General features: G+C 68.8%; 45 protein-coding genes (1 of these 45 running past the window's edge). 16 read left to right on the forward strand and 29 right to left on the reverse strand.

Features of this window, described 5'->3' with window-relative positions; all coding sequences use genetic code 11:
- Positions 1-634, forward strand: partial view of a succinylglutamate desuccinylase/aspartoacylase family protein gene (locus ACFOGJ_RS23095; RefSeq protein ID WP_379905050.1) — the 3' portion only. 458 nt of this gene lie to the left of the window's left edge; the window shows 634 of its 1,092 coding nt (coding positions 459-1,092); its start codon lies beyond the left edge, outside the window; its stop codon occupies positions 632-634.
- A 24-nt stretch (positions 635-658) separates the two neighbouring features.
- Positions 659-1,090 (forward strand): NUDIX domain-containing protein, encoded by a 432-nt coding sequence (locus ACFOGJ_RS23100; RefSeq protein ID WP_379905052.1) that lies wholly within the window; start codon positions 659-661, stop codon positions 1,088-1,090.
- Here the strand turns inward: ACFOGJ_RS23100 and ACFOGJ_RS23105 are convergent.
- The 5 genes from ACFOGJ_RS23105 to ACFOGJ_RS23125 all read right to left on the reverse strand — a co-directional run bounded on the left by ACFOGJ_RS23105 (position 1,044) and on the right by ACFOGJ_RS23125 (position 5,571).
- Positions 1,044-1,952, reverse strand: coding sequence for a LysR family transcriptional regulator (locus ACFOGJ_RS23105; RefSeq protein ID WP_379905054.1), 909 nt, complete (start codon positions 1,950-1,952; stop codon positions 1,044-1,046). The genes ACFOGJ_RS23100 and ACFOGJ_RS23105 overlap by 47 nt on opposite strands.
- Before the next feature lie 98 nt (positions 1,953-2,050).
- The gene (locus ACFOGJ_RS23110; RefSeq protein ID WP_379905056.1) at positions 2,051-2,962 is read right to left on the reverse strand and encodes a LysR family transcriptional regulator; all 912 of its coding nucleotides are present in this window, start codon (positions 2,960-2,962) and stop codon (positions 2,051-2,053) included.
- A gap of 9 nt (positions 2,963-2,971) precedes the next feature.
- Positions 2,972-4,318 carry a protoglobin domain-containing protein gene (locus tag ACFOGJ_RS23115; RefSeq protein ID WP_379905058.1) on the reverse strand — a complete coding sequence of 449 codons (1,347 nt, stop codon included), beginning with the start codon at positions 4,316-4,318 and terminating at the stop codon, positions 2,972-2,974.
- A 405-nt stretch (positions 4,319-4,723) separates the two neighbouring features.
- Positions 4,724-4,969: a DUF1150 family protein gene (locus ACFOGJ_RS23120; RefSeq protein WP_379905060.1), complete on the reverse strand. Its 246-nt coding sequence runs from the start codon at positions 4,967-4,969 to the stop codon at positions 4,724-4,726.
- A gap of 134 nt (positions 4,970-5,103) precedes the next feature.
- Entirely contained in the window at positions 5,104-5,571 is a 468-nt protein-coding gene (locus ACFOGJ_RS23125; protein WP_379905062.1) for an Hsp20 family protein, read from the reverse strand.
- Between the two features lie 246 nt (positions 5,572-5,817).
- Between ACFOGJ_RS23125 and ACFOGJ_RS23130 the strand changes: the two genes are divergently transcribed.
- Positions 5,818-7,353, forward strand: coding sequence for a 3-hydroxyacyl-CoA dehydrogenase (locus ACFOGJ_RS23130; protein ID WP_379905064.1), 1,536 nt, complete (start codon positions 5,818-5,820; stop codon positions 7,351-7,353).
- 14 nt (positions 7,354-7,367) lie between these two features.
- Here the strand turns inward: ACFOGJ_RS23130 and ACFOGJ_RS23135 are convergent, their stop codons facing one another.
- From ACFOGJ_RS23135 to ACFOGJ_RS23155, 5 genes are all read right to left on the reverse strand, one after another.
- Entirely contained in the window at positions 7,368-7,757 is a 390-nt protein-coding gene (locus ACFOGJ_RS23135; protein ID WP_379905066.1) for a hypothetical protein, read from the reverse strand.
- Positions 7,758-7,775: 18 nt separating this feature from the next.
- Positions 7,776-9,143 carry a metallophosphoesterase gene (locus ACFOGJ_RS23140; RefSeq protein WP_379905068.1) on the reverse strand — a complete coding sequence of 456 codons (1,368 nt, stop codon included), beginning with the start codon at positions 9,141-9,143 and terminating at the stop codon, positions 7,776-7,778.
- Positions 9,144-9,254: 111 nt separating this feature from the next.
- On the reverse strand, positions 9,255-10,718 hold the full coding sequence (locus tag ACFOGJ_RS23145; protein ID WP_379905070.1) for a sensor histidine kinase: 1,464 nt from the start codon (positions 10,716-10,718) through the stop codon (positions 9,255-9,257).
- A gap of 431 nt (positions 10,719-11,149) precedes the next feature.
- Positions 11,150-12,289 (reverse strand): CaiB/BaiF CoA transferase family protein, encoded by a 1,140-nt coding sequence (locus ACFOGJ_RS23150; RefSeq protein WP_379905072.1) that lies wholly within the window; start codon positions 12,287-12,289, stop codon positions 11,150-11,152.
- A gap of 44 nt (positions 12,290-12,333) precedes the next feature.
- The gene (locus ACFOGJ_RS23155) at positions 12,334-13,068 is read right to left on the reverse strand and encodes a dienelactone hydrolase family protein (RefSeq protein WP_379905073.1); all 735 of its coding nucleotides are present in this window, start codon (positions 13,066-13,068) and stop codon (positions 12,334-12,336) included.
- A gap of 199 nt (positions 13,069-13,267) precedes the next feature.
- Between ACFOGJ_RS23155 and ACFOGJ_RS23160 the strand changes: the two genes are divergently transcribed.
- Positions 13,268-13,681 (forward strand): SRPBCC family protein, encoded by a 414-nt coding sequence (locus tag ACFOGJ_RS23160; protein WP_379905076.1) that lies wholly within the window; start codon positions 13,268-13,270, stop codon positions 13,679-13,681.
- A 36-nt stretch (positions 13,682-13,717) separates the two neighbouring features.
- On the opposite strand, the gene ACFOGJ_RS23165 is transcribed toward ACFOGJ_RS23160, so the two are convergent.
- The 7 genes from ACFOGJ_RS23165 to ACFOGJ_RS23195 form a co-directional block, all read right to left on the reverse strand.
- Positions 13,718-13,921: a PLDc N-terminal domain-containing protein gene (locus ACFOGJ_RS23165; protein ID WP_379905079.1), complete on the reverse strand. Its 204-nt coding sequence runs from the start codon at positions 13,919-13,921 to the stop codon at positions 13,718-13,720.
- A 15-nt stretch (positions 13,922-13,936) separates the two neighbouring features.
- Positions 13,937-14,104, reverse strand: coding sequence for a PLDc N-terminal domain-containing protein (locus tag ACFOGJ_RS23170; protein WP_379905082.1), 168 nt, complete (start codon positions 14,102-14,104; stop codon positions 13,937-13,939).
- A 96-nt stretch (positions 14,105-14,200) separates the two neighbouring features.
- Complete coding sequence (locus ACFOGJ_RS23175; protein ID WP_379905084.1) at positions 14,201-17,347, reverse strand: ABC transporter substrate-binding protein; 3,147 nt, start codon at positions 17,345-17,347, stop codon at positions 14,201-14,203.
- A 26-nt stretch (positions 17,348-17,373) separates the two neighbouring features.
- Positions 17,374-27,129, reverse strand: coding sequence for a LamG-like jellyroll fold domain-containing protein (locus ACFOGJ_RS23180; protein WP_379905086.1), 9,756 nt, complete (start codon positions 27,127-27,129; stop codon positions 17,374-17,376).
- 167 nt (positions 27,130-27,296) lie between these two features.
- Positions 27,297-28,622: an HlyD family type I secretion periplasmic adaptor subunit gene (locus ACFOGJ_RS23185; RefSeq protein WP_379905089.1), complete on the reverse strand. Its 1,326-nt coding sequence runs from the start codon at positions 28,620-28,622 to the stop codon at positions 27,297-27,299.
- Positions 28,619-30,313: a peptidase domain-containing ABC transporter gene (locus tag ACFOGJ_RS23190; protein ID WP_379905091.1), complete on the reverse strand. Its 1,695-nt coding sequence runs from the start codon at positions 30,311-30,313 to the stop codon at positions 28,619-28,621. The genes ACFOGJ_RS23185 and ACFOGJ_RS23190 overlap by 4 nt, the downstream gene beginning before the upstream one ends.
- 42 nt (positions 30,314-30,355) lie before the next feature.
- Positions 30,356-31,063, reverse strand: coding sequence for a hypothetical protein (locus ACFOGJ_RS23195; protein WP_379905093.1), 708 nt, complete (start codon positions 31,061-31,063; stop codon positions 30,356-30,358).
- A gap of 170 nt (positions 31,064-31,233) precedes the next feature.
- Between ACFOGJ_RS23195 and ACFOGJ_RS23200 the strand changes: the two genes are divergently transcribed.
- Positions 31,234-32,232, forward strand: coding sequence for a hypothetical protein (locus ACFOGJ_RS23200; RefSeq protein WP_379905095.1), 999 nt, complete (start codon positions 31,234-31,236; stop codon positions 32,230-32,232).
- Between the two features lie 13 nt (positions 32,233-32,245).
- On the opposite strand, the gene ACFOGJ_RS23205 is transcribed toward ACFOGJ_RS23200, so the two are convergent.
- On the reverse strand, positions 32,246-33,877 hold the full coding sequence (locus ACFOGJ_RS23205; RefSeq protein WP_379905097.1) for a TolC family protein: 1,632 nt from the start codon (positions 33,875-33,877) through the stop codon (positions 32,246-32,248).
- A gap of 222 nt (positions 33,878-34,099) precedes the next feature.
- Here ACFOGJ_RS23205 and ACFOGJ_RS23210 point away from each other — a divergent pair, with 222 nt between their 5' ends.
- From ACFOGJ_RS23210 to ACFOGJ_RS23225, 4 genes are all read left to right on the forward strand, one after another.
- Positions 34,100-34,435, forward strand: coding sequence for an ArsR/SmtB family transcription factor (locus ACFOGJ_RS23210; protein WP_379905099.1), 336 nt, complete (start codon positions 34,100-34,102; stop codon positions 34,433-34,435).
- 5 nt (positions 34,436-34,440) lie between these two features.
- Positions 34,441-35,079 carry a rhodanese-like domain-containing protein gene (locus ACFOGJ_RS23215; RefSeq protein ID WP_379905101.1) on the forward strand — a complete coding sequence of 213 codons (639 nt, stop codon included), beginning with the start codon at positions 34,441-34,443 and terminating at the stop codon, positions 35,077-35,079.
- The gene (locus tag ACFOGJ_RS23220; protein ID WP_379905103.1) at positions 35,076-35,966 is read left to right on the forward strand and encodes an MBL fold metallo-hydrolase; all 891 of its coding nucleotides are present in this window, start codon (positions 35,076-35,078) and stop codon (positions 35,964-35,966) included. The genes ACFOGJ_RS23215 and ACFOGJ_RS23220 overlap by 4 nt, the downstream gene beginning before the upstream one ends.
- Before the next feature lie 88 nt (positions 35,967-36,054).
- Positions 36,055-37,905: a SulP family inorganic anion transporter gene (locus tag ACFOGJ_RS23225; protein WP_379905105.1), complete on the forward strand. Its 1,851-nt coding sequence runs from the start codon at positions 36,055-36,057 to the stop codon at positions 37,903-37,905.
- A 42-nt stretch (positions 37,906-37,947) separates the two neighbouring features.
- On the opposite strand, the gene ACFOGJ_RS23230 is transcribed toward ACFOGJ_RS23225, so the two are convergent.
- The 7 genes from ACFOGJ_RS23230 to ACFOGJ_RS23260 form a co-directional block, all read right to left on the reverse strand.
- Complete coding sequence (locus ACFOGJ_RS23230; RefSeq protein WP_379905107.1) at positions 37,948-38,544, reverse strand: GDSL-type esterase/lipase family protein; 597 nt, start codon at positions 38,542-38,544, stop codon at positions 37,948-37,950.
- Positions 38,545-38,717: 173 nt separating this feature from the next.
- Positions 38,718-40,019: a methyl-accepting chemotaxis protein gene (locus ACFOGJ_RS23235; RefSeq protein WP_379905109.1), complete on the reverse strand. Its 1,302-nt coding sequence runs from the start codon at positions 40,017-40,019 to the stop codon at positions 38,718-38,720.
- Positions 39,994-40,518, reverse strand: coding sequence for a PAS domain-containing protein (locus ACFOGJ_RS23240; RefSeq protein ID WP_379905111.1), 525 nt, complete (start codon positions 40,516-40,518; stop codon positions 39,994-39,996). Before ACFOGJ_RS23240 ends, ACFOGJ_RS23235 begins: the two co-directional genes overlap by 26 nt.
- A gap of 133 nt (positions 40,519-40,651) precedes the next feature.
- The gene (locus ACFOGJ_RS23245) at positions 40,652-41,425 is read right to left on the reverse strand and encodes an IclR family transcriptional regulator (protein ID WP_379905113.1); all 774 of its coding nucleotides are present in this window, start codon (positions 41,423-41,425) and stop codon (positions 40,652-40,654) included.
- A 13-nt stretch (positions 41,426-41,438) separates the two neighbouring features.
- On the reverse strand, positions 41,439-42,761 hold the full coding sequence (locus ACFOGJ_RS23250) for a TRAP transporter large permease (protein ID WP_379905115.1): 1,323 nt from the start codon (positions 42,759-42,761) through the stop codon (positions 41,439-41,441).
- Positions 42,762-42,795: 34 nt separating this feature from the next.
- Positions 42,796-43,332 (reverse strand): TRAP transporter small permease, encoded by a 537-nt coding sequence (locus ACFOGJ_RS23255; protein WP_379905117.1) that lies wholly within the window; start codon positions 43,330-43,332, stop codon positions 42,796-42,798.
- 251 nt (positions 43,333-43,583) lie between these two features.
- Positions 43,584-44,702: a TRAP transporter substrate-binding protein gene (locus ACFOGJ_RS23260; RefSeq protein ID WP_379905119.1), complete on the reverse strand. Its 1,119-nt coding sequence runs from the start codon at positions 44,700-44,702 to the stop codon at positions 43,584-43,586.
- Positions 44,703-44,879: 177 nt separating this feature from the next.
- On the opposite strand from ACFOGJ_RS23260, the gene ACFOGJ_RS23265 reads away from it, so the two are divergent.
- Both ACFOGJ_RS23265 and ACFOGJ_RS23270 read left to right on the forward strand, forming a co-directional pair.
- A complete protein-coding gene (locus ACFOGJ_RS23265; RefSeq protein ID WP_379905121.1) occupies positions 44,880-46,637 on the forward strand; it encodes a thiamine pyrophosphate-requiring protein in 1,758 nt (585 codons plus the stop codon).
- Between the two features lie 122 nt (positions 46,638-46,759).
- Positions 46,760-47,017, forward strand: a complete 258-nt coding sequence (locus tag ACFOGJ_RS23270; RefSeq protein ID WP_379905123.1) for a hypothetical protein — start codon at positions 46,760-46,762, stop codon at positions 47,015-47,017.
- A gap of 42 nt (positions 47,018-47,059) precedes the next feature.
- Here ACFOGJ_RS23270 and ACFOGJ_RS23275 read toward each other — a convergent pair whose 3' ends face one another.
- Together ACFOGJ_RS23275 and ACFOGJ_RS23280 are read right to left on the reverse strand one after the other, a co-directional pair.
- Positions 47,060-48,154 (reverse strand): PAS domain-containing protein, encoded by a 1,095-nt coding sequence (locus ACFOGJ_RS23275; RefSeq protein WP_379905125.1) that lies wholly within the window; start codon positions 48,152-48,154, stop codon positions 47,060-47,062.
- A gap of 112 nt (positions 48,155-48,266) precedes the next feature.
- Positions 48,267-48,995 carry a Crp/Fnr family transcriptional regulator gene (locus ACFOGJ_RS23280; RefSeq protein WP_379905127.1) on the reverse strand — a complete coding sequence of 243 codons (729 nt, stop codon included), beginning with the start codon at positions 48,993-48,995 and terminating at the stop codon, positions 48,267-48,269.
- A gap of 515 nt (positions 48,996-49,510) precedes the next feature.
- On the opposite strand from ACFOGJ_RS23280, the gene ACFOGJ_RS23285 reads away from it, so the two are divergent.
- The 5 genes from ACFOGJ_RS23285 (at position 49,511) to ACFOGJ_RS23305 (ending at position 53,649) form a co-directional block, all read left to right on the forward strand.
- A complete protein-coding gene (locus tag ACFOGJ_RS23285; RefSeq protein WP_379905129.1) occupies positions 49,511-50,116 on the forward strand; it encodes a transposase in 606 nt (201 codons plus the stop codon).
- 168 nt (positions 50,117-50,284) lie between these two features.
- Positions 50,285-50,824: a hypothetical protein gene (locus ACFOGJ_RS23290; protein WP_379905131.1), complete on the forward strand. Its 540-nt coding sequence runs from the start codon at positions 50,285-50,287 to the stop codon at positions 50,822-50,824.
- Positions 50,824-52,332: a sensor histidine kinase gene (locus ACFOGJ_RS23295; protein WP_379905133.1), complete on the forward strand. Its 1,509-nt coding sequence runs from the start codon at positions 50,824-50,826 to the stop codon at positions 52,330-52,332. Before ACFOGJ_RS23290 ends, ACFOGJ_RS23295 begins: the two co-directional genes overlap by 1 nt.
- Complete coding sequence (locus ACFOGJ_RS23300; RefSeq protein ID WP_379905135.1) at positions 52,325-52,933, forward strand: hypothetical protein; 609 nt, start codon at positions 52,325-52,327, stop codon at positions 52,931-52,933. The genes ACFOGJ_RS23295 and ACFOGJ_RS23300 overlap by 8 nt, the downstream gene beginning before the upstream one ends.
- Positions 52,934-53,346: 413 nt before the next feature.
- Positions 53,347-53,649 (forward strand): hypothetical protein, encoded by a 303-nt coding sequence (locus ACFOGJ_RS23305; RefSeq protein WP_379905137.1) that lies wholly within the window; start codon positions 53,347-53,349, stop codon positions 53,647-53,649.
- A gap of 401 nt (positions 53,650-54,050) precedes the next feature.
- Here the strand turns inward: ACFOGJ_RS23305 and ACFOGJ_RS23310 are convergent, their stop codons facing one another.
- Positions 54,051-54,584, reverse strand: coding sequence for a PAS domain-containing protein (locus ACFOGJ_RS23310; protein ID WP_379905139.1), 534 nt, complete (start codon positions 54,582-54,584; stop codon positions 54,051-54,053).
- A 92-nt stretch (positions 54,585-54,676) separates the two neighbouring features.
- Positions 54,677-56,701 (reverse strand): HAMP domain-containing methyl-accepting chemotaxis protein, encoded by a 2,025-nt coding sequence (locus ACFOGJ_RS23315; RefSeq protein ID WP_379905141.1) that lies wholly within the window; start codon positions 56,699-56,701, stop codon positions 54,677-54,679.
- Positions 56,702-57,403 lie beyond the last annotated feature (702 nt).

The raw sequence follows: 57,403 nt of genomic DNA on the forward strand, positions 1-57,403 counted from the left end.
CGACCTGCATACCGGCGGCAACCATCGCACCAACCTGCCGCATGTCCGGGTCAGCCTGCAGGACCGTGAGGCGGAGCGGCTGGCGCGCGCCTTCGGCGCCTCCGTGATCGTGAACGCCAATCTGCGCGACGGCTCGCTGCGCCAGCACGCCCTGGAGAAGGGCCTGACCATGCTGCTCTACGAGGCGGGGGAGGCGCTGCGCTTCGACGAGCGCGCGATCGCCACCGGCCTGCGCGGCATCGTCAACGTGATGGTGGCGCTGGAGATGCTGACCGACGGCCATGCCGCGCGCCGCCGCGCGCCGCCGGCACCGGACGTCGCGCTGGCTTCGCAATGGATCCGCGCACCCCAGTCCGGCCTGATGCGGACCGAGATCGACCTGGGCCAGCGGGTCGCCCAGGGCGAGGTGCTGGCCCATCTGGCCGATGTGGCCGGTGAGAACGACCGGCCCGTCATGGCGCCGGTCGACGGCATCGTGATCGGCCGCTGCAACCTGCCCGCCGTGCATGAGGGCGACGCGCTGTTCCACATCGCCAGCTTCGCGGAGGAACTGCCACGCCCGCCCGGGCCGGAGGCGGCCTCCCATATCGAGGGGCTGCAGAGCGGCGACTATCCGGGCCAGCCCGGCCGCTGACCGGCGTCGGGCTGCGCTATCGCGATGCCGGGGATCGGACGGCACGGTGTACTGGCGGTGGTCTGGCGCCACGGGCGGGTCCTGCTGGTCAGGCGGGCGCGCCGGCCGCAGGCCGGCCTCTGGGGCTTCCCCGGCGGGCACCGGCTGCCGGAAGAGTCCGATCGGGACGCCGCCCTGCGCGAACTGGCCGAGGAGACCGGCCTGGCAGCGGCGGTGCTGCCCGGTCCGCCGCTGGCCGCGGTCCGTTTCCGCGACCAGGCGACCGGTCGCCACTACATCCTTCGGCCGGTCCGCCTGGTCGCAGCATCCTTGGCGGCAAGGGCGGCCTCGGATGCGGCCGCCATCGGCTGGTTCCGCCCGGATGCCCTGCCCCGCCGGCTCTGCCCGGACGTGCGGCGGGTCGTACGCCTTACCGCGCCGGATCGGCCGCCGCCCGTCCGGCGGATCCCGCGCTGACCCGCGCCACAGGCGCGGCATGCAGGGTTGCGGCAAGGAAGCGGGCCAGTTCCAGGCCGGCCCTGGTCCGCGCGGAGGGGGCCCGGAACAGGCGGATCTCGAAGTCCGGCAGGGCCGGCAGGTCTGCGCCCGTCGGCAGGATCGCCAGGTCGCCGGGCACCGTGAAATCCTTGAACACCGACAGGCACCAGCCCTCCCGCACGGCGGCATGCACCGCGCCGGCGGACAGGCTGACGACGCCGATGCGCCAGCGGCGACCGGCGCGGTCCAGGGCACGGGTCGCCCATTTCCGGAACAGGCAGCCCTGCGGGTAGAGCGCCAGGGGCAGGACCTCCCGCGTGCCGGGATCGAAACCCGGCGCGGCGGCCCAGACGCTGCGGCCGCGGTACAGCAGTTCGCCGCCTTCCGCGCCGGCAGGCAGCATCGCAACGACAAGGTCGTATCGCACGCCGAGATCGTCGACCATGTCCGCCGTCAGGCCGGTATGCAGTTCCACCTGCACGGCCGGATGGTCGGCCAGGAAGCGACCCAGCAGCGGCGCCAGCGGACCGGCGGCATAGTCCTCCATGATCGCCAGCCGGACCTGGCCGGCGATCCGCTCGCTGCGGATCGCCTCGAGCGCGGCATCGTTGATGGCCAGCATCTCCCGTGCCGCGGCAACCAGCCCTTCCCCGGCGGCGGTCAGCTGCAGGGGACGCATCGTCCGGTCGAACAGGGTCGCGCCGACCAGTTCCTCCAGCCGCTTGATCTGCATGCTCAGCGCGGACTGGGTCCGGCTCAGCCGCCGCGCCGCCCGGTTGAAGCTGCCGGCATCGACGATGGCGATGAAGGCGCGCAAGAGGCTGGTGTCGATGTCCCGCATGGCGTGATTCAATATCCCTGAAGAAACAGGGCAACTGTATCAACTGCGGTGAAGACGGTCGAAAGGCACCGGGGGGTGCCCGCCCGCCGTGTCGCCGGTCAGTCGCCGGCCAGGACCGGTTCCGCCCCGCCCTTGAAGCGCTTGACCAGTTCGTCGACGAAGACCCGGACCTTGGCGGACAGGTGCCGGTTGTGCGGATAGACGGCATTGATCGCCAGCGGCGGCCGCTCATAGTCGGTCAGCACCGGCTGCAGCCGGCGATCGGCCAGTTCGGCCCCCGCCAGGAAGACCGGCAGCTGGGCAATGCCCAGGCCGCGCAGCGCGGCCATCTTCAGGGCGTCGCCATTGTTGACGCGGAGGTTGCCCCGGGGCAGCACGGCGATGTCGCGGCCGTTGTCGCGGAACTGCCAGTTGTCGTGCCGGCCTTCGCGGGCATAGATCAGGCAGTTGTGCTGTGCCAGGTCCGCCGGGCTCTGCGGCGTGCCGGCGCGCGCGAAATAGGCCGGGCTGGCACAGAGGACCAGCCGGGTATCGGCGATCCGGCGCCCGATCAGGTTGGAGTCCGGCAGGTCGCCGATCCGGATCGCCAGGTCGAAGCCTTCGTCAAGAAGGCTGACGAAGCGGTCCGTCATGGTGACGTCGAGCTCAAGCTCCGGATAGGCGGTGGCAATGTCGCAGAGCACCTGGGACAGGTGCAGCAGGCCGAAGGAGAACGGCGTCGTGACCCGCAGCCGACCGCCGGGCCGCGTCTGCAGCTCGGTCGCCTGTGCCTCGGCTTCCGTCACGTCCTCCAGGATCCGGCGGGAGCGCTCCAGGAAGCCCTGGCCGACCTCGGTGATGCTGGACCGGCGGGTGGTCCGGTTCAGCAGCCGGACCCCGAGATTCTCCTCCAGCCAGGCGACCTGCTTGCTGACGGCGGATTTCGGCACGCCCATGGCCTGGGCCGCCGCCGTAAAGGACCCCGTCTCGCAGACCTTCACGAAGGCCCGCATCGCACTCAGTTTGTCCATAATGACGGATCAGGCGGCACGAATGCCGGATAGGAAGGTCTCGACGCTCTCCCGCAGGCGCTGCGACTGTCCCGACAGGTCACCGACCGCCAACACGATCTGCTCCGCCGCGTCGCCGGTCTCCCGTGCGGCATGGCTGACGCCGCCGATGTTCTGGGTGACCTCCCGCGTGCCGCTCGCCGCCTCGGCAACGTTGCGGGCGATTTCCTGGGTGGCAGCCTCCTGCTCCTCGATGGCGGCGGCGATCGCCGAGGTGGTCTGGCTCATCTCGCGGATCTGGCCGACGATCTCCTCGATCGCCAGGACCGCGGCCTTGGTCTCCGACTGGACGTCGCCGACCTGCCGGGTGATGTCGTCGGTGGCCTTCGCGGTCTGGGTGGCCAGCGACTTCACCTCCTGCGCGACGACCGCGAAGCCCTTGCCCGCATCACCGGCGCGTGCCGCCTCGATGGTTGCGTTCAGCGCCAGCAGGTTGGTCTGGCCAGCGATCTCGCGGATCAGCTCCACGACACGGCCGATCTGGTCCGCCGCTGCCGCCAGGCTGCCGATCTGGGTGTTGGCGCGTTCGGCCGTCTCGTCGGCGCGGCTGGCGAGGGCCGCATTGGCCTGCACCCGGCCGGCGATCTCCCGTCCCGCGGCGGTCAGTTCCTCCGACGCGGCGGCCACCGTCTCGACATTGGTCGTCGCCTCTTCCGCCGCGGCCGCCACGCCCTGCGCACGTTCATTGGTGTTCTGCGCGATGCCGCGCATGCGCTCCGCATTCTCTCCCAGGATGCCGGTCGCGCCGTCCACCCCGGCCACGATGCTGCCGATCCCGGAAGTGAAGCTGTCGGCAAGCCGGTCCAGCGTTTCGCGCTTCTCCGCCTTGCCGGCCTCGAGATAGGTGCTGATGGCGAGGTCCATGTCCAGCAGTGCGGCGCGGACCAGCGCCCCCTGGACGGCCTGCAGCCTGGCGCGGTCGCCGGCGCTCATCTTCGGCAGGGCCGACCGTGCCACGATATCCAGCAGGCCGGCCAGCAGATGGGCATAGCCGCCAACATACCAGCGCGGCTCCAGCCCGATCCTGTTGTGCACATTGCCGATACGGTCGACCGCCGCCGCATAGCTGTCGCTGAAGCGGGCGTTGGCGATCTCCTTCCAGTGCCGGGCCTGTGCAGTGCGGGCGCGCTCCAGCCCGGTATCGCCGCCGAACAGCGCCGTCAGGTCCGGCCACCTTGCCACCTGTTCGTAGAAGGTGCCGAGAACGGCAGGAAGACCCTTTTCGATCGCCTGGGCATGGCTGGAGAGCGCCTTCCGCTCCGGCTCCCCCAGTCCGATGAAACGCAGGCGTTCGGAAAGGTCGGTCGTACCGGCCATGGTGCTTGCCCCCGAATGAAATCGAATACAAGGGCATGGCCTGGCTCACTGCAGCGCCAATTACCCCATACGGAAGCAAGACTGGCCTCAATTCATGGAAATATCGTTAATGAACGCTTGTTAACCCTGGATGCACGCATGCCGAGAAAGTGCGCCAGGCGCCGTCCGAATTTGAGCCCCGGCCATCCGGACCGGGGCTGCGAACGTTTGCAGGATTGCAGAATCTCCCAGGCAATCCGGGCGGAGCGGAAGGCCGAACCGCGCAGATGCCAAGCGACACGGCCGGGCGCGGGCCTCAACATCGACGCCCGGGCAGGTCGCCCGGGCAGGCTGCGCCCGCCGCGACATGACAGGTCGCAGCGGGCGCCACAATTGCCGATTGTCGGAAAGACCCGACCGGCACGGTCAGTGTACGTAGACCGGCGCCAGATCGTGCTGTCGCGCGGCTGCGAATGCCTGGTCGGCGCTCTCCGCCAAGCCGACATGCTGGCCGTTCGCGGCGAAGATGCCGAAGGCCGGCCCGGCCTGGGTCTCGACCGGGCGGACATAGGCCAGGTCGGGCGCACCGAGCATGGCGAAAGCTTCCGGCGAGAACTGCGACTGCTGCTGCGGCGCTGCGCCGCCGGCATTACCGTGATTGTTCTGGTCCATGACGACCTCCTCTACCTCGGCTCCCGGGTCATCCGGCGGCGCATCGCGGTCCGGTCGGATCCACCCGCCCCGGCCTTGCATGCCAACCCTCCGAAGTGAAAAACCCCCGGGTCCTTACGCGTTCCAAAACTGTCCTATTCCCTGGCCCCGACCGGAACGGAGCCGGTGCCGTCGCCGCCCTTCCTGTCGCGGGTGCGGATCGCGATTCGCTTGACCTGCTGGGCCGGTTCCGGCCGCTGCAGATCGATGTTCAAGAGCCCGTTGTGCAGATCGGCGGCCACCACCTCGATCCCCTCGGCCAGCACGAAGCTGCGCTGGAACTGGCGCGCGGCGATGCCGCGATGCAGGAAAAGCCTGGGGCTCTCCTCGTCGTCGGACTGCCGGCCGCGGATCACCAGCTGGTTGTCCTCCAGGGTGATCGCCAGATCGGCCTCCGAGAAGCCCGCCACCGCAAGAGTGATCCGCAGGGCGTTGTCGCCGCGCTGCTCGATATTGTATGGCGGATAGCCGTCGCTGGAGGTCTTGGCCGCGCGATCGAGAACGCGCTCGATCTGCTCGAAGCCCAGAAGCAGCGGGCTGTTGAATACCGACATGCGGGACATGGTCATCTCCTCCAACAGAAGCGAGTGACGTGGATCGACCCGGCCCCGCACGGGAAGCCTGACGGCCTTCCCGCGGAACCTGCAACCGTCGGCCCAACCGGCGCCGACATGCCAGAGATGTAGGGATGGCAGGCTGCCATTCAAGATCCGCGCCGGCCAGCGCCGGCGCCCGATGCGGCCCAGCGCCGCGCAACCAGACAAGGGCGGAGGGACTGAGGAATGACGGGGTCGAAGGGAGGGGCGCAGATGCGGGATTATGAATCCGGATCGGTGACGGTCGGGGTGGTCGGTGTCGGCGCCATGGGGCGGGGAATCGCGCAGGTCTCCGCCACCGGCGGCATGCAGGTGCGGCTGTTCGACCAGATGGACGGCGCCGCAGAGAAGGGTCGCGCCCTGATCGTGCAGCAGCTGGACCGCCTGGTGGAGAAGGGCCGCATGACCGCCGAGGACGCCGCCGCGGCGGGGGGGCGGCTGCAGGTGGTCGCCTCCCTGGCCGAGATGGCCGATGCCGACCTCGTCGTGGAGGCGGTGATCGAGGATCTGGCGGTGAAGCGCCGGGTCTTCGCCGAACTGGAGAAGGCGGTGCGCCCCGACGCGCTGCTGGCGAGCAACACCTCCTCGATCCGCATCGCCACGATCGCCGCCGACTGCGCCCGCAAGGACCGGGTGGCAGGGCTGCACTTCTTCAACCCCGTGCCGCTGATGAAGCTGGTGGAGGTGATCGCCGCGCCCGACACCAGCGCAGAGGCGCTGCAGGCTTTGTCGGTGCTGGGCAAGCGCATGGGCCGGGTGCCGGTCGTGGTGCAGGACGGCCCCGGCTTCCTGGTCAATCTGGGCGGCCGCGCCTTCACCACCGAGGCGCTGCGCCTGGCCAGCGAAGGCGTGGCCGATCCCGCAGACATCGACACCGTCATGCGCAGCGCCTGCGGCTTCCGCATGGGGCCGTTCGAGCTGATGGACCTGACCGGGATCGACGTGAACTATCCGGTCAGCCAGATCATCTATGGCGGCTTCTACCATGACCGGCGGCTGGCGACCTCGCCGCTGCACCAGGCGATGATGGAAGCCGGGCGTCTGGGCCGGAAGACCGGCCAGGGCTTCTACGACTATGGCGGCGAGGCGCCGGTGCCGGCCATGCGGACGGGCCGCTGCATGGCGCCCGACATGTCGGCCGCCCCGGCCCCCCGCATCGCCCTGGCGGAGCCGGATCGCACCCTGGGCGAACTGCTGGTGGCCGCCGGCGCGGAAGTTGCAGCCGACGACGGGCAGATGCCGATCGCGGCCGCCCCGTTCGGCGAGGACTGCACCGCAATGGCCGCCCGCCTCGGCCTGGACCATCGGCGCCTGGTCGCGATCGACCTGACCGGCGCCGGTCGCGGCTGCCTGACCGTGATGCAGGCCCCGGGCGGCGATATCGCCTGCCGCGACGCGCTGGTCGCGCGGCTGCGCGGGCATGCGGAGCATGTGGTCGCGATCAACGACAGTCCCGGCTTCATCGCCCAGCGGATCCTGCTGATGATCGCCAATCTGGGATGCGAGATGGCGCAGCTCGGGATCGCCACGCCGGAGGATATCGACCGCGCCATGACCCTGGGCCTGAACTACCCGCAGGGCCCGCTGCAGATCGCCGACGCGATCGGCGGCCGCCGCGCGCTGGACGGACTTGCGGTGATCCAGGCGATCACCGGCGACGACCGCTACCGGCCGAGCCTCTGGCTGCGGCGGCGGGGACTACTCGACCTGCCGATGGCGACCCCCGATTCCGGCCCGGCGGCCGGCTGAGGGCGCCGCCGATCCTAGCGGCGACCGGCGGGCGGGCGGCGCAGCGCCTGCCCGCCGCCCTCGATCTCGGCGGAAACCGTGATCCGTTCGCGTTCGGCGCGGCGCGGCGGGCGCCCACCGACATCGCCGGGCGGCGCCGCCGGCGGCCGCGCCGCTTCCGTCCGTGTCCCCCGGAAGCCGGGCGGCGGTGCCTCCTGGGCATCGAACCGGCCGGTGCGGACGCGCACCTCCTCGACATAGACCTTGGGACTGCCGCCCCCGGTGCGGGCCTCCGGCGCGTAGGGTTCCGGCGGCACGCCGCGCCCGGCCGGTGACGCAGAATCGGCGCGGCTTCCCGGAGCGGCGCGCTCGCCCGCCCGGCCGCCTTTGCGACCCAGCACCTCAAGCAGGCGCGGTATCCGCATCCGATCCTCCCGTGCCGCCTATTGCAGCGGAGCGCAGCGAGCGTCGAATGGCACCACCGCGCAGCGTGCGAAGGCGGTGCCATCGCTGCCGCTGAGGGTCAGCTGCCAATCCGCGCCTACAGGTTCCAGCAGCCCGAAGCCGAAGCGGTCCATGGTGATGAAATTTCGTGCCGCCATCCCCCAGGCATCGAAATCCGCCGGCAGGCTTGCCGCTGCACCGCGGGCCAGCATCGTGCCGCCATTCCCCAGGATCAGCTGGTTCGGCCGTCTGGCGATGGTGGCGGCACCCGCCGCCGCGTCCGCCTTCCTGGTTTCGAAACTGAGCGCCTGGAACAGGTGGAAATGGCCGGACAGGATGCCGGTGACCTCCGGCGCCAGCGGGACCGCCGCTTCGGCCGCCTGCAGGACCGCGTTGTAGCCGTCGGCATGGGGATGCGGCCCCTTTGCGCCCTTGATGCGGCCGATCGACCAGAACGGCTTGTGGCTGAGCAGCCAGGTCGGCCGCCCCTCCGCGGCATCCGCATCTGCCGTCGCCAGGCCATTCACCGCATGCAGCAGCGCCTGGTAGTGCGTCACCTGATGCGGCTTCGCCTCGCGGTCGTCGGCATGGGTGCTGTCCAGCACGACCAGGCGCCGCGTTCCGATATCGATCGCGTAGGGGGCTTCGTAGTCACGGCATTCCGGCGTCCAGTCGCGCTCCGCCAGGAACCGGTACCAGCCGCGCCAGGCGCGCCCGCAGGTTTCATGATTGCCGCGCAGCAGCAGCAATGGCGCGGTGGCCAGCATCGGCCCGGCGGGCGCGAAGTAGTCCGCCTGCCAGGTCCCCCAGTTGTAGCCCCATTCGCTGCCGGCACAGCCGCGATCGCCCTCCGGACAGGGGGATTCGCGGTAAAGGTAGTCGCCCACATGCACGATCAGGTCGGGTCGCGCGGCCGCCACGGCCGCCGCCATCGCGGGAAACGGCCAGGCCGCCGGATCGTCGCAGGCCTGCGCGCGACCGCCCTTGATGCGACAGCCGGTATCGCCGATCACGGCGATCCGCTGCGGCGCGGCCTTGGATGTCGGCAGCTCCAGGCTGCCGACCCGCAGCGCGGACGCCCCGGCCGGCAGGTCTGCCTGGCAGCTGGTCACGGCAAAGCCGTTGGCGCGGTCTGCCGGCGCACGGACGCGCATCGGCACCGCCCGCCCGTCGGCGATCAGGTCGGGACAGGCCGTGCCTGCCGGCACCAGGGCCCGGGCCTGCCCGATGCCCGGCGGTACCATCTGCACCCAGGCATAGAGCGGCTCGGTCGCGGCCTGCAGCGGGGCAGGCCCGCCCTGCGGCAGGCCCGATATGGCTAAGGCGGCGATCGCCGCGGCGCCCAGCACATGTCGCAATGAAACCATCGCCCCCTCCCGGATGCCGGCCGGCCGGACCCGCCGACCGGCCCTGCTTATCGCGGCGGGGACGCGGGTGGCAAGACGGTTCGCGTGGGCTGCCGGGTCCGCGACGGGCGGCTATTCGGCGGCAACACCCTGCATCATCGACAGCCCGGGCGGCCGCTCCCGCCCCACCCGGTCCGCCGGGATCAGCAGGGTCACGGTCGTACCGCTGCCGGCTACGCTTTCCAGGCGGACGCTGCCGCCATGGGCCATCATGATGCTGCGGACGATGGTCAGGCCCAGCCCCATGCCCGGCGCGCCGGTCCCGGCCGGCTGCTGGCCGCGCTGGAAGGGCTGAAAAACGCGTTCGAAATCGGCCTCCGGGATGCCACGCCCCCGGTCGCTCACCGCGATGCTCAGATCGCCGGCGGCGAGGCCGGCCTCGATGCGAATCTCGGCCTGGCCTTCGGAATAGCGGATCGCATTGGTCACCAGGTTGATCAGGACCTGGCGCAGCCGCCGGCGGTCGGCACGCAGGATCAGCGCGACGACCCGGGTCTCGATCCGCGGCGGCAGGTAGCGGCCGGCGCAGTTGGCCCGCACAATGCGCAGGGTCTCCGCCAGGAAGCTGCGCAGCTCGATCTCCTCATCCTGCAGCGAGATCTGCCCCTGCACGACCAGCTGCGCATCCGTGACATCGTCGAGCAGGCCCCGCAGATGGGCGGTGGAGGCGACGATGTCCTGCGCGTATTCCAGGTACTTCTCGTTGCCGACCGGGCCGTAGGGCTGTCGTTCGATCAGTTCCGCGAAGCCGCTGATCGCATTGAGCGGCGTCCGGATCTCGTGCGAGACGGTGGCCAGGAAGACGCTCTTCGCCGCGCTCTCGTGCTGGGCCAGCTCCAGGGACTGACGGGCCATGCGGGCGAGCCGCCGGTTACGCCGGATCTCGTCGCCCAGCGACAGGATGAAGACCAGGCCCAGCACCAGCATCACCGCCAGGTAAAGCTCGATCCGCTCGGACTGCGCCTGCAGATCCGCCCGCATCGCCTTGGGCTCGCGGTGCAGCAAGTCCTGCGCGTAGCGCCCGACCGCGTCCTCCTCGGCGGCGAGCAGCGCGCGCGCCTCCTCGATGGCGGCCGGTTCGCCGCGCCCGATCGCCGGCAGAAGATGCTCCAGCCGGTCCAGCGACCGCCGCAACGCGGCCTGCACCTCAAGGGTCTCCGGCATCGCCGCGAGCGGGGCGACCTCCGGCCCGCTGGTCAGCAGGTCGATCCGGCTCCAAAGCAGGTCCGCCTGGATCGCCACTGCCGCCGCAGGATCCGTGCCCGTGCCAGACCCCGGGACTGCTGTCCCGCCGGCACCCGGCTGTGCCAGGGCCAGGACGCGCTGCAGCTTGTGGAACTGGATTGCGAGCTGGTGGACCACCCAGGCCTCGGTCGTTGCGGCATGGCCGAAGCTCTGCTGCTGCCGGTCTAGGTCGCGCGATGACAGTATGAACAGGGCCAGGAAGAGAAGGCTGCCGGCCCCCGCCAGCAGCAGGGAGCCGAGACGCAGGGTCCGCCCGAGGAACGCGTCGCGCCTGACGGCCGGCCCGTTCATCCGCGCCGCTCCGTGCCTGCGGCACTGGCAAGGACTGCCGGCCGGTCGCGGTTCACCCCGGCGGGCAGGCCACGCCGCTGCACTGCCGCCACGACCGGCAGTGCCAGGTCAGCTTCGCTCCCACGGCGTGGTGAGGCTCCCAGCACGTTTTCCGCTTTGTTCTTTGTGGTTGTTGTTGCCGCGCGGCATTGGACAACCGCGCGGGACGCAGCCCGTTTTCACAATCTTTATACGGGATTCCAGGCGGAAAAGCGAGGCCGCGCGCCGGATGCGAGGCAGCCGCCGGTGCGCGGATGCCCTTGCACGGGGCCTTCCGCAATGGGGGGTGGCCTCACCCGGCTGGGGCCCCTGGGACGCCGCCAGCGTCCCAGGGGGGCTAGAGAGATGGGGGGGGTGAAAAGGGGTAAAGGGAAGTGGGACCGGCCGCAGCCTCAGCCCAGCACCCCGGCATTGCGCATCGCGGCGACCTGGTCGTCGGCGAAGCCCCAGTCCTTCAGTGTGGCATCGGCGCCTTCTCCCGGTTTCGGGGCGCGATGGCGGATGCCGCCCGGCGTCCGGGAGAAGCGCGGCGCAGGCCCGGGCTGGGTGATCCCGTCCACTTCCACGAAGGTGCCGCGGGCCTTCATGTGGCCATGCTCCGGCGCCTCCTCCATGCTGAGGACGGGTGCGAAACAGATATCGGACCCCTCCATGATGGCGCACCATTCGTCGCGGGTCTTTTCCTTGAAGGCGGCCGCGAAGTGCTTGCGCAGCGCCGGCCACTGCTCCATGTCGAACTGCGCCGGCAGGTTGGCATCGCCCAGGCCGAGCTTCTCGATCAGTTCCGCGTAGAACTTCTTCTCAATCGACCCGATGGAGATGAACTTGCCGTCCTTCGTCTCATAGACGTCGTACCAGGGCGCGCCGCCGTCCAGGATGTTCACGCCGCGCTCGTCGGCCCAACGCCCGGCCGCCTTCAGGCCGTAGATCGGCGTCATCAGGCTGGCCGCGCCGTCGACCATCGCCGCGTCGACGACCTGGCCCTTGCCGGAGGCACGCGCCTCGATCAGGGCGGCGCAGACGCCGAATGCCAGATAGAGGGCGCCACCGCCGAAATCGCCGACCAGGTTCAGCGGCGGGTAGGGACGGTCCTTGGGCCCGACGGCATGCAGCGCGCCGGTCAGCGAGATATAGTTGATGTCATGGCCGGCGGCATGGGCCATCGGCCCCTCCTGTCCCCAGCCCGTCATCCGGCCGAAGACCAGCTTCGGATTGCGCTCCAGGCAGATCTCCGGGCCCAGGCCCAGCCGCTCCATCACGCCGGGGCGGAAGCCCTCGATCACCGCGTCTGCCTTCGCGATCAGCTGCAGCGCCGTCTCGATCGCCTCGGGCTTCTTCAGGTCCAGCGCCACCGAGCGGCGGCCACGCCCCAGCACGTCGAAGCGCGGATCGACCGGCACGCCCAGATCCGCCGCCGCCGTGCGGTCGATGCGCAGGACGTCCGCGCCCTGGTCCGCCAGCAACATGCCGCAGAACGGCCCGGGGCCGATCCCGGCGAATTCGACAACCTTGACACCCGACAAGGGTCCCATCTCACTTCCTCCCGAGAATCTGATCGATAAGCCGATCCGTTGTATCAGCGCTTGAGCTTGCGTTCGAACAGGGCGAACGCCTTCGTCCAGGCCCGCTCCGCCGCGTCGTGCCGGTAGACCTCGCGTTCGTAGAACGAGAACCCGTGGTCGGTATCGGGAAAGGTCTCGATCTCGAAGGTCGCGCCGGCCTCCTCCAGCGCCTTGCGGAGGGTCGGTTCGACATTGTCCGGCACGTGGCGGTCGCGCTCGGCGAAGGCGAAATACCCCTCGCCGCGCATCCGCCCGGCCAGCAGGTGCGGCGAATCTTCCTCAGCCGTGACGATACCGACGCCGTACATCGACACCCCGGCCACGATCTCCTCCGGAAAGGTCCCCAGCGCGGTCATCACGGTCTTGCCCGTCATGCAGAAGCCGATGCAGCCCCGGGCGCCGGCGGCGGCATGGGGATGGCGGTCCAGCCAGTTCAGCACCGCCCTGGTATCCTCCATGGACAGGGCGTTGGTGAAGCCCTCCATGGCCGCGAAGATCACCTTGTACTGCGCCTCCGACCGGGGCGGCGGCGCGAACCGCAGGGTGCCGACCCGGTAGTAGAGGTCCGGCAGCACCACCAGATAGCCGTGGCTGGCGATCCGCCGCGCCATGTCGCGCAGTTCCTCGCGGATGCCGGGCGCGTCCATGTAGAAGATGATCGCCGGATGTCTGCCGTCGCCGTCGGGTCGGGCAACGAACGCCGGCAGCGGCCGGTGGCCGGTGAGAATCTCGACTTCGCCCTCGATCATGCCGGGCATCCTCCCCCATTGATGTTCTTCGGCCGGCCCCCTCCTGCCGGCAGCACCCAGAGTAAGGATGTCGCCACGGCAGACAAGCGGCCACCGGCGCTCGGCAGCCTCCGACAGGGGCGTCCGGCGCCCCCGGGACGACAGGTCGCCGCAGGCGATGCCATACTCCCGCACGCATGCAGCCGCAGGAGGAATGGAGATGGCCGAAATCGTCGTCAGGCGCCGGGTGGAGCGGAGCGCCGATGCGCTGTGGAAGCTGCTCGGCGACTTTTCCTGCCTCGACAGGATCGCGCCGCCGGTCGCGGCATGCGCCTGCGAGGCGAACGAAGCCGGCGCCCTTCGCACACTGACCCTGCGCGACGGCGGCAAGATCGTGGAACGCCTAGACCTGCAGGACGACGCCGCGCGACGGCAGCGCTATTCGATGCTCGAAGGCCCGCTGCCGCTGCAGAACTATGTCGGCGAGCTTCAGGTGACGCCGGACGGCGAGGCCGCCTGCACCGTCGCCTGGACGGCCAGCTATGCCCCCGATGCCGGCGCCGAGGCCGAGCTGGAGCAGATCATCCGCGCCCTGTTCGAGGGCACGATCGACAACGCCGTCCGGCAGGCTTAGCCCCCGGGCGGCGATCTGCCGACCGGGGGACACCGTTCAGACCCGCTGCATGTCAGGTGGCCTGGTCGGCCCCAGCAGCAGCCAGAGGATGAAGCCCAGCAGCGGGAAGATCAGGATCAGCAGGATCCAGAGCACCTTCCAGATGGTCGCCGCCTCGCTCTGCACGATGCGCACGCAGGCATAGACGTCGAGGGCGAGCAGGATCAGGCCGAACAGGCCCAATCCGGTGGTATCAAGCATCGACAGGTCTCCGTCTCACTTCGGTCCGGCAATAAGCCAGACGATGAAGCCCAGCACGGGGAAGATGATGATGCCCAGGATCCACAGCACCTTTGCCAGGGTCGAGGCACCGCTCTGCACCACGCGGACGATGGCATAGATGTCGGCAATGAGAACCAGAATGCCAATGAGGGCTTCGAACATTTCCCGCAGCTCCTGTCGTTTCGGATGTCCAGCAGGGAACGCGCCGGCACCGCTTCGGTTCCCGTCCGACGCGGTCCGGGCGAGGTCGGCGGCCTGTTATTCCGCGGGATAGGCCTGCATGCCACCCGGCCGGCCAGGCAACTCGCCAGAGGGCAACTCGGCAGAGGGCGGCTTGCCCGGCGGCAGCCTTCCCGGCGGCGGATTGTCGGCGCCGGGATGCTCCGGAAACGCCATCTCGATGCCCTGCTCATGCAGGCTGCGCCAGATCTCCTGGTGCACACTGTGCCGGATGAAGTGGTAGTCGGTCTTCGCCAGCTCCATCCACCATGTCACCCGGAAACGGTGGAAGGCGCCGAACTCCAGGACCTTGACCCCGTCGTTGTGGACCATGAAGCGGTCGACATCGTCCTGCTGCCCGGTGGCGGCGAGCGCCTCGCGGATGCGTGCCTCGGCGGCGCGGATCGCCTCGAACGCCTGCACCGGATCGTAGCTCGCGGGCACGAAGACCTCGCGCTCGTCCCGGGTGGCGCCGGAAGCGGACAGGTTGATGATTTCCCCCTCCGACATCTTGCCGTTGGGCACGCTGAGCTGGACACCGTCCAGGCCGCAGACCCGGGTCGTCCGCCAGGTGATGTCGGTGACGATGCCGGTGAAATCCTCCACCTGCACCATGTCGCCGACCTTGAAGGGCCGCTCGATGTTCAGGACGATGCCGGAGAAGACATTGGCGATGTTCGCCTGCACCGCCAGGCCGATCACCAGGGTCAGCAGGCCGGAGGTCGCCAGCAGGCTGGTCAGCTGCTGGTCGAAGACGAAGCCGACGATGCCGAAGATTGCGAACAGGTAGATGCAGGCCGCCGCGAACAGGCGGACGACGTTGGGGATCTTTCGCTGCGAGCGGATCTCCAGCGGCACCCAGATGAAGCGCTCCATCGCGCTGGCCGCCAGCCGCGCAGGGACCAGCCACCACAGCGACAGGTAGACCATCAGCAGGATGTCGATCTCCGCCGCGCTCCAGTTGTTGTAGGCATGCTCCAGCGCCAGGGAGCCGACCGAGAACAGCAGCAGCGGCCAGGCGACGATGCGGATGCACAGGGTCTGCACCCGCCAGAACTGGCCGCGGTCGCGACGGTCCATGGCGGCGGCGAAGACCGAGGCGACGAAGCTGAAGATGGCGATGTAGAAGAGCCAGTTCTTCGGCACCAGGGCGCCGACCTCGATCTCGTCGGGCACCAGGATCGCGCCGAAGTCGATGCGGGTGAATTCCGGCTCCGGCTTGCCATAGCCGACATAGGAGGGGTCGCCCTCGCTGGAGACGTCGGCCAGTTCCTGGCTGATCCAGGCCCGGTCCGGGCGCCACTGCGCCAGCGGCGCGAAGACCCGCCGGCCGACCAGGCCCTCCAGCAGGCCGTCGGCGGATCCCGACGGATCCAGCGCCTGCGCGAGCGCGGCAAAGCCGGTGAGGTTCAGGCTGTCGCCGGTCTGCGTGTCCGCCGAACTGTCGCGCTGCAGCACCTCCAGCAGGGTGGAGGAGCCCGCCAGCCCCATCCCCAGCACGTCTGAGACGTACATCAGGTTGTTCTGGCTGAGCAGGCGGTGGTGGAAGGCAAGCCCGATGACCACGGAACCGTAGGGCCGGGAGACGTCGGAGAAGTTCGTCTTGAAGCTGCCCTTCACCCGGTAGGCGGCATAGCGGATGTCGCCGTCGAGCGACTCGCGGATCGGTTCCTCCAGCGCAACCGGCTCCACGGCGTTGATGAAGACCAGGTCCTGCGGCGCGAAATCGCCGCGGTAGCGGAACCAGATGATGAACTCCAGCTCCGCCAGGCCGGTATCCAGGTCCATCTGGCTGACGTTCAGCAGCTGGATGCCGGTATAGACGACGTTGGTCTTGTACATGAACCGGTCGTTCACGTAGAGGACCTTGCCCTCCTTCAGCAGGTCCAGATAGCCGGTGACGCCCTGCTCCAGGATCGGCTGCAGCTGGGTCATCGCCGAGATCAGGCTGATGCCGTTGTAGAGCCCCACCTGAACCGGCGTGGTGTTCTGCCCCGCATCGCCGAAATAGCGGTTGCCGCCGACGCTCTTCACCCCGTCCTCGGGCCGGGTCAGGCCGCCGAGGGCGCGCATCAGGGCCGACCGCGCCGCTGCGCCGTCGGCCTCCGAGGTCAGACCGCCGCGCGCGATCTGGCGCCGCAGCATCGCGGCCACCAGATTGAAATCGTCGAAGGTGAAGGCCGACAGCCAGTCCGGCGAATAGTCATGCGCCTCGATGAAGTCGGTCTGGAAGGCCTGCGCGACCTCGGTCGCCGTGTCGAACAGCAGCGGCGTCGCCGCCAGCACGCCGTCCGTCACCCCGGGCGCCTGGTCGACCTTGGGCATCGACAGGGCGACCGCGCGGGCAAAGGCGGTGGTGGCCATGTCGGCGAGGCCGACGACCGGGTTGCGCACGCCGGAACGGCGCAGGGCGACAAGCAGGGTCGCCGTGTCGTCGGGATCGCCCTGGACGAAGACATGGCCCAGGATCTTCTTTTCCTGGATCTCGGCAGCGATCGCCAGCGCCCGGTCGGTCAGGATCGGGTCCGACGGCGCATAGGACCACATGTTCAGCACCCTTGTGCCGAAGCGCTGGTAGGTCTTGTCGAAGGTCTGCGCCAGGTCGCGCCCTTCGGCGCTGTCGGCATGGATGATGGAGGCGGTCTTCTCCCCCACCACGTTGCGGACATAGTTCGCCATGAAGCGCGTCTGCGCCGTCTTGTCGAAGACGGTCGCGAAGACATTGTCCAGCTCCGCCGCCAGGCCCGCCGGGGCGGAGGCAGGCAGGATCATCGGCAGGCCGGCGGCGGCATAGACGGGTGCTGCCGCGGCGGAGGCCTGCGGCGCCCAATGGCCGATCACCGCGACGATGCTGTCGTCGGCGACGATCTCTTCCGCCCGTTGCCGCGCCAGGTCCGGGTCGTTGCGATCGTCGAACGCGGCCAGGGCAATGCCGCGGCCGGCCACGCCTTCGGCGCGGTTGAGCTGCCGCACGGCCAGGCTGGCGCCGCGGCGCATCGCCAGGCCGGTCTCCGCCGCCGGCCCGGACATCGGACCGACGACCGCGATGCGGTAGGGATTGTCCTGGTCCGCCTCCAGCACCGTGAAGCGGACCGCCAGCGACAACAGGGTGCCCACCAGGACGATCACGCCCAGGATCACCAGGAACATGTCCCGCTTGGTCAGCGGGCCGTCCCCGAAGAGCATCTGCCGCAGGCGCCGGACCATCCCGCTCAGGCCACCGTGAAGGTGACGTCGTGGTAGCTGACGGTGCTGCCGTCGTCGATCGCGACCTGGAAGCTGTCGTCGCTGCCGCCGCCGTCATGGTCGTAGATATATTCGTTCCCGGACATCGTCAGGGTCCCGTGTTCCGGCGCATCGGCGAGATGATAGCTCAAACCCGCCGACACCGCCGAGCCCTGCCCGTCGGCACCGAGCAGCAGGCCCTTGTAGACGGCATTGTTGGCGATCTGCACCGACTTCATGTCGGCGGCCGCGGCGCCGTTCTGCAGGCTGCCGTTATGGCCGTTGCCGCTGCCGTCCACCACCTGTCCGCCGGACACGGTGTCGCCGTCGAACTGCAGCACCAGGTTGGCGGTCGTCTGGTCGACCTTGCGGGTCATGCCATTCTGGATCTCCGCCTCGCTCAGCGCCCTGTCCCAGACCCGGATCTCGCTCATCTGGCCGTCGAAATAGCGGCTGCCGCTCGTCGTGTCGCGGCCAATGAGCAGCGCGGTGTCCGTGACGGCTCCCAACTGCCGCGCTCCGCTCGCCACCTCGCTGCCGTCCTTGTACAGGCGCGCAGTCGTGCCGTCATAGGCGAAGGCCACGTGGGTCCATTCGTCGGCCACAATCGTGCCTGCCCCGGTCTCCAGCAGGGGATCCACATTGCCGTTGTAGAATCCCAGGATGCCGTCGCGGACGTAGAGGCGGTAGTTGGTGTCCGTACCGCTGGAATGGTCGGACTTCTCGAACAGGTTGTATTCGCGACTCATGTCATCCAGGCGGATCCAGGCCTCCAGGGTGATCGGGTCGGTGGCGCCGAAATCCAGGTCGGCATGATCCGCGACCGAGATATGGTCGTCGCTGCCGTCGAAGCCGATGGCATGCATCGCCGCCAGGGTCGGGGCCGTGTTGGTGCCGTCGACGGTCACGTTGACGGTATGGGACAGGTTGGCCGCGCCGTCGGAGATCGTCACGACGAAGCTGTCGTTGCTGCCATCGCCGTTATGGTCGTAGGTGAAGCGGTTGCCGTTCAGGGTGACGCTGCCATGTTCCGGCGCCTGGGCGATACTGTAGGTCAGGCCGTAGGTCAGGGGGTCGATATCGGCATCGCCGCCCAGCAGCAGCCCATAGTGGATGCCGTCGTTTGTCACCGTCACGCCGGCTGTGGAGAGCCGCACCGCGCCGTTCGTCAGGGTGGCGTCCTGGGCGGTGCCGGCATCGTCGCCGACCGTCGCGCCGGATCCGGCGAAGTCCAGATCCAGGACCAGGTCCGCGGCATCGCTCGCGGTGTCCTGGGTCATCAGCTTCTGCACTTCGGTCAGGCTCAGCGCCTTGCTCCAGATCCGGGTTTCCGCGACCTGGCCGTCATAGTAGCGGCCGTCCTGCGCACGGCCGATATAGAGCTCGTGGCTGCTGAGGTCGGCATTCGCCCAGCCGCCGGTGGCCGCCTGGGCACCGTTGATGAAAATGGTGGCCGTGCCGGCGCCGTCATAGCTGGCGACGACATGGTGCCAGCGCCCCGCTGTCACCGTCTGGGTGTCGGCATAGAGGTCGGCCGTGCCGCCGGACGAGTTCCGATTGAACAGCCGGATGCCGCCGTCATCGAGCTCCAGCCGGAAACTGGTGTCGTTGATGCCGCCGCCCCAGCGCTTGTCCATCAGGACGGTGGTGCCGGCGACGTCGTCCGGGTTGATCCACATCTCCAGCGCGAAGGCGTCGCTGCCGGTGAAGTCGAGATCGTCATGGTCGGCGACCACCAGATGATCATCGCTGCCGTCCAGGTTCGCGACCTGGTTCTCCGACAGGGTCGGCGTTGCATTCGTCGTGTTGACCGCGAAGGTCTTCAGGCTGCGGCTGCTGCCGTCAGAAACCCAGATCGAGAAGCTGTCGTCCTGGCCGTCGCCGACATGGTCGTAGGTGAAGCGGTTGCCGTCCAGGGTCAGGCTGCCATGGACGGGCTTGCCCGCGATCTCGTAGCTCAGCGCCGTACTACGCACCGCGCTGTCGCCATCGTCCGCCAGCAGCAGGCCGCGATAGACGGCGTCGTTCTGCACGTCGACCGACAGCAGGCTGGACCGGGTCGGGCCGTTCACCAGGGTGCCGTTCTGGGCGGACTGGCCGGCATCGTCGATGACGGTGGTGGTGCTGCCTTCGAAGCCGAAGCGGGTGCCCAGGGGACGGTCGGTATCGGCGGCGGCACGGGTCATGCCGGCCTGGATCTCCGCCTGGCTGAGCGCCTCGGTCCAGTAGCGGAACTCCGCCATCTGCCCGTCATAGTGCCGGCCGGTGCCGGAACTGTCGCGGCCGATCAGCACCTCGCCGCCGGTTGTCGCGCCATAGTCCCAGCCCGCATGGCTGCCGACCCCGGCGCCGTTCAGGTAGAAATTCACATTGCCGGAGCCGTCGCGGGTCACGGCGACATGCTGCCATTCGCCCGCGGCGACCGTGCTGCTGGTCTGGTCGATATTGCTGCCGCTGCTGCCGCTGGAATGCAGGCGCAGGACGCCGCTGGCCAGCAGTTCTAGCCGGTAGTTGCTGGTGTCCGTCGACAGGTCCACCGGCTTGTCGAACAGGGTCATGTGCGTGCCGATGGCGTCGGTCTTGATCCAAGCCTCCAGGGTGAAGGCGTCGGAGCCGGTCCGGTCCCAGCCGCTGGAATCGGGAACGGAGACATAATCGTCGGTACCGTCGAAGACCAGCGCGTTCAACTGGTCGAAGCGCGGTGCGCGCGCCGAATTGTCGACCGTGACATTGACCACCTGGCTGAGGGTCAGGGAGCCGTCGGAGATCGCCACCGTGAAGCTGTCGCTGGCCGTGTTCGAACCGTCATGGACATAAAGATAGCGGTTGCCGTCGAAGGTCACGGTGCCGTTCGACGGGCCGGAGGAGAGGCTGTAGTTCAGCTGCCCGGCCAGCGGCGTGGTCTCCGCGTCGTTCGCCAGCAGCAGCCCGCCATGGCTGCCGTCGCGCAGCACCGATATCGTCGTGGCCGACAGCCTTTGCGCCCCGCTGATGGTGCCGTTCTGCGCGGCTCCGGCATCGTCGGTCAGGGTCGTGCCGGAACCGCCGAGGTCGAGGTCCAGCACCAGCCCGTTCAGGTCGGTTGTGGCCTCCTGGGTCATCAGGTTCTGGATCTCGGCCTCGCTGACCTGCCGGTTCCAGACCCGGACATCGCCGATCTCGCCACCGAAGAAGCGGCCGTCGAAGGCCTTGCCGAGCCAGAGTTCGCCGCTGCCGGCAATCCGTGGCGTCCAGCTGCCCGAGGCGATCTCCGTGCCGCCCAGAAAGAGGCGGCCGGTGCCGGATCCGTCGTAGGTGAAGGCCAGATGGTTCCAGATGCCGGAGACGATGCCCGCATCGGCGGCATTCAGTTCGCTGGTCGTCGTGCCGTCGCCGCTCCAGATCCGAACGGTGCCCTGGTCGAGTTCCAGCCGGAAGTCGCTCGCATTGATCGAGGTGGAGGCGGACTTGTCGAGCAGCGCCATGTTGGCGGCAATATCGTCGGGCTTCACCCAGAGGTCGAGAGAGAAGGCTTCCGCCGCCGCGAAGGAGAGGTCGGCGTGATGGCCGACGGCAACGAAGTCGTCATTGCCGTCGAAGCGCAGGCTGTTGCTCTCCGCCAGCACCGGCGGGTCGTTGTCGACCAGGGTGACGGTGATCGTGCGCCGGGTCAGCGCGGTGCCGTCGCTGACATAGATGTCGAAACTGTCGTTCTGGCCGTCGCCGGCATGGTCGTAGGTGAACTTGTTGCCGCTGAGGGTCAGTGTGCCGTGGGTCGGCCGCGATGCGATCGAGTAGGTCAGGCCCTGGCTGATTCCATTGGCGTCGGCATCGTCGCCCAGCACGATGCCCTGATAGATTTCGTCATTGGCGATCTGCAGGGCGGTCAGGTCGACCCGGGTCGCACCGTTCTTCAGGGTGCCGTTCTGGGCGACGCTTCCGCCCTGGTCCACGACCGAGGTGCCGCTGCCGTCGAGATTGTAGTGCGCCCAGAGCCGGCTGATGCTCTCGCCGGTCTTGCGCGACATGGCGTCCTGGATCTCCGACTGGGTCAGTACCCGTTCCCAGAGCTGGATCTGCGCCATCTCGCCGTCGAGATGGCGGCCGGCGCCGTCGCGGCCGACATAGAACGGCCCGGAACCCTCGGTATCGAACCGCCAGTTGGAATCGGTGCCGACCAGCCGGCCATCAATGTACATCCGCATGGTGCCGTTGTCGGTGCCGGCAACCGCTACATGGTACCATGTGCCGGCCTGCATCGCCGGCCCGCCGCTCTGGTTGAACTGTCCGTTCTCCCCGTTCCACAGCCGCAGCTGGCCGTTAACCACCTCCAGGCGCCAGTTCGTCGAATTGCTGTTTGCGCTGTGCGGCTTGTCGAAGACCGGCACATGCGACACGTCGTCGAGCTTGATCCATGCCGAGGCCGTCAGATCCACCATGCCGGCGCCACGCTCGAATACGCCATGGTCAGCGAACTGGATATGGTCGTTCACCCCGTCGAAGCGGATCGCGTTCAGCGAAGGGGTGGTGGGTGCCCGATTGCCCGTATCGACGGAGACGTTGACCGTCTGCACGACGCTGGCGGTGCCGTCGGAGATGGTGACCTGGAAGCTGTCGGCGCCGTTGTTCGAACCGTCATGGGCATAGGTGTAGGTATTGCCGGACAGGGACACGGAGCCGCGCGACGGCCCCGACGACACCGAATAGGTCAGGGACGCCGCGGTCGGGTCCAGGTCGATGTCGCTGGACAGCAGCATGCCGCGATAGGCCTCGCCGCGGGAAATGCCGAAGCTGTGCAGCGCATCCCATGCAGGGCCGTTCTCCAGGGTGCCGTTCTGCGCCGCGCCTGCCGCGTCGGTCAGGGTCGTACCGCTGCCGGAGAAGTCGTAGTCGGCGACCAGGCCGGTATGGTCGCGGGCGGTGTCCTGGCGCATCAGGGTCTGCAGTTCGGACTGCGACACCGCGCGGTTCCAGATCCGAAGGTCCGCCATCTCGCCGTCGAAATAGCTGCCGTTGAGGGTGCGGCCGATGCTCAGGTCGCCGTCCACCTCGCCGCCGGGCGACCAGGCCGTGCTGCCGACCGCGGTCCCGTCGCTGTAGAGGGTGAGGTTGGTGCCGTCATAGACCATGGCGACATGCGCCCAGGTGCCGGCCGCCACGCTGGCCGCTCCGGCCTGGAAATCGCCGCTGGGGGTCGAGTAGGCGCCCAGCTTCCCGTTCTCGACATAAAAATGATAGCCGGTTGTGCTGCCGTTGGCGGCGGGCTTGTCGATAATCGCCTGCCGCCCGGCCAGGGCATCGAGGCGGATCCAGGCCTCGATCGAGAAGGCTTCGCCGGCCGCGAAGTCAAGATCGTCATGATCGGCGACCACGACCCCATCGTTCACCCCGTCGAAGCGCAGGGCGCTGCCCTGCGGCGCGGCCGGCGCATCGTTGCTGCCGCTCACGGTCACCGTCAGGGTGCCGCTGCCCGCGGACCCGCTGTCGTCGGTGAAGCCGTAGCTGATGACCACTTGTTCGGTCGTGCCGGCGGCCAGCCGGTCGAAATCGTCGCCCAGGGTGAAGCGCAGCTTGTTGTCGACGATGGCGACACTGCCCTGCCCCGCGGCCACCGAGGCGGAGGTCAGGGTGAAGGTCGCCGGCCCGTCATCGCCGTCGACATCGGTATCATTGGCCAGCACATCGACCGTCAGCGATGCCGCATCCTCGCCCGCGGCGGCGCTGTTGGCCACGCCGACCGGTGCGTCGTTCGCCCCCGTCACGGTCAGGGTCGCGGTGCCGATCGCGGTCGCACCGCTGTCATCGGCCATGACGTAGCTGACTGTCACCGTGGCGGTGTCGCCTGCATCCAGCGACTGATAGCTGCTGCCCGGGTCGTAGCGCAGTTCGCCGTTCACCACCGACACGGAGCCGGTACCGGAACTGACGCTGGCCGACTGCAGAACGAAGTTGGTCGCATTGTCGTCGCCGTCGACGTCGGTGTCGTTGGCCAGCACGTCCAGGGTCAGGGTGCCATCCTCGGACAGGCTGCCGGTATCGGCCACCGCGACGGGGGCGTCGTTGACGCCGCGGATCGTCAGGGTGGCGACCGCCTCCGACTCCAGCCCCTCATCGTCGGCCATGGTGTAGGCGACCGTCACCGTGGCGCTGTCGCCCTCGTCCAGGTCCTGATAGGCGGTGCCGGGATCGTAGGACAACTTGCCGTTGGCGATGCCGGAACTGCCCAAGCCGTCGGTCTGGGCGACCGAGACCAGGGTGAAGTTGCCCGTATGGTCGCTGCCGTCGACATCGGTGTCGTTGGCCAGCAGGTCCAGGGTGAGGGTTTCGTCTTCGCTGATCGTCGCGGTGTCGTCGACCGCGACGGGCGCATCGTTGCGGCCCTCCAGCAGGATGGTCAGCGTGGCAGCGGCAGTGGCGCCGGTGCTGTCCGCCACCACGTAGTTGATCGCCACCTCTGCGGTATCGTCGGAGTCCAGCATCTGGTAGCTGGATGCCGGGGTGAAGTACAGCAGGCCGCCGCCATGGGTCAGGGTGCCGGCGCCGCTGGCGAAACCGTAGGAGACGAGGCTCAGCCCGGCGGCGCCGTCCTCGGCATCGCCATCGTTCGCCGTCACGCCGAAGATCTTCGTCTCGTCCTCATGCGCCCGGGTATAGTCCGCGGTCGCGAAGGGCAGGTCGTTGCTGCCGGTCACGGTGACGGCAAGCTCGGACCTTGACTGCAGGCCGCCGGCATCCGTCGCCGTATAGGAGATCGTCACGACCTCGCTCTCGCCGGCGGCCAGATGGTCGAAGTCGCTGCCCGGGTCGAAGCGGATCGCATTGCCGACGATGGCGACCGTGCCCCGGGTGCCCGCACCGCCGCCGGAGCCGCCGCCGACGATGGCCGCGTCGGTCAGGCTCAGGCTGTCGCCGGTATCGGGGTCGCTGTCGTTGGCCAGGACAGCGTAGGTGAGGACCCCGTTCTCGTCGGTCGAGGCGGCGTCCGCCCCGGCGGTCGGCGCATCGTTGACCCCGGTGATCGTCAGGGTGACGGCGCCGCTGCCGGTGGCGCCGGCACGATCGCTGACCGTGTAGGTCAGGGTGACGGTCTGGCTGGTGCCGCTGGCCAGGTTGCGGAAATCGCTGCCGGCATCGAAAAGGATCCGTCCGTCCTCGATCCGCGCCGTGCCGCGTGCCGGGCTGGAGAGCGCGGTGAGGCTCAGGCTGTCGCCGGCATCGGGGTCGGCATCGTTGGCCAGGACGTCGATGCTGCGGCTGCTGCCGGCGGCCAGGGTGACGGCATCCGCGACCGGCACCGGCGCGGCATTGCTTGGGCCCAGGTCGTCGCCGCCCGCACCGCCGGTCACCGTGTCGCTGCCGCCCGACCCGCCTGTGCTGCCGCCGTCGGCGGCTGCGTCACCGGACCCGCCGCCGGCCGTGCCCGAGCCCTGGTTCGCCGCCGTCGTCGTGGTGCCGGCGGTGGTCGTTGCCGTGGTCGTTGTGGTGGTCGTCGTCGTGGTGGTCGTCGTGGTCTGGCTGCCCGTGTCGGTGCCGGTCGCGGCATTGCCGGTCCCGGCCCTGCCGCCTGCCGACGCAGCCGACTGGCCAACGGCGCTGCCGGATCCGCTGTTGCCGGACCCGCTGTTGCCGGACCCGCTGTTGCCGGTCCCGAGACCACCGGCGCCGTTGCCGGCGAGGGTCACCGTGGGAGTGAAGCCGGCGGGCGCCCGGGCCGGGGCCTGCTGCCCCTGATTGTCCTGTCCGGTGCCATCCGCGCCCTGGCCTTCGGTACCCTGGCCTTCGGTACCCTGGCCTTCCGCGCCCTGGCCACCCTGGTCCTGGACGCCATCGCCGGCCGCACCGCCTGGACCTGCGGCGGCGGCGCCCCCCTGCCCGGTCCCGGCATTACCCGCCACACCGGGCTGTCCGCCGACGCCCTGGCTGCCTGCAGCCTGCCCGCCATCGCCCACCGCCCGCACGGCCTGGGTCACGCCATCGCCGGCAGCACCGTCGCTGCCGCTCGCCCCCTGCCCGGTGGCGGCACCGCCGTCGGAGCCCTGCGCCACCTGCACCGTCCCGGCATCCGCGGCGGATCCGCCGGCGCCCGCGTTCGACTGGCCGCCCGCGGCAGGCGATATCGCCGCCAGCGCCCGGGCGATCACGTCCAGCCCGCCATCACCGCCATCGCCGGCGGAGCTGCCCGCATTGCCAGAGCCGGAACCGCTGCCCTGCGGACCACTACCCTGCGACAGGGCGAGGATCGTCTGGTCGGAAACCGGCACCGCCTGGGCCTGGGCCGTCGCCGCCGCGGCATCGCCGGCAATGCGGGCCTGGTTCACCGAAGCCGCCGCATCGCTGCCGCCGGCGAGCGAGGCGATGAGCTGGCTGGCAAAAGCCTCTCCGCCGCCATTGGACAGGCTGGCCACCGCCAGGCCCGCATCGGCGGCATCGCCGGAGGCCAGCGCCGCGACCAGCTGGTCGGCGGCCGAAACCGCAACCCCCTGGCTGGCCTGGGCACTCTGCGCGGCGGAGGCTGCCTCGCCGCCGCTGCGGATCGCGCCGGCCATGTCGCCGCCCTGCGCCAGGCTGGCCGCCAGGGCCTGGGCGAAGACCTGGCCGCCGGCCTCGCCACCGACCGCCGCCAGCGCCTGGTCGACCTGCTGGCCATTGGCCAGCGCCTGCGCCAGCTGGTCGGCGGCGGACAGCTCCACCGCCTGTTCGGCCGCCGCGCTCTCGGCCTGGTCGGCGGCGGCATCTGCACTGGCCACCGCCTCGCCGACATCGCTGCCCTCCGCCAGGGCACGCTGCAGCGCCTCCGCAAAGGCATCGCCCGATGCCCCCTCCAGGCCGAACTGCCGCAGGATCGCATCGAAGCCCTCGGACCCGGCGCCGGCCGACAGGGCCAGGCGCAGCTGGTCCGCCGGCGACATCGGCACGGCACTTTCGGCAATCGCCGCAGCGGCGGCCTCCGCCTGGCCGGCGGCGGCATCCGCCGCCGCGCCGGTTGCGATGCCGTCGCCGAGGGCCCGCGCCAATGCGCCCTCGAAGACCGCCGCACCGTCACCGTCCAGACCGGCACGCGCCGCGGCCTCGGCGATCGCGGTTCCCGCATCGCTGCCGGAGGCAAGCGCCTCGGCCAGGCTGTCGCCCGGCTCGGCCCCTGCTGCTGCGTCCGCCAGCGCGGCCGTCACCGACGACTGCGCGGCCGCAATCGCTTCTGTCGGGGCAATGCCATCCGCCAGGCTCTGCTGCAGGGTCGCGACGAACTCCGCCTGCGCGGCGGCCAGCGCCTCGCCCTCCAGCCCCTCGGTGCCGGGCAGGGTTTCCAGCAGCCGGGTCACCGCCTGGTCGATACCCTCGCCGCCGGCCAGGGCGGTCAGCAGCTGATCGGCAGGATCAGGGCCCTCCACGGTGCCGAACTGCAGGGCGTCGTTGAACGCCCGCTGCGCCAGCTCATCGCCACCCCCCGGATCCGCCAGACCGCGCACGACGAGGTCGATATAGAGGCCTGCCGCCAGGTCGGCGCTGTCGGCCGTGGCACCCTCCGCGATGGCGAAGTCGCGGACGGCATTGCGCAGCGCCTCGAGCCGGGTATCGACCGCCTCGCCGCCGGCGGCGGTGACCAGCACCGCCTCGTGGATCTCCTGTGGCACCGGCAGGGTGCGGCCGCCGAGGGCGATGCCGGCATTGCCGCCGGAGGCGGCGGAGTCCGGCCGTGCCCCGGCGGCGTCGCTGCCGTCAGGGGCGTTCTCGAAACGGGATGAGACCGGTTCCTCGACAGCCATTCAGCCAACCCAACCCGCCCCGACCGGCAGGCCACACGAAAATCGTCCCCCAACGGGACAGGCACAGCTGACCCGGCGTCGCAAAACGTTTCATTTTGCGATTGATTGTCAGCTTTTCCCGAAATTACGCAAGTTGCATACCGCTGCACGGCAGGACCGAATGCCGGTCAGCGCTCCCGCATCGCGGTGGTGGTGGTGCGCAGCAGCGGGTCCAGGATATAGCCCGCCACGGTCCGTTCGCCGATCAGGATGTTGCAGACCAGGCGCATGCCCGGATAGAGCCGGTAGGCGATCCGGCCGGCACCGAAGCTTTCCGCCTCCGGCCGGATTCGCACCAGGTAGTAGGGCGCCCCCTGTTCGGTCAGCAATGCGTCGGGGGCCACGCCGACCACCTCGCCGGCGATGGTGCCGAACTGCTGGGAATCCGATGCGGTCAGGCTCAGCTGCACCGGCTGGCCGGCATGCACGAAGCCGATATCCTCCACCGGCAGGCGGGCATCGACCACCAGGCTGTCGTCCACCGGCACGATCTCCGCCATCACGTCGCCGGGCTGCACCACGCCGCCCACCGTCTTCACCGCCAGCGACTTCACGATGCCATCGACCGGCGAGCGGATCTCGGACCGTTCCTTGGCATCGGCGAACTTGCGCAGGCGCTGGCTCAACTCCTCGAACTCCCGGCGCCGCTCCCCCAGCTCGCGCCTGGCTTCCTCGGCGAAACGCTCCGCCACCTCCGCCTCGCGGTTGCGGGCCTCCTCCAGCGCCGCCTCGGTCCGCACCAGCAGCGCCTGATCTTCCCGCAGGCCACCCTCCAGCGAGGTCAGGTCCTTCACCAGGTTCAGGTGGGTCATGCGGTTGGTGATGTCGCGGTCGAGCAGCTGCTTGCTGATCCGCACCTGCTCCTGCAGATGCCCGCGCAGGGCGCGGTTCGTCTCGATCCGGGCCTTCACCTCGCGGATCTCCTGCTCGCGCTGGATCACCGCCTGGCTCTGCGCCTCCAGTTCCGCCCCCAGGCGCTTGCGGCGGGTCTCCATCAGCGCCTCGGCCGCTTCCAGCTGCGCCGGCACGGCGGCGACAAGGTCGTCCGGGAAGTCGATCTGCGGCCGCGCCGCGATCTCCGCCTCCAGCCGGGCGATGTCGATGCGCAGGGCGCGCAGCCGGGCCTGCAGCTCGTCGACGTCGGACTCGCTGCGGGTGCTGTCCAGCCGCACCAGCGGCTCGCCCGCCTTCACCACCTGGCGCTCCTGCACCAGGATCTCGCGCACGATGCCGCCCTCCAGGTGCTGCACCGTCTTCACGCTGCTGCCCGGCACCACCTCTCCGATCGCCGTGCTGACGATCTCCAGGGTGCCCAGGGTGGCCCAGGCCGCGGCCAGGACCACCAGGCCGGCGGCGAGCGCCAGGAAGATGGTCGTGCCGCGGCCGACCTTCTCCCCGACATCCACCGTGGCGCCGGGCGTCTCCGCCTGCGGAATCTCCTCCAGGCCGCTCATCGGCCCGCCTCGATCGACGCCGGCTGGCCGGCGGGCCCGCCCTGGCCCGCGCGCCGAAGCTGCGGCCGCGGCTTCTCGTCCAGGTCCAATTCCAGCCCCGCCGCCCTGACGATCCGCGGGTCATGGGAGGACAGGCAGATGGTCCGGCCCTGCCGCGCCAGCTCGATCAGCAGGTCGTACATCGCACGCACCCCTTCCTGGTCCAGCCCCTCCGTCGGCTCGTCCAGCAGCACCAGCCGGCCGTCGGTCGCCAGTGCCCGCGCCAGCGCCAGCTTGCGCCTTATGCCGCGGGCCAGGGTCATGCCGTCGCCGGATATCGGCGTGTCCAGGCCCTTCGGGCTGGCCAGGACATGCGCCGCCGCGCCGGCCTGCTCCAGGCAGCGGTGCCAGCCGGCCTCCGGCAGGTCGGGATTGGCATCGGACAGGTTCTCCCGGATCGTGCCGTTCACGAAGGTCGGCTCCTGCGGCAGATAGATCAGCTGGCGGCGCCACCAGGACGGCGCCAGCTGGCGGATATCGGTGCCGTCGGCCAGGATCTGGCCGCGGTCGGGCTGCACCAGGCCGGCGATCAGCCGCATCATGCTGCTCTTGCCGGCGCCGTTGCGGCCGGTCAGCACCAGCACCGCGCCCGGCTCCAGCGCCAGGGAGACACCTTCGAACAGCGGCGCGGGCGCGCCCGGCGGCGTGTAGGCCAGGTCCCGCAGTTCCAGCCGGCCGGCGAAGCGGCCCAGGGCGCCGCCGCCCTCCGCCTCCTGCGGGAGGGCGGCCAGCGCCTGCGCCCGCCGCCGTGCCTCGCCGGCACGGGTCAGCGCGGCCAGCAGCCCCGCCAGCCGGTTCGTCGGCTGCAGCGCGCGGGTCGCCAGGATGTTGGCGCCGATCAGCGCGCCGACGCTGAGATCGCCGCGCACCGCCTGCACCGCGCCGACCGCGATGATGCCGACGGTGGTCACCGCCTGCAGCGCCATCGCGCCGCTCTGCAGCAGCCCGTCGCGCTGTGCCGCCTGGCGGCGCAGCGCCTGCAGCTGCGCCAGGTTGCCGGTCCAGGCGGCGATCAGCCGCGGCGCGGCGCCGAACAGCCGCACCGCTTCCGCCCCGCCGATCAGGCTGGCGACCAGGCCATGGGCGGTGGCCCGCCGTTCCACCGACGCCCGGGTCACCTGGCGCATCGCCGCCTGATGCGCCAGGCCCATGCCGACCGAAAGCAGCAGCGCGCAGAACAGCACCAGCGCCAGTACCGGGCTGATCAGATAGACCACCAGGCCGTAGAGCAGCACGAAAGGCAGGTCGATCCAGCCGACCAGGCCGGTGGCGGAATAGGCGGCCTCCGCCTGCTCCAGCCCCAGCACCGCCTCCCGCGCCTGGCCCGGCGGCAGGCGCTCCAGCGCCGCGGAGCGGGCCGTCGCCAGCACGCCATAGGCGCCGATGCCGATGTTCAGGTCCGCCCGGCCGCTCAGGGTGGCGGCCAGCCGCAGCCGCACGATGCGGAAGCCTGCCTCGAAGGCGATCGCCAGCAGCACGCCGACGGTCAGGGTCGCCAGTGTGGTGTCGACCCCGTGGCTGACATAGCGGTTCAGCACCTGGATGACATAGAGCGCAGAGATCAGGCCCAGCAGATGCGCCAGCATCGAGGCCAGCAGGATCAGGCCGGTGACCCCCGGACGGCTGCGGAAGCGGCGCAGCAGCTCCGTCACGGCTCCGGCCTGTCGCCAGAGGGGCTGTCAGGACGCGGCCGGCTAGAGCGGGGCATGGTCGAAGGGCAGTTTCGCCATGAAGGCCAGTTCCGCCTCGGAGAAGCCCTTGAACAGAATCACCCAGCCGCGATTGTCGCGGTTGGAGCGCACCGGGTAGTAGGCCGCGATGTCATGGCCGGCCAGCAGGTCGGCGATCACCGCCATGTTGCAGGGCACCCCCTGATACATGTCGAAGCCCCATTTGGGCTGGCCCGGCACCTCGAAATCGTCCACCACGACGATGCATTGCGGCAGGGTCAGAATCGTCGCGATCTCGTCGCGCAGCGGCCAGTATTCGCCCCAATGGGCATCCAGGTAGAAGAACCAGGGATCCCGGTCGTGGATCACGCCTTCGGCCAGCAGCCGCTTCAGCTCCGCCTCGGAACTTCCCTCGACGATCGCGATGTTCGGATTGCTGGCGAACAGCCGGCGCGAACGGTCGGCGTAATGGGCGTTGTTCTCGATCGAGAACAGGGAGAAACGGGTGTTGGGCAGGGCGCGGAATACCGGATAGGGGATATAGGCGTTCCAGGGATTGGCGCCGCCGCGCACCTGATAGTTGTCGTAATGGGTCAGCACGCCGAAGCCGGGATGCAGTTCGGCGAACCAGGCGGAGACCTCGGCCACCGTCTCCCCCATGTAGAGGCCGGTCTCCACGAACCGCCGGATCCCCAGTTCCGCTATCACCGCCTTGCACAGGTGGTCGATCATGCCGTCCTTCCGCCCGTCATGCCCTTCCGCCCGCCACTGCCGGGCCGGGACCACGATAGCCGAAGGCCCGCGGCCCGGAAACCGCGCCGGACTGCGTTCTTCCGGCGCATTGGGCGGCCTGCGGATTGGCGCTACCCTGGCCGCCACCGCAGCAGACAGCGACAACCGCCATGCACAATTCCGACCCGTTCCTGGTCGACCTGATGAGCAGGGTGCAGAACGTCCTCCCCCCCGACCTGCGGGAGGAGATCGCCGCCATGCTGGCCGCCAACCGGGCGCGGCAGACGGCGGCGCTGGCGCCCGCCGGACCGGGCCCCTTCCCCGCCGCGACATTGCGCCAGGACGGCTTCCTGCGGCTGGGCCGGCTGCTGGACGCGGCGGCGGCGACCCGCCTGCGCGAGCACCTGCTGGCGGGCAAGGTCTATGCCGCCCATGTGCCGGTCTACAGCGACGGGGTCGCGCGCAGCGTCGACGAGACCCGGCATCACAGCGATTACGGCTCCTACAAGCTGCAGGACATCCTGGCGGCACCCGGCGTACTGGAGCTTGCGCTGCGCGACGACGTGGTGACGCTGGCCAGCGCCTATCTGGGTGCCCTGCCCTACATCTATTCGGTGCATGCCTGGTGGACCTATCCGGGCGGCCCGGAGCCGGCGCGGACACACCGGATCCATCGCGACCAGGACGATTTCCGCTTCCTGTCGCTGTTCGTCTACCTGACCGACGTGAACGGCGCGGAAGACGGCCCCACGGTCTATTATGCCGGCAGCCACCGGAAGGACCTGCTGGCGGCCGCCACGGTCAACCACCCGGACCCTGTGATCCGGGCCGAGGCGGACCGGATCGGCCGCATCGAGCTGTTCTTCCCGCCGCGCGGCGCCAACGCCACCCGCTATACCGAACCGCTGCGCAAGCTGCTGGCGCCGCATGAAGCGGTGCTGACCGGGCCGGCGGGCACCGGCTTCATCGCCGACACCTTCGGCCTGCATCGCGGCAGCCCGCCGGCGAAATGCGACCGCCTGGCGCTATGGATCCGCTTCGGGCTGTACCGGAACTGGGCCTATATCAACGACAAGACGGCGCCGGCGGTGCTGCCGGCGACGGTGCTCGACCGGCTGACCCCGGCGCAGCGGATGATGCTGGAACTGGTCGCCGTCCCGGAGGGCTGAAAGCCGCCCGCGTCTATTCCTGCCGCGCCCAGTCGATCAGCGGGTTCCGCCGGGCGGCGCCGTCCTGCAGCGGCGCCGGGCCGCCGATGACGCCGGGCCGCGGCCGGGGCAGCGGCACCGGCGGTGTCGCCGGGGCGGTGATGCCGACCTCGCCGCGCGGGCCGCCGCCATCCGGCCCGAGGATCTGCGCGGCGGTTTCGCCGGTGCCGGGCAGGCCTTCGCGCAGGAGCTGCTCCGCGGTCGGCGGGTCCCGCGCCAGCAGGATGGTGCGTTCCGGCCGCTCCCGCGCCACCACATCCTCGACATCCAGCTGGCCGGTGGCGGCCAGCAGCTCCACCGCCGCCAGAACCACCTCCGCCTCGGCGGACACGGCATCGCTCTGGGCGTTGATCAGCGCCGTCTCGCCCGACAGCACGTCGATCAGCGAGCGCTGGCCCAGCGCGCGCTCCTGCACCGCCACGTCCAAAAAGGCGCGGGCGATCTCCGCCTGGTCGAACAGCAGCCGCGAACGCAGCTCCGCCGTGTCCAGCCGCTGCCAGGAATTCCGCACCGCCTCCTCGATGGTGCGGCGCAGGTCGGCAAGGGCGCGGCTGGAGGAAACGATATCCGCCTGGGCGGCGCGCAGGTCGTTCAGGGCGGTCAGGCCCAGGTTGAGGCCGAAATTCATCTCCAGCCGCACCGACTGCTCGCCGCGATAGCCGGCGGTGCCGTTCACGTCCTCCTCCATCTTGCTTTCCCCCTTCAGTTCCAGGGTGGGGAACAGTTCGTCGGCGCGCACCCGGCGGCGGTCCTGCTGCGCCACGGCGACCTGCAGCACCGCCTCCCGCACCTGGGGATTGCCTTCGAAGGCGAGGTCGATCGCGTCCTGCAGAAGCGGCGGCAGGCTGGCCGCCTGGATGCCAAGCCCGGTCAGCGCCTCGGTCTCTGCCGGTGCCTCGCCGTACACGGCGCGGTAGCGGTTGCGCGCCTCCTGCAGGGCGCCGATGGCAGCGACCCGGCGGGCCTCCGCCCCGGCCAGCTGGGTCTTGGCCTGCAGCAGGTCGGTGGTGTAGCCGGCGCCGACCTGGATCCGCACCTCTTCCAGCCCGGTCTGGCGGCGGATGTTCTCCACCGACTGGGTGGCGAAGGCCAGCACGTCAGCGGCACGCACCAGCGCGACATGGGCGCTGAGCGCCTCCGCCAGGACCGACTGGCGGGTACGCTGCAGCGCGGCCTCGGACTGGCCAAGCTGCAGCCGCGCCTTCTCGATATCGGCATTGCTGGCGCCGAAATCCCACAGCAGCTGGCTGATGGTCAGGCTCACCCCCCGGGGATTGAGGGTGGTCGCCGGGCTGGTCGGTTCATCGACCCGGGCCCGGCCGAGCTTCCCGGTGACGTCCAGGGTCGGATACCAGCCCCCCAGGGCGCTGCGGGCAAGCTGCTGTGCCGCCTCCAGGTCCGCCCGCGCGCCCAGTACCCGGTCATGGCTGTCGACCGCTTCCGTGACCTGCTGGCGCAGGGCGAGGGTCGCCGCGCCGTCGGCAGGCTGCGCGAGGGCGGAGGCGCCGCCGGCCGCGGCCAGCAGCGCCGCCGACAACAGCAGGGCATGGCAGAGCGGTGCCGCTGCGCGGAACGGCCGCGATGTTCGCTCCCGTGACGGTGTCATGCGCGCTGGGCTACCCCGGTGGGCGGAGCGGTCGCCGGGTCGGCGGCCGCGATGACCTTCTGCAAACGAATCCAAGGTCCACAACCTAACAAAATTTTCCGTCCTTGCGGCAGCCGAACGGGGTCCGGATGCGCCTGCCGCAACTGGCCCATCGAAACCGTCGACGGGGACTTGACGTAACATTCGATCATTCGCATATTCCGATTTATGAATGTGCAGGACATGAACTTGGTGGCCGGCGAAGTCAGCGAGCTGATGCGCGCCCTGGCCAATCCCCATCGGCTGATGCTGCTTTGCCAGCTTGTGGAGGGCGAGAAGTCGGTCGGCGAGCTGGCCGAAGCCCTCGACCTGCGGCAACCCACGGTCAGCCAGCATCTGGCGCTGATGCGCCGCGACGACCTGGTCCGGTCCCGGCGGGAGGGTCAGGTGATCCGCTACCGCCTCGGCCGTCCGGAAGTCGGGCGGATGATGGGCTTCCTGTACCAGACCTTCTGCGGCCCCGGTGCCGCGGCCGGGCCGCAGGCGGACGAAGCGGCATCCGACAGCAAGAGCGAGTGACAGAAATGACTTCTTCGAACCCCGTCCAGACCGACAGTCAGCGCCCAGGGAGCCAGCGCCCAGAGAGCCAGCGCCCCTCCGGCCAGATCGATCCCCGCACCCTGAAAGGCTGGCTCGACAGCGGCCGCGCCGTGCTGATCGACATCCGGGAAGCCGACGAATATGCCCGCGAGCATATCCCCGGCGCCCGCCATGTCCCGCTGTCTGGCTTCAACGCCAGCGATTTCGACGGCGAGCATGACCGGATCGGCGTCTTCCACTGCGCCAGCGGCAACCGCACCGCCGGCGCCGCCGCGCAGCTGATGCAGACCGCCTTCGGCGAGGTCTACCTGCTGCAGGGCGGCCTGCAGGCCTGGCGCAATGCGGGCCTGCCGGTGAACGTCAACCGGAAGGCGCCGCTGCCGCTGATGCGGCAGGTGCAGATCGCCGCCGGCAGCCTGGTGGTGGCCGGCGTGGCCCTGGGCTTCCTGGTATCGCCCTGGCTCTACCTGCTGGCCGCCTTCGTCGGCGCCGGCCTCGCCTTTGCAGGGATCAGCGGCTTCTGCGGCATGGCCCGCATGCTGGCCGTCATGCCCTGGAACCGGGCGCCGGTCGCGCCCATCCCGTCCCCCGCCACGCACGCAACCCGGGAGGCCGTGTCATGAATGCCACCGCAACCGAGATCGGCGTCAAGCCGGACGTCACCGCCTTCTTCGACGAGGCGACCTTCACCGTCAGCTATATCGTCGCCGACCCGCAGACCCGCGACTGCGCCATCGTGGACGCGGTCCTGGACTACGACCCGGCGTCGGGCCGCACCAGCACCGCATCCGCCGACAGGATCGTCGCCGCGGTGACCGAGCGGAAGCTGAAGGTCGACTGGATCCTGGAGACCCATGTCCATGCCGACCATCTGTCCGCGGCGCAGTACCTGCGCGGAAAGCTGGGCGGGAAGATCGCCATCGGCAACCAGGTCCCGATCGTCCAGCACACCTTCCGCAAGGTCTTCAACCTGCATGACAGTGTGGCCACCGACGGTCGTCAGTTCGACCGCCTGTTCGCCGACGGCGAGCGGTTCGCGATCGGACGGCTGCAGGCGGAGGTGATGCATACGCCGGGCCATACGCCGGCCTGCTCGACCTACCGGATCGGCGATGCGCTGTTCGTGGGCGATACCCTGTTCATGCCCGACTACGGCACCGCGCGCTGCGATTTTCCCGGCGGCGATGCCCGCACCCTGTACAAATCGGTGCAGCGGATCCTGGCGCTGCCGCCGGAGACGCGGATGTTCCTCTGCCACGACTACAAGGCGCCGGACCGGGCCGACTATGCCTGGGAGACCAGTGTCGGCGCGCAGAAGGCGAAGAACGTCCATGTCCATGACGGTATCGACGAGGAGAGCTTCGTGCGCATGCGCACCGAGCGCGACGCCACCCTCGACATGCCGCGCATGATCCTGCCGTCTGTGCAGGTGAACATGCGCGCCGGCGAGATGCCGCCGCCGGAAGACAATGGCGTCTCCTACCTGAAGATGCCCATCAACATGTTCTGACCGACCCGGAAGGGTCCCCCGGCAGGTGCGGGCGCCGCGGTGCGCGCCCGCACCGCCGCCGCAATTACGTCACCCGAAAGGACTGACCATGACCGGGACTTCCGGCACTGGTCCGGACGGCTCCGCCCGGTCGCTGCCCCCGCTCGCCCGCTTCCTGCCCTTCATGGACTGGGCGCGGCACTACGACCGCGGCACCTTCGGCGCCGATTTCCTGGCGGCCGTCATCGTCACCATCATGCTGATCCCGCAAAGCCTGGCCTATGCCATGCTGGCGGGCCTGCCGCCCGCCACCGGCCTCTATGCCAGCATGCTGCCGCTGGTGGCCTATGCGGTCTTCGGCTCCAGCCGCACCCTGGCCGTGGGCCCGGTCGCCGTCCTTTCCCTGATGACCGCCGCCACCCTGTCACGGCTGGACCTGCCGACCGACGAGGCGCGGCTGGGGGCCGCGGCGCTGCTGGCGGCTTTGTCCGGCGGCCTGCTGGTCGCCCTCGGCCTGCTGCGGCTGGGCGCCATCGCCAACCTGTTGAGCCATCCCGTGATCTCCGGCTTCATCACCGCCTCCGGCATCCTGATCGCCGCCGGCCAGCTGAAGCACCTGCTGGGCATCCCGCTGGAGGGCCACAACCTGCCGGAACTGGCCCAGTCGGCCTGGGCGCACTGGCAGTCGATCGACGCAGCAACCGCCATCGTCGGCGCCGCCGTGCTGGCCATGTTATGGGGCGCGCGCCGCTGGCTGGCCGGCGGACTGGCCGCGCTGGGCCTGTCGCGCAGCCTGGCCGGAACCGTCTCCCGCGCCGCGCCGGTGCTGGCCGTCGCCGCCACCATCCTGGCGGTGCATTTCCTGCCCGCCAGCCTGGACAGCGTGCGCATCGTCGGCAGCATCCCGCAGGGCCTGCCGCCGCTGGCCTGGCCGACGATGGATGCCGAGCTGGTGCTGGAACTGCTACCGGATGCGGCGCTGATCGCGCTGGTCGGCTTCGTTGAATCCGTCTCCGTCGCGCAGACCCTGGCCGCCAAGCGGCGGCAGAGCATCCGTCCCGACCAGGAACTGTTCGGCCTGGGCGCCGCCAATGTCGCGGCCGCGGTGACCGGCGGCTATCCGGTCACCGGCGGCTTCGCGCGCTCCACGGTCAATTTCGATGCCGGCGCGGCGACCCCGCTGGCCGGCGCGATGACCGCGATCGGCATCGCTGCCACCGCCCTGCTGCTGACCCCGGCCTTCCACGACCTGCCGCGGGCGACCCTGGCGGCGACCATCGTGGTGGCGGTGTCGAGCCTGATCGACTTCAAGGCCCTGGCCCGGACCTGGCGCTATTCGCTGACTGACTTCGCGGCGATGGCGGCGACCATCCTGATGGTGCTGGCGGTCGGCGTGGAGGCGGGCATCGCCACCGGCGTCGCCCTGTCCGTGGCGCTGCATCTGGGACGCACTCTGCGGCCGCATATCGCCATCGTGGGCCAGGTGCCGGGCACCGAGCATTTCCGCAATGTGAAGCGGCACGAGGTCGTGGTCAGCCCGAAGGTGCTGTCGTTCCGGGTCGACGAGAGCCTCTACTTCGCCAATGCCCGCTTCCTGGAGGACTGGCTGGCCGCACGGATCGCCGAGCGGCCCGAGGTCCGGGACGTGGTGCTGATCTGCAGCGCGGTGAACATGATCGACGCCAGCGCCCTGGAGAGCCTGGAGACGGTGAGCGAGCGGCTCGGCGCCGCCGGCGTGCGGCTGCACCTGTCGGAGGTGAAGGGGCCGGTGATGGACCGCCTGCGGCGCAGCCATTTCCTCGACCATCTGAGCGGCCAGGTATTCCTCAGCCAGCACCAGGCGATGTGCGCCCTGGCGCCGGAGACGGTGCGCCAGGCGATTGGCAGCGCCGCCTGCAGCGAGGCGGAGGCGGAGGCCCTCGCGATGCCGCGCCGCGCGGGCAGCTCCGGCCAGGACTGAGGGACCGCCGGGTCCCACGTCACGAACGCGCCGGGGACCGGCTCAGTCTTCGCCGACCCAGTCCTGCCAGGCCGGCCAGGCGGCCACCAGCGCCGCCAGGGCCGCGTAGCCGCCGCTGTTCGGATGGGCACCGTCGCCGGCAGCGGCTTCCGCCCGCCAAGACCGGCAGTCGGACAGCGGCCCGATCACCGGCAGATAGGCAATGGACAACGACCCGCAGAGTTCCGCCAGCTGCACCGACAGCGCGGCGATGCGCGCATCGGCCTCCTCCGTGCCGACGGGCGGCGGCCCTACCATCAGGGTGGGTGCGGTCGCGACCGCAGCCCCGAGGATCGCCCGCGCATGGCCCAGGCTTGCCGAGGCCGGCAGGCGCCGCTTCCCCTCCCCGTCATCCGCGCAGTCGTTGGCACCGAAGGAAAAGACAAGCCGCCCCTCCACCCCAACCGGCAGCCTGCACCGTGCCTCCGCCGCCCAGCGGGCAGCAATATCTGCGCTGCTATCCCGCCGGATGCCGAGATTGTAGAGGGTCAGGTCGCGGCCGGACGCTCGCGCCTGCGCACAGAGCCGGCCGACCCAGCCGAGGCAGGCGTCGTCGCCGGTCCCGTTCACGAAACTGTCACCGAAGAAGCAGATCCGCATGGACCCTCCCCGTCCTTGCCGCCCGCCGGGGCCTGCTCGGCCGTCGCGACGCCGTCGACGTGCAGCAGCGGCAGCAGCAGACGGAGCGGCGAGAGCCGGTGCATAGCGTTCGCGGCCCGCGGGACCGGCATGCTCTCGCAAGACGGCCCCGTCGACCGCCCTACCCTTCCATGTCACGCGGACCGACAGGCCTGCATGAACCGCTCCACCTCGCCGCGCAGCATCTCGGCCTGCCGCCCCAGGTCTTCCGCCGCCGTCCGGACCTCATGCGCGGCAGTGTCGGTTTCCGCCGCCGAAGCGCTCACCAGGGCGGTGTTCCGCGCGACCTCGCTGGTGCCGGACGACGCCTCCTGGACGTTCTTGGAGATCTCGATCGTCGCCGAGGTCTGCTGTTCGACAGCGCTCGAGACGGCGGTGGACAGGCGGCTCACCTCTTCGATGGAGCCGGCGATCGCGCCGATCGCGGCGACGGCGTCGTCGGTTGCGGCGCGGATGCCGGCGACCTGCTGCTGGATCCGGTCGGTCGCCTGGCCGGTCTGGCTGGCCAGGGACTTCACCTCCGAGGCGACCACGGCGAAGCCCTTGCCCGCCTCGCCCGCGCGTGCCGCCTCGATCGTCGCGTTGAGCGCCAGCAGGTTGGTCTGTTCGGAGATTTCGCGGATCAGGGTAATGACGCTGCCGATCTCCTCCGCCGCCTGGCTGAGGGTCTGCACCAGTGCATTGGCGGCCTGGGCGCGTTGGCTTGCCGTCTCCGTCGTGCGGCTCGCCTCGGCCACCTGGCGCTCGATCTCGCCGATGGAGGCGGAGAGTTCCTCCGCCGCCGCCGCCACCGTCTGGACGCTGACGGAAGCCTCTTCGGTTGCCGCCGCGACCGTGGTGGTCTGGGATTTGGTATTCTCCGCCAGGCCGGTCAGGTTGCCGGCCGTGGTCCGCATTTGTCCGATCGCGGCCGTGAAGGAGTCCACAACCCCGGCCACGTTGCTTTCGAAGCGTTCGGTGATGTCGTGGAACTGCTCCACCTTTTCCCGCATTGCGCCGATCGCGGCATTGATGCGGTTGGCGCTGTGCAGGTAGTGGCCGCGCAGGCCCTCCGGGCGGATGGTGCGGAAATACTTGCCGTGGACCAGGTATTCCATCGCCGCCCCGCTCTCGCGCACGAAGGCGTCGTTGACGTCGATGACCCGGTTCAGCCCGTTCAGCAGGCGGCCGGTCTGCCCGCCCTCGTCTATGCGGACCAGCCGCTGCTCGAAATCGCCGCGCGCCACCGCCTCGCAGACATCGGCGCCGCGGCGGATCCAGCGCGCGGTGCGCTGCAGGAAGACCAGCGATGCCGCCGATGCGATCGCGGCGGCGAGGGCCGCCGCCAGGGCGATCCAGGGCAGGCCGGTCAGGGCGAGGATTGCGGCGGCCAGGGCGGCGAGGATCGCGACCGCGCCCGCGGCGCGCGCCCTAGAGAGAGAACACGAAGGCATCATAGGAAATCCCCTCCCCCGCCAGAAGGCCGAGCAGCATCTTCTCGCCCTCGGCGATCCCCTCCTTGCGGTTGGCCGGCTTGTCCTCGGTCGCCTTCAGGTCGGCGTACAGGCGCTCGATGCGTTCCACGGCGGACCGTTCCGGCACCCTGCGATTGGAGTGGTAGCCGACGATCCGGCCGCTTTCGTCGAGGCTGGCGGTAACATGGGCCAGCACCCAGTAGTGGTCGCCCGATTTCGTCATGTTCTTCACATAGGCGAAGATCTCGTGGCCGGCCTGGATCGCGTCCCACAGCAGCTTGAAGACGCAGCGCGGCATGTCCGGATGACGGATGATGCTGTGCGGTTCGCCCAGCAGTTCGGCTTCCGTATAGCCCGCTATCCGCAGAAAGACGTCATTGCAATAGGTGATCCGGCCTTTCGTATCGGTCTTGGAGACGATGATCTCGTCGCGATCGAAAAAGACCTCGCGCCCGGTCGGCTGGACAATCTTCCTGGCCATCGGCCATCTCCCGCACCTTGCCTGCCCGGCCCCCGGCCATTCCGGCACCCGCGGGCTCCCGTACCGGGAGCCCGCGCGAAATTATCGACCGAGAGTTGAATAAAACCTTAACAAAGATTGATCCGCCGGCCCGTCACGCGGACGTTGCGGCCGGCCCCTGGAGCAGCTGCCCGGCCTCCACCGCTGCGGCACGCAGCCGTTCCAGGCCCGCCGCCATCACCGGATCGGTCAGCCGGAACGCCGGGCCGAACAGGGACAGGCCTGCGACCATGCGTCCCTGCCGGGTCCGCACCGGGACGGCGACGGCGCGGATTCCCTCCTCCCGCTCGCCGTCATTGACGGCATGGCCCTGCCGGCGCACCAGGTCGAGTTCCGCCAGCAGGCGGTCGCGGTCGACGATGGTATGTGGGGCAAGCCGGGCGAGCGGCATCACCTCCAGGTAGCGCCGCAGGGCGGGCTCGCCCAGCTCCGACAGCCAGAGCTTGCCATGGGCGGTGCAATAGGCGTCGAGCTGGGTGCCGACCCGGATGTCCACCGACAGGGAGCGGCCGGAGACGACCCGTGCGATGCAGACCACCATGTCCGCTTCGAAGGCCGTCGCCATGCTGGCCTCCCGCATATCGGCGGTGATCCCCTCGAGCACCGGCAGCAAAGCGCGGCCCAACTCGGCATGGTGGATCACCCGGTCGGCCAGGTCGACCAGGGCGAAGCCCAGCCGGTAGACCCCCTTGGAGACGGCGACCAGCGCGCCGACCTGTTCCAGGGTGCGCAGGAAGCGGTGGGCGGTGACCGCGTTCAGCCCCAGCTCGCGGCTGACCAGCGCGGCGTTGATTTCCGTCCGGCTTTCCGAGAACAGGTCCAGGATCGCGAACGCCTTGACGACGGAATTGTTGACCTGGGTGGCCATGGCCGAGGCGCGGCTAGGACAGCAGCCGGGGCAGGAACAGGGTGATCGCCGGGAAGGCGACCAGCAGCGCCACCCGGATCAGTTCCGCGCCGAAGAACGGCAGCACGCCGCGGAAGGTGGCCGACATCGGCACGTCGCGGGCCAGCGCGTTGATGACGAAGACGTTCATGCCCACCGGCGGGGTGATCAGCCCCAGTTCCACCACGATCAGCGCCAGGATGCCGAACCAGACCTTGGTCTCCTCCGGCCCCAGGCCGAAATCCAGCTCCGCGATCACCGGCCAGAAGAACGGGATCGCCAGCAGGATCATCGACAGGCTGTCCATCAGGCAGCCCAGCAGGATCAGGGCCACCAGCAGGATCACCAGGATCGCGTAGGGCGACAGGCCGCTCTGTACCATCATCTCCGCCGCCGCCTGGGGCACGCCGCCGCGCGACATGAAGATCTTCAAGAGCTCCGCGCCCAGCAGGATCAGATAGATCATGCCGCTGGTCTTCGCCGTCTCCAGCAGGGCGTAGCGCATGTCGGCCAGCTTCACCACACCGCGGGCGATGCCGTAGACGGTGACCAGGAAGACGCCGACGGCCGCCGCCGGGGTGGGGTTGAAGAAGCCGAAATAGATGCCGCCGATCACCAGGCCGAAGATCACCACCACCGGGAGTACGTTGATCGTGGCGTCCCACAGCTCCTGCCGGCGCACCGCGTCGCCCGGCGGTCCGGCATTCGGCACGACCCGCACATAGATGGCGATTGTCAGCAGGAACAGGACCACCGCGATCAGACCGGGCACGAAGGCGGCGATGAACATCGTGACGATGTTCGCCTCCACGATGATGGCGTAGATCACCAGCACCACAGACGGCGGGATCAGGATCCCCAGCACGCCGCCGGCGGCCAGGGTGCCGGTCGCCAGCGAGGGCCCGTAGCGGTAGCGCCGCAGCTCCGGCAGCGCCACCTGGCCCATGGTGGAGGCGGTCGCCAGCGAGGAGCCGCAGACCGCGCCGAAGCCGGCACAGGCGGCGATCGCCGACATCGCCACGCCGCCGCGCATCCAGCCCAGCCAGGCATTGGCGGCCCGGAACAGGTCGCGCGACAGGCCCGCCCGGGTGGCGACATAGCCCATCAGCACGAACATCGGCACGACGCTGAGGTCGTAGATCGAGAACTGGCCATAGGCCAGGGTCTTCAGCTGCGACAGCAGGATCGCCGGCCCCGACAGCACGGCGATTCCGACCCCGCCCACCAGGACCATCGAATAGGCGATCGGCATGCGGATCGCGATCAGGGCGATCAGCGCCGCCAGCCCCGCCAGGCCGATCAGCAGATTGTCTTCCATCAGCGCCGCCCCGGCACGGCCGCCGCCCCCACCGTCATTCGCCGCCGCCCTGCATGGTGCGATGCGGCCGGCCCATGCAGGCATCGACCAGGGTCACCGCAGCGCTGAGCACCAGCAGGGCGAGCGAGACCAGGATTGGCACGAAGGCAATCCAGATCGGGAACTGGTAGACCATGGTCAGTTCCTCGTACTCCCGGTAGTCCTGCATCCCCAGCGCCATGCGCCAGAACAGCAGCGCCGCGAAGCCCAGGGCGACCAGGGAGGCGAGCACCGCGAAGGCGGCGATCCAGCGCGGCCCGGCGCCCTGGGTAAAGATGTCGGCGGAAACGTTCGCCCCGGTCAGCTGGCAGTAGGGCAGGAAGGCGAAGACGGCGACGGCGACGCAGACTTCGACGATCTCGAAATCGCCGGTGACCGGCTGGTCGAACAGGATGTTGCCGGTCATCGACCAGGCGGTGACCAGCACCACCGCCAGCAGCAGCCCGCCGCCGGCCAGGGCCCAGAGCTCCACGACCCGGGCGATGCCGGCCGCGATGCGGCGATAGGGGGATGTGGTGCCTGCTGTTGCCATGACAGTTCCAGGGAATGCGCGGCCGTGCCGATCCCCTGCAGGAGCGGTCGGACGGCCGGATCCGTCCCAGCCTATCACCGGTCGTCATCCCGGCCTTGAGCCGGGATTCATTCCGCAAGCCCCGAAGCGCGTCGCGGCCTGCGGAATGGGTTCTCGGGTCAAGCCCGAGAACGACGTTTCAGGTGTTTGCCTGTCTCTCGCGACAATTGCCTCCGGGGCGGGCAGCCGCGCCCGCCCCGGACGGCCGGCCGTCAGTTCGACTTCGCCATCCCGGAATGCTTCGCGATGGCGGCGCGGGCCTTGTCGACCATGGCCTGGCCGTCGATCCCCTTTTCGGCGACCTCGGCGATCCAGCGCTGCACCACCGGCTCCAGCTTCGCCTTGAAGGCCGCCGTCTGGCCCTCGTCGAGGACGATGTAGGTGTTGCCGGCCTTCTGCGCGAGCTCGATGCCGTGATCGTCGGCCTTGCGCCAGATCTCGCCCACTTCCCGCAGCCAGGCCTCGTCGGACGCGTCCAGGAAGACCTGCTGGATGTCCGGCGGCAGGCTGTCCCACCTGTCCTGGTTCATCGAGACCTGGAAGGTGGTGGTGCCGAAGCGGGTCTTGTCCTTGCCCTCGATCTGGAAGTCGGTCAGGTCCTGCAGCTTCAGCGGCGGAATGATCTCCCACGGGATCAGGGCGCCGTCGACCACCTTCTTCGACAGGGCCTGCGGCAGTTCCGGCACCGGCATGCCGACCGGGTTGGCGCCCAGCGCCTCGATCACCCAGGCGCCGGTGCGGGTCGGGATCCGCATCTTCTTGCCCTCAAGCTCGGCGGGCTTGGTCACCGGCTCGTCGACCATGTGGATCGCCTGCCCGGCATGGACATGCAGGAACAGCGGCTTCACGCCTTTGAAGTCCTGCGCCAGGTCCGCCTCGTACATCTCCCGCATCGCCAGGTTGGTGGCGGCCGGGTCGTTGGTATGGATGAAGGGCAGTTCGAACACCTCCGCCCGCGGGAACAGGCCAGAGGTATAGCCGTTCACGGTCCAGACCATGTCGACCACGCCGTCGCGCACCTGGCGGATCAGCTCCGGCGGCTTGCCGCCCAGCGACATGGCGGGGAAGATCTCGATCTCCACCCGGCCGTTCGACGCCGCCTCGATCCGCTGTGCCCAGGGCTCCAGCATCTGGGTATGGGCCGGCGCCTTGGGGCCGAGGAAATGGTGCAGCTTCAGCTTGTACTCGGCTTCGGCACTGGCCGGGCTATGGGCGGCCGCGAGCAGCAGGCCGGCGCCGATCGCCGCCAGGCCCAGGTTCTTGAGGCCCACGCTCTTGAGGCCGATGCCCCGGCCGCGAGCGTGGCCGCGCTCTCCGATGCGGTTGCGCATCCCTTCCTCCCCGTCGTTTCGACAATGTGTCGTTTCGACACCGTTTCTGTCTGTCCCCGTGGCCGGAGGATCCCGGCACGGTGCGGAAAGGTTGACCTTGCGCAGGGCCATTGTCAATCTACTGTTGAGAACTGAATTTCAAATATAGCAATGATTGCGACCGCCGGGGGAAGGGCCATGGACAGGAGGATCGATGCGTCCGAGGGCGCCACCATGACAGCGGGCGGCGCCCTGCTGGCACGGCTGAAAGCGCTGGGGGTGGACGTGATCTTCGCCAATTCCGGCACCGACTTCCCGCCGATCATCGAGGGCCTGGCGGAGGCTGCCGCCGCCGACGTGCCGCTGCCGCAGGCGCTGGTGATGCCGCACGAACATGCCGCGATGGGTATGGCGCATGGCTACTACCTGGCGACCGGGCGGCCGCAGGCGGTGATGGGCCATACCAATGTCGGCCTGGCCAATTGCGCGATCGGCGCGCTGAACGCGGCGGTGGACCAGGTGCCGGTGCTACTGTTCTCCGGCCGCACGCCGGTGACGGAGCAGGGCCGGCTGGGCGCCCGCACGGTGCCGATCGGCTGGGGACAGGAGATGCGCGACCAGACCGCCCTGGTGCGCGAGGCGGTGAAGTGGGACTACGAACTGCGCTTCCCGGAACAGGTGGCGGAGGTGCTGGACCGGGCGCTGGCCGTCGCGATGACGCAGCCGCGCGGGCCGGTCTATCTCAGCCTGCCGCGGGAGGTGCTGTGCGAGCCCTGCCCCACCGCGGGGCTGGACGCGCCGCCCGCCATCGCGGTGCCGCGGGAGGCGGCGCATCCCGACGACCTGGCAGCAGCGGCAGAGATCCTGGCGGCCGCGAAACGGCCGCTGATCGTGGCGCAGCGCGGTGCCGGCGGCGCGGCGGGCTTCGCCGCGCTGTCGGCGCTCGCCGCCGACTGGGCGATCCCGGTGGTGCAGTACTGGGCGCTGAAGCTGGCGGTCCCCACCACGCACGAGATGGCGGCCGGCGTCGATCCCGGCCCCTGGATGGCGGAGGCCGATGCGATCCTTGTGGTCGACGCGCTGGCGCCCTGGTGGCCGGACCAGCACCGTCCCCGGCCGGACTGCCGGATCGTCCATCTCGGTCCGGACCCGATCTTCGCCCGCACCCCGGTGCGCAACTTCCGCACCGACCTGGCGCTGCGCGGCGAGAGCGGGGAGACCATCGCCGCCCTGGCCGCCGCGATGGCGAAACGGAAGAAGGCCGCGGCGAAGCGGATCGCCGCACGCCGGCGGGATGTCGCCGATCGCTGCGCCGCCGCCCGCGCCGCCGCCGACCGGGCGGCGGCGGCCGCGAACGGCGCCGCCGGCGGCAGGCCGATGGGAAAGCTCTGGGTCAGCCGCTGCCTGTCGGAGGCGCTGGCGGGCAAGCCCGCCACCGTGCTGTCGGAACTCGGCGCGCCGCTGCCCGGCATGAAACTGGAAGCGCATGATTCCTGGTACCAGGAGCCGCATGCCGGCGGGCTGGGCTGGTCCTTCCCCTGCGCCATGGGCATGGCGCTCGCCGACCGCGACGGCAGGACCGACCGCCCCGGCCGCATCGTCGCCGCCACCATGGGCGACGGCTCCTATATCTTCGCCAACCCGGTCGCCTGCCACCAGATCGCCGAGGCGCTCGACCTCTCCCTCCTGGTGGTGATCCTGAACAATGCCGAATGGGGCGCGGTGCGCCGCTCGGTGCTGGACATCTATCCCGACGGTCATGCCGCGAAGGCGAACCGCATGCCGCTGACCGCGCTCGCCCCCACCCCCGACTTCACCCAGGTCGCCCGCGCCAGCCGTGGCTGGGCGGAGCGGGTCGACAATGGCGACGCGCTGCCCGGGGTGCTTGCCGCGGCCATCGCCCATGTCGAGGCGCGCAAGGGCCTGGCGCTGGTGGAGGTGATCGTCGGCGGTTGACCTCGAGGGCGCGACTGCAGGCGAAGCGGTTACGGAAAGGTAACTCCTCCGCCTGCAGAGTGTCGGACCGCACCGGCTGCAGGACGGCCGGCACCCGCCACGAAACGACAAGGAGGTCCGACATGCCTCTCTCGCAGGACCATTACCGCGCCATCGAGGCCGGCATGCTCGAAGTCCTCAAGAAGAACAGCGTCCCGCCCTCCACAGTGCCGGACAATACCAAGCAGCTGTGGCACGTCTTCGGCATCGCCGCGCGGCAGAAGCATTTCTCGATCGGGGAGATGAACAGCCGCTACGAGAATGCCGACATCGAGAGCGCGATCCGGCGGATGGCGGCCGTCTGGCGCGGCGAGCGCCGCAATCCCTTCCCGAACGTCTGAGCGGGGCTTCGCGCTCCGCCCCGGCCGTCATCCCCCTGGCCGTCATCCCTCCGGCGAGAAATCCACGGTGATGATCGTGCCGCGTCCCGCCGAGGCGACATTCAACGTGGCACCGAGCGAGCCGGACAGTGCCGCGACGATGCTGCCGCCGACCCCGGCCTCGCCGCCATGGCCGCCGGTATCGAGGGCGCCGGCATCGTTCTCGGCCCGGTCGCGCTGGGTCTCGATGCTCGGAGAACCTGCGGGCCAATCGCTTCCCCCCGGCAGGCCGATGCCGTCATCCTCGACCGACAGCCGGATGCCGCCGCCGCTCACTCTGTAGAAGCGCACCTCCACATAGCCTGCGTCGCGGCCCTTGAAGGCATGCTGCAGCGCGTTGGTCAGGAACTCCGACAGCAGCAGGCCGAGACGTGCGGCATGGTCGAGTGACAAGGTGATGTCATCGCATTCCACGTTCACACGGATCGCGGGCCGCGTCTCGATGCTGGAGATAACGGATGCGATGCGGCTCAGATAGGCCCCCGCGGCGATATCCTTCGTGCCGCTGTCGCCGGCGCCGATCAGCTCGTCATAGAGCAGCGCCAGCGCCTCGATCCGGCGGCTGATCGCCTTCAGCGAATCCGGCGTGACCTCCCGCCGGGCCTGGACCCGGATCATGCTGACCACCATGGCGAGATGGTTCTTCACCCGGTGCTGCAGTTCGCGCAGCAGCGCCAGTTCCCCCTCGCCGGACGCCGGATCGCCGCCATCCTCCTTTTCGTCCGCGAGGCGCTGCACGCCGAAATACGCGGTCAGGTCGCCCTCCGCCGAATGGACCGGCGCGATCAGCAGCTGGTTGCGGAAGGGCGATCCGTCGGCCCGGTGATTGGTCAGGGTGACCTGGAACGCCCTGCCGGACCGGAGTCCCTCGCGGATGCGTTCGATATCGCCGGGGTCGGTGCCGGGCCCCTGCAGGAAGCGACAGTTCCGGCCCAACGCGAACGCGCGGCTGTACAGGGTCAGGGTCTCGAAGGCCCGGTTCACATAGGTGATCGGGTTGTCCGCCAGACGCGGGTCGGTGACGATCATCGGCAGTGGCGAATGCCTGATCGCCGATTGCATCGACGCCTCGTCCGGCGCCTGTTCCACACTCGTCATCCGCGCATTCCGCCGCACCATGCCGGGCCATGCGATGCAGACCCTTATTGCTGGAACCGTTTCTAGGCCTGCACGCAGGGATTGTCGGTACGGTATCGTACAGAGCGCTGTTTCACGCGGTGTTTCGCGGCGTGGAGCCGCCTCTCGCGGGTAGCAGCTCGTCATAGGCGGTCCGCACCAGGTCGTAGCATTCGCAGCTCACCTGGCGCAGCCCCGCCGGGTCGGAGATCCGCACCTGTCCGCGCCCGTAGGAGATCAGGCCCTGCGCCTGCAGCTCGCGCGCCGCCCCGGTGACGGTCGCCCGCCGCACACCCAGCATTTCCGCCAGGAAGTCATGGGTCAGGGCCATCGTCTCCCAGTCGTTCCGGTCGCGCATGGTCAGCAGCCACCGCGCCAGCCGCTGCCGTGCCGTATGGGCGCCGTTGCAGGCACCGGAGACCATGACCTGGTAGAACAGGGCCTGCACGGTCGAGAACAGAGCCGTCCGGAACGCCGGCAGGGCCTCCTCGACGTCGACCAGGGCCGCCACCGGCATCGCCAGGGCCCGGCCGCCGATCTGCACCTCGTTGGTGTTGAGCTGCCGCGGATGCCCCAGCACCAGCCCGATGCCGGTGCAGGCCTCCCGCCCGATATTGGCCATCTCGATGCTCGACCCGTCGCGGTAGGTGGCGATCGTCGAGATCACCGCGGTCTCCGGGAAATGGACCTCGGCCGGCGTCTCGCCGCTGCGGTCCAGGATCGTGCGGCCTTCCAGTTCCACCCGCTCGCAGGCAGCGAGGACGTCGCGGCGGGCCTCCGCCGGCAGGGCACACAGCACCCGGTTGCTGGTTTCCTGAGCCATGCCCGGGGAAACACCGCGGGGCGACGTCGGGTTCAGTCGGGGTGCGCTGCTCGCCCACCTGGACCTCCGGGCGCCTTGCCGAACGAGGCTCGGCGTTCGCGGGACGAGGCCATGCCAGCCCCGCCATGCAGCCTGCACCGCCATCGCGCGCCGCATCCTATCAGCGATCTCCGAAAACCCGTCTCCTGCCTGGCTTTCCGGAGGCTGACTTTCGGGAGGCAGTTTCAAGAGACGCTGCGGCGCGGAAGATTCCCGGCATGGGCATTAGCGTCGGATCTCCGAAAAATCCTCGCTTCTCGGAAAGCCCGGACACAACCACATCTGCCCCTATTTGCTGAGACAGCAATCACCTGGCACACATAGGGCCACGTCCGCCCCCAAGTGAGCGGGCGTTGCTGTCGGCACGCCCTATTTGATCGAGTGCCTTCCTTATCTCGAGTCGATCTAACCCCGGGGACTCAAGGAACTGAGCCGCCCGGCACGTCAGAAGGCCCGACCCGTGCATCCGCGCAGCGATGCCAAAGCGCAGCCGCACTGCAGAAAAGGGGGCTGCGCGCGGCGCTGAGGACCGTCGCCGAGGCGCACCTGGGCAAGCGGCTCGAGCTGTGCTTCCAAGACGAGGCGCGGGTCGGCAACAAGGGCCGGGTCTGTCATCGCTGGTGGCTCAGGGGGAGCGTGCCCCGGGAATGTGCGACCGCGGCAACCAGTGGGCCTACATCTACTCAGCGGTCCGGCCGGCCACCGGCGACGACTTCACGCTCGTCCCGCCTGGCGTCAACGCCGGGCTCATGGAACTCTTCCTGACCCGCTTCGCCGCGGGCCTGCCGGACGACGTCCATGCCGTCCTGGTGCTCGACATTGCCGGCTGGCGCCACGCCCGCGCCCTGCATCTGCCCGACAACCTCAGCCTCGTGGCCCTGCCGCCGAAAAGCCCTGAGTTCAACCCGGTCGAGCGCGTCTGGCTGCCTCTGCGTAAACGCTTCTTGTCGCTGCGCATCTTCCCCGACACCGAGGCCGTCATCGACGCCTGCTGCCTGGCTTGGATCGCCATGAGCACCGCCGACCCAGGCCGCCTCAAGTCCCTTTGCGACTGCCCCTGGATCGCAAAGGTCGCCTCATAGATCCGGCGATACCAATGTAGCGGGCCTCCCAGGCGCCGGAACAGGTGGGGATGCACCGGACGCTCACCGCCGATGTTTACATGATCGCAATGAATCGTCGGCAGCCTCGACCTGAAACGACTGCCGGGAGCAGCCCAACCGGAAGTGTCCCCCACGACCCGACATGGAGTGGATGTGCGCCTGTCCCACAAAGTTCTTTGCCGGCTGCCGGTCGTTGCCGGCGTTCTGCTTCTCTGCGCAGGTCAACCGTTGCGCGCGGAAAGTGCGTGCAATCTGTCCAAACCTGCAGGTCCGGTGATCCTGACGCTGACCGGCGACATCGCCTGTACCAACGCACCCGGCCGGGCCGACTTCGACAGGTCCATGCTGGAAAGTCTGGGCATGCGCAAGTTGACCACGCGCACCCACTGGCACGACAGGGCCGTAGCATTCGAGGGTCCGTTGGCCCGTGATGTACTGGCGGCCGCTGGGGCCGGGGGCAAAACGGCCAGGGCGGTGGCGTTGAACGACTATTCCGTCGAGATCCCCCTTTCCGACTTCGAAGCATACGGCGTGCTGTTCGCCTTGAAGCAGGACGGGCGCTTCATGCGGGTCCGCGACAAGGGCCCGATATGGATCACCTATCCGCGCGACCAACATCCCGAGCTCGACACAAAGACCATCCGTGACCGTTGGATCTGGCAGCTGCGCACCCTCGAGGTGCGCTGATGCCGTATCGGCGTGCCGCAATTCCAGTTCTGGCGGCGCTCGCCCTGATTCTGGCCGCCAGCGTTGGCTATTCCGCCTACCGGCTGACGATGCTGAATGTCCAGACCGCGCAGGAGGTGTCGGACTCGCGATGGCTGCTCGGCCAGATAGAGGTCGAGTTCCATCGCTTTCGTGGCGCTGCTGCACGGCATGTCCTCGGTGATCCGACGGTCAGCCATAACGACCTCCTGCAGCGCTATGAGATCCTGTGGAGCCGCTTTCCGGCATTGCTCGCTGGAGACGAGTCGGCACCGCTGCGGTCTGTCGCGATGTTCGGCAGGGAGGTCGCCACGATCTTCGCGGCTGTTCGTGCCCTCGAACCGGAGGTGATCGCGATGGCCGGGGCACAGCCGCATGATCTCCAACATCTGTCGGGGCTTCTAAATCCGATCGAACGCGACATCCGTGCGCTGGTTCTCGACCACTTGGCCAGGGATCGCTGGGCCAAGCCCTATCGCACCAGCGTGCTGGGTGATCCCGAGAATGAGCTGATCCTGGCCATTGGCATGTTCGTCGTCGCTGCCGCGTTGCTCCTGTGGCTGCTACAGCGCGAGATCCGTCGTTCGGAAGCGGAAGTGAGGCAGCGGAAGCGAACTGAGGCCAGGCTGCGCGAGGCGCTGATCGCCGAACAGGGTGCCAGCGACAGCAAAAGCCATTTCCTGGCAAATGTGAGTCACGAGCTGAGAACGCCATTGAACGCGATCATCGGATTTTCCGAGGTGCTGATAGGTGGCTTCTTCGCCCCGCTCGACAAAAGGTCGCTGGAATACGTGACCGACATCCACAGTTCAGCCAAGCATCTGCACAAGCTGGTGGACGAGATACTTGACCTCGCTCTTGTCGAAGCGGGCGCCATGATGCTTGACGAGACACTCTTGCGTGTCGATGCCGTTCTGCAGGCATGCAGCGATATGACGCGCGTTCAGGCCGTGCAGCGAAACATGCAGATCGTCATTGAATGTGAGCCCGATCTGCCGCTTCTCTATGGCGACGAAACGAAAATTCGTCAGATTGTTCTCAATCTGCTGAGCAACAGTATCAAGTATTCCCATGCCGGCGATACGATCTCGCTTACTGCGAAACTCTGCGATGCCCGCGGCTTGACCCTGGCGGTTGCGGACCAGGGGCCGGGTCTAAGCGAGAGACAGCTGGAGGACATCTTCGAACCGTTCAACCGGTCCACCTCCGACAGCTACACACGAACCTGCGATCACGGCGGTGCAGGTCTTGGGCTGACCATCGCGCGCACCCTGACCGAGTTGCATGACGGCACGATCGAGATTCATTCCCGCATCGGCGCGGGCACAACAGTCACGATCCACCTGCCGGCCGCTAGACTGGTATCTGTTGCAGGCGTCGCGATGGCGGAAGTGTCGTCGCCCGAAGGAAGCGTGGACGCAACTCCTTCAGGCAGGCCCTGGGCGGTTTCCGCAACGTGGAGCCGTTTGGCGGGCAAAACGGATGGGTGACCGGGATATGGTGGCTCAACCTCCAAGAGCCGATGCACTGCCGACCGGTCCCATCTCAGCCCTGCGCGCGGAAGTGCAGTCGGAAGCGATCAAGGCCTTCGTCTTTGCCTGGGAAACGCTCCTTGAGCGCGCAGCCGGCGAACTTCCGGCGCGCAAAGAGCTGCATCCCAGAATCATTATGCCGTTCATGTCATCATGCTGGTTGTATTCACGAGATATGGATGGAGAGTTCTTCTGCGTTCTGACAGGCGAGACCGTCCGGAATTTCTGGAGAGCACCGACCCGTGGCCGATATCTGCGGGACATCATTCCGGACGGCGGCCATGTCGCTGTGCAAGATCGCCTCTCGCTGGCCATTGACCGCCCATGCATGATCCATTGCATCAACAGGTGTGCCGGGAAGCAGCATGTGTTCGCAGAAAGGATCTACGCGCCTTTGGCGCGAGATCCGGATGGTGCTGATTATGTCTTCGGTTGCTCCAACTACCATGTCAAACGCGATCAGCAGGCCCAGGCCGTCGAACAGAAAGCCGATACGATGCAATTGTTCGACTGCTATTCCCTCAGGTTCATCGAGAAGCGAGTCTGCGCCATTCCCTAGATTGCCAGACGCTCCCGTCCCCCGGGTCAGCGGCAGCGCTCTCGCGATGAGCGGATCCGGCTTGCGCCGGGAGGAAGAGGTTCGCCACAGCCCCGCCGGCGACCCAATGCGATCAACCCAGGGTCCGTAAACATAAGGGGGAGGCCGGAAAGCGACGAACGCTTACTCCCTCTTGCGGGTTTCGGCCCGTGGCGCGCGGCCGTGCTGGACCGGCTCGCGGCAGAAGCCCAGGCGAACGGCATGGGCTACGAAGAGCGGTGAGCCGCTACACGGTCCTGCTCGGCGCCAATATGCTCTGACCTGCCCCAATGCGCGACCTGCTGAAGCGACGACATACACCGGGAATGGATGAATGACTGCTCCGCCAGGAGCCGCACCGCGATCGAGTCCAGTTGGAGCGCACAAGGTCGCTGATGGACCGGAACGTATGGGAGTGCCTGGTCACCCAACACCAGGCTCTGGTGCCTTCCCTTGCCCTACCCGATCCCAACGACCGCGACGTGCTGGCAGCCGCCATCACGGACCGGTGCGACGCCTTTTTCGCGCAGACCCTCAGGGATTTTCCGACCGATGCCATTGCACCATTCGGCATCGAGGCCATTCACCCGGACGAGCTCTTGACCAATCAGCTGAGCCTGGCGTCGGGATTGTTCTGCTCTGCCATCCAGAAGGTCCGTGCGCGGCTGAAGAATCCTCCCTGTAGCCCTGAGGAGTAACTCGACATCCTCACGCGGCAGGGCCCCTGATAACCATGGCGGCCGAACTGGGAAGCTTCTCGCTGCTGATCTGACACGAGGCGAACGACGCGTTCCGAGCAGAAGGTGATGATCCGCCCCGCATGGAAGTATCTCGAAACGAGCTTCTGAGAGTGTCCAGAATCCCGTCGGAGAAGGCGTTCCGGGAGATCCCGTTACCGATTCCCGCAGTATCGCGGTGCTATTTTACCGTCTTGAAAACGTGTAAGGTCCGGGTGGGAACAAACCCCGAATCCGGCGCTGTGCGCTGCTCGCTCGCTGTATCCCTCGTTCATTGGATCCGCTAGTTGCCGATATCGCCGCTCGGGCGCGAGCGTTCGAACCGTCGGAGTCAATCCCCTGTATTGCGCATCTCGCCCCGTTCAGGTCGACGGTTCCTCGTGAAACACCATGGCGCAGAGCAGATGAACGACTGCCCCAGCAGCATCGAAGACAGGCAAGCGTATGTTCTCGTAGCGCAGGGCGTTGAACTCGCTGCCCCAGTAGACCATCCCGGCCGTCGTGACCGGTCGGCGCTGCCTGACGACGTTTGCGTATTCCCGCTTCACCTTGTCGAGGCTGTCGCCGTAGCCGCACTCCTCGAAGGTCAGGCCTGTGCGGTGATGCCCCAGACGCCGGTCGATCTCGCTGCCTCGCAGCCTGAAGCGGAACGTCGCCCCAACCACGTCGAGGACGTAGACATGCGGCAGCACAGAAGTCAGACGCACGGGAAAGACATCGGTGCGCTGCTGCAGCTCTCCGGGCCCCGCGGCATCTCCCCAGTAGCAATACAAAGCGAGCAGGCGCGGATCGGTGGGCACCTGTGGCCAGCCGTCAGGTCGGAAGAGTGGGCGTTCCCAATGGCCCCACATGTCTGAGCCAAGGCGCTCCTTCGGCATCTGGAACCTGCGCAGCATTCTCTTGTCCACCACCACGGAATAGGGATCGAAGTGCGCAAAGGGACCAGGCCGGGATTCGTCCGTCGGCCCGGCCCCTCTCAGCATAAGACTCAGGCCGCCCTGACCGAGGACAGGAAGCTATCGACTTCGTCGCGCAGGACCGTTGCCTGGCGCGCCAGATCGCCTGCCGTCGACAATACCTGCGCTGAGGCGGCACCCGTATCGTTGGCAGCCTGGGAGAGCCCTGCGACGTTGGCACTCACCTCGGATGTCCCGGCCGCCGTCTGCTGCACGTTCTGAGCGATCTCCTGCGTGGCCGCGGCCTGCTCTTCGACCGCGCCGGCGATCGCGGCCGCGATCTCGGACACCTTCGAGATCACGCTGCCGATACCCTCGATCGCATCGACCGCCCCGCCGGTCGCCTGCTGGATGCCGGTGATCTGGGCGGCGATGTCCTCGGTGGCCTTGGCGGTCTGGTTGGCGAGGCTCTTCACCTCCGATGCCACCACGGCGAAGCCCTTGCCGGCCTCGCCCGCCCGTGCCGCCTCGATCGTGGCATTCAGCGCCAGGAGGTTGGTCTGGCTGGCGATGTCGTTGATCAACTGGACGACATCGCCGATCCGCCGCGCTGCTTCCGCAAGGCCCTGCACGGTGCCGTGCGTCTGCTGCACCTGGTCTACCGCCTCGCCGGCAACCCGGTTGGATTCCTCGACCTGGCGGCCGATCTCATGGACGGAGGCCGCGAGTTCCTCCGAGGCGCTGGCAACGGTCTGCACCCCGGCGGACGCCTCTTCCGCCGAGGCAGCCGCAGCATTCGACTGCCGGGCCGTTTCCTCGGCCGTGGCGGACATGCTCTCGGCCGTGTGCTGCATCTCGGTGGATGCCGAGCTCAAGGTACCGAGAATGCCGCTAACCTTCTCCTGGAAAGCCGCGATGCTGGCGTCGATCGCCTGCTGTCGGGTGGCCTTGCGCTCCTCTTCGAGACGCTGCTCCGCCGCCAGGCGCTCCATCTCGATCGCGTTGTCCTTGAAAACCTGGACCGCCTCGGCCATCGCTCCAATCTCGTCGCGACGCTGCTGGGCGGGCACCGCCACCTCCCGATCCCCTTCGGCAAGACGACGCATCACGGCCGTCATGGCGACGATCGGGCGAGCGATCCCGCCGCCGATCGTCCAGGCCAGAACAGCGCCCAGAACAATACCACCCAGTCCCATGAGCAGAGCCAGCAACTCCGCCTGCGCGATGGTGCCGTGCGTCTCTGCCTTGATGGCCCTTTCCTGGGCAATGGCTCCCGCCCGGATCGCTTCGGCCTCTTTGTCGATCTGGTTCCCCTCGACGGTAATGGTCCCGTCGACCAGGTTGCGGATCTCGAGGTCGAGACGGTAGCCCTCAGCGAAGGCCTTCCGATAGGCAGCCGCATCGGCCGCGACCCGATCCAGTTCCGCCGCGAGCTCTCGGTCGCCGCCGGCGCCGGCCCGGAGCTGCCGCAGCACGTCCTCCAACCTCCCGAAAGCGGTGTCGGCGCTCTCAAAGGTGCTGCTCTCCGATCGCACCAGAACCAGGTTGGCATGCAGCCGGGCCCTCAGAGCCAGTGCCAGCGCCGTGTTGGCCAGAAGCAATGCCTGGCCATCGCCCAGCGCTGCCGCCCTTTCGATCAGCCGTTCCGCAGCGGCATCGATGGCGGGTCCGGTCTTCTCCAGCTCTGACTCGGTCAACGTCTGGCGTTGCCTCTCCAGCTCCAGCAGCCGGTGAAAGTCGCCCGCCATTTTGGCGCTGACTTCGCGCAGTCGTGCAAACTCGGCCTTTTCCTCTGCGGTCGCGGCCAGCGCCTCGCCGCGGGCCACATCCTCGCCAAGCTTCTTCTCGACGGCCAGTGCCGCGTCGGCATCCTGCTCGCGGCCGCTCCGCAGATAAGCTTCCATGTTGTGCCGGAACCGCGCCACATCGGTCTCGATGTCAGCCGCATCGGCGGCGATCTCAACTGCGTGTCCGTAGTCGTCGAACTCATGGGCCGTGCGTTCCAGGCCGAGATAGGCCGACACCGCCACGACCGCCAGAATGACGAGGATGACACCGAACCCCGCAAGGATTCTGGTTCGAATGGCCATTGAGGCCGTGAGTCTTGAAATCAACATGATGCTGGGCCTTTCCGCCTCCGCCCTGCCTCCCTCTGCACCGCGAACCCCGCTGCAGAGGGAGGCGACTGGAAGAAAGGGTAGGAGGCGAACCGCCTAATAATGGTTAAAAAATGCAACACCTATACTTTCGGCGGATATTTGAACGACTGCTCGTCATCAGTGATATTTTTGAGAATGAATATCGTTATGTCCGATATGAATACTATAGGCGCTCGTTTTATAAATTCTTGCGACCCCTCGTAGGCTGTCTCGCCGCCTCGGTTCGGATTGGGTCCGGCGTCGTCGGCACCAAAACCGCTTCGTTGTATCTCCAATCAGCGGTCACCGACGACCGCCAGATACCGATCAAGATCCCACCTCCGAAAGTCGCTTCTGAGAGATCCTGCGACCCCGCCGGCAAGCCAATTCCGGGAGATCTCATAGCCGCCTCCCGGCACCTGAAGGTATTCATTTACCGAACCGGAAACGTATGAGTCTCGGGCGAGAGCGGACGCTGAATCCGGTCCGGTTGCTCTAGAGCGTTCCCAGCTCAGGTGGAAGCGGTCACCCGACCACGATGGTCATCCCGGACTTGATCCGGGATCCATTCCGCCAGCCGTGGGGCATCTGAACGGCATGCGGAATGGGTTCTCGGGTCAAGATCCTATGCAGGCGCGACGGGCGAGGCGTTACCGTATCGGTTTCCCACACCCAACAGCT

Origin of the sequence: Marinibaculum pumilum, assembly GCF_042646425.1 — a bacterium.
In the GTDB taxonomy this organism is placed as follows: domain Bacteria; phylum Pseudomonadota; class Alphaproteobacteria; order Ferrovibrionales; family Ferrovibrionaceae; genus Marinibaculum; species Marinibaculum pumilum.

Bases quoted from the DNA above. Each gene is read 5' to 3' on its own strand.
- ACFOGJ_RS23315 (WP_379905141.1), bottom strand. From the start codon at position 56,701: ATGTTGATTTCAAGACTCACGGCCTCAATGGCCATTCGAACCAGAATC.
- ACFOGJ_RS23310 (WP_379905139.1), bottom strand. From the start codon at position 54,584: ATGCTGCGCAGGTTCCAGATGCCGAAGGAGCGCCTTGGCTCAGACATG.
- ACFOGJ_RS23205 (WP_379905097.1), bottom strand. From the start codon at position 33,877: ATGACACCGTCACGGGAGCGAACATCGCGGCCGTTCCGCGCAGCGGCA.
- ACFOGJ_RS23215 (WP_379905101.1), top strand. From the start codon at position 34,441: ATGACTTCTTCGAACCCCGTCCAGACCGACAGTCAGCGCCCAGGGAGC.
- ACFOGJ_RS23130 (WP_379905064.1), top strand. From the start codon at position 5,818: ATGCGGGATTATGAATCCGGATCGGTGACGGTCGGGGTGGTCGGTGTC.
- ACFOGJ_RS23305 (WP_379905137.1), top strand. From the start codon at position 53,347: ATGGACCGGAACGTATGGGAGTGCCTGGTCACCCAACACCAGGCTCTG.
- ACFOGJ_RS23125 (WP_379905062.1), bottom strand. From the start codon at position 5,571: ATGTCCCGCATGTCGGTATTCAACAGCCCGCTGCTTCTGGGCTTCGAG.
- ACFOGJ_RS23230 (WP_379905107.1), bottom strand. From the start codon at position 38,544: ATGCGGATCTGCTTCTTCGGTGACAGTTTCGTGAACGGGACCGGCGAC.
- ACFOGJ_RS23175 (WP_379905084.1), bottom strand. From the start codon at position 17,347: ATGCTCTTCGGGGACGGCCCGCTGACCAAGCGGGACATGTTCCTGGTG.
- ACFOGJ_RS23270 (WP_379905123.1), top strand. From the start codon at position 46,760: ATGCCTCTCTCGCAGGACCATTACCGCGCCATCGAGGCCGGCATGCTC.
- ACFOGJ_RS23180 (WP_379905086.1), bottom strand. From the start codon at position 27,129: ATGGCTGTCGAGGAACCGGTCTCATCCCGTTTCGAGAACGCCCCTGAC.
- ACFOGJ_RS23250 (WP_379905115.1), bottom strand. From the start codon at position 42,761: ATGGAAGACAATCTGCTGATCGGCCTGGCGGGGCTGGCGGCGCTGATC.
- ACFOGJ_RS23160 (WP_379905076.1), top strand. From the start codon at position 13,268: ATGGCCGAAATCGTCGTCAGGCGCCGGGTGGAGCGGAGCGCCGATGCG.
- ACFOGJ_RS23210 (WP_379905099.1), top strand. From the start codon at position 34,100: ATGAACTTGGTGGCCGGCGAAGTCAGCGAGCTGATGCGCGCCCTGGCC.
- ACFOGJ_RS23135 (WP_379905066.1), bottom strand. From the start codon at position 7,757: ATGCGGATACCGCGCCTGCTTGAGGTGCTGGGTCGCAAAGGCGGCCGG.
- ACFOGJ_RS23145 (WP_379905070.1), bottom strand. From the start codon at position 10,718: ATGAACGGGCCGGCCGTCAGGCGCGACGCGTTCCTCGGGCGGACCCTG.
- ACFOGJ_RS23150 (WP_379905072.1), bottom strand. From the start codon at position 12,289: ATGGGACCCTTGTCGGGTGTCAAGGTTGTCGAATTCGCCGGGATCGGC.
- ACFOGJ_RS23280 (WP_379905127.1), bottom strand. From the start codon at position 48,995: ATGGCTCAGGAAACCAGCAACCGGGTGCTGTGTGCCCTGCCGGCGGAG.
- ACFOGJ_RS23105 (WP_379905054.1), bottom strand. From the start codon at position 1,952: ATGCGGGACATCGACACCAGCCTCTTGCGCGCCTTCATCGCCATCGTC.
- ACFOGJ_RS23185 (WP_379905089.1), bottom strand. From the start codon at position 28,622: ATGAGCGGCCTGGAGGAGATTCCGCAGGCGGAGACGCCCGGCGCCACG.
- ACFOGJ_RS23100 (WP_379905052.1), top strand. From the start codon at position 659: ATGCCGGGGATCGGACGGCACGGTGTACTGGCGGTGGTCTGGCGCCAC.
- ACFOGJ_RS23165 (WP_379905079.1), bottom strand. From the start codon at position 13,921: ATGCTTGATACCACCGGATTGGGCCTGTTCGGCCTGATCCTGCTCGCC.
- ACFOGJ_RS23155 (WP_379905073.1), bottom strand. From the start codon at position 13,068: ATGATCGAGGGCGAAGTCGAGATTCTCACCGGCCACCGGCCGCTGCCG.
- ACFOGJ_RS23285 (WP_379905129.1), top strand. From the start codon at position 49,511: ATGCCAAAGCGCAGCCGCACTGCAGAAAAGGGGGCTGCGCGCGGCGCT.
- ACFOGJ_RS23295 (WP_379905133.1), top strand. From the start codon at position 50,824: ATGCCGTATCGGCGTGCCGCAATTCCAGTTCTGGCGGCGCTCGCCCTG.
- ACFOGJ_RS23115 (WP_379905058.1), bottom strand. From the start codon at position 4,318: ATGGCCGGTACGACCGACCTTTCCGAACGCCTGCGTTTCATCGGACTG.
- ACFOGJ_RS23300 (WP_379905135.1), top strand. From the start codon at position 52,325: ATGGGTGACCGGGATATGGTGGCTCAACCTCCAAGAGCCGATGCACTG.
- ACFOGJ_RS23170 (WP_379905082.1), bottom strand. From the start codon at position 14,104: ATGTTCGAAGCCCTCATTGGCATTCTGGTTCTCATTGCCGACATCTAT.
- ACFOGJ_RS23245 (WP_379905113.1), bottom strand. From the start codon at position 41,425: ATGGCCACCCAGGTCAACAATTCCGTCGTCAAGGCGTTCGCGATCCTG.
- ACFOGJ_RS23255 (WP_379905117.1), bottom strand. From the start codon at position 43,332: ATGGCAACAGCAGGCACCACATCCCCCTATCGCCGCATCGCGGCCGGC.
- ACFOGJ_RS23260 (WP_379905119.1), bottom strand. From the start codon at position 44,702: ATGCGCAACCGCATCGGAGAGCGCGGCCACGCTCGCGGCCGGGGCATC.
- ACFOGJ_RS23120 (WP_379905060.1), bottom strand. From the start codon at position 4,969: ATGGACCAGAACAATCACGGTAATGCCGGCGGCGCAGCGCCGCAGCAG.
- ACFOGJ_RS23265 (WP_379905121.1), top strand. From the start codon at position 44,880: ATGGACAGGAGGATCGATGCGTCCGAGGGCGCCACCATGACAGCGGGC.
- ACFOGJ_RS23275 (WP_379905125.1), bottom strand. From the start codon at position 48,154: ATGACGAGTGTGGAACAGGCGCCGGACGAGGCGTCGATGCAATCGGCG.
- ACFOGJ_RS23240 (WP_379905111.1), bottom strand. From the start codon at position 40,518: ATGGCCAGGAAGATTGTCCAGCCGACCGGGCGCGAGGTCTTTTTCGAT.
- ACFOGJ_RS23200 (WP_379905095.1), top strand. From the start codon at position 31,234: ATGCACAATTCCGACCCGTTCCTGGTCGACCTGATGAGCAGGGTGCAG.
- ACFOGJ_RS23110 (WP_379905056.1), bottom strand. From the start codon at position 2,962: ATGGACAAACTGAGTGCGATGCGGGCCTTCGTGAAGGTCTGCGAGACG.
- ACFOGJ_RS23195 (WP_379905093.1), bottom strand. From the start codon at position 31,063: ATGATCGACCACCTGTGCAAGGCGGTGATAGCGGAACTGGGGATCCGG.
- ACFOGJ_RS23220 (WP_379905103.1), top strand. From the start codon at position 35,076: ATGAATGCCACCGCAACCGAGATCGGCGTCAAGCCGGACGTCACCGCC.
- ACFOGJ_RS23225 (WP_379905105.1), top strand. From the start codon at position 36,055: ATGACCGGGACTTCCGGCACTGGTCCGGACGGCTCCGCCCGGTCGCTG.
- ACFOGJ_RS23235 (WP_379905109.1), bottom strand. From the start codon at position 40,019: ATGATGCCTTCGTGTTCTCTCTCTAGGGCGCGCGCCGCGGGCGCGGTC.
- ACFOGJ_RS23140 (WP_379905068.1), bottom strand. From the start codon at position 9,143: ATGGTTTCATTGCGACATGTGCTGGGCGCCGCGGCGATCGCCGCCTTA.